This window comes from Stenotrophomonas sp. SRS1, assembly GCF_026130205.1.
In the GTDB taxonomy this organism is placed as follows: Bacteria; Pseudomonadota; Gammaproteobacteria; order Xanthomonadales; family Xanthomonadaceae; genus Stenotrophomonas; species Stenotrophomonas rhizophila_B.
The window spans coordinates 1,035,531-1,091,868 of sequence record NZ_JAINFD010000001.1 but is presented as its reverse complement, the minus strand read 5'-3'; the positions used below and the strand labels follow the sequence as shown (position 1 = coordinate 1,091,868).

At 66.4% G+C, this 56,338-nt stretch carries 53 protein-coding genes and 2 tRNA genes (2 of these 55 only partly in view); 27 read left to right on the top strand and 28 right to left on the bottom strand.

The genetic code is table 11. The features are described 5' to 3' along the window. The 3 genes in view from K4043_RS04835 to K4043_RS04825 are tightly spaced (at most 60 nt apart) and all read left to right on the top strand, a layout consistent with a single transcriptional unit that may run on beyond the window. Positions 1-374 carry the 3' portion of a hypothetical protein gene (locus K4043_RS04835; protein ID WP_221180349.1) on the top strand. It extends 28 nt beyond the left edge of the window, so the window shows 374 of its 402 coding nt (coding positions 29-402); its start codon lies off the left edge, out of view; the stop codon is at positions 372-374. Between the two features lie 41 nt (positions 375-415). Beyond that, positions 416-793, top strand: a complete 378-nt coding sequence (locus K4043_RS04830) for a hypothetical protein (protein WP_265308371.1) — start codon at positions 416-418, stop codon at positions 791-793. Positions 794-853: 60 nt separating this feature from the next. Further along, entirely contained in the window at positions 854-1,372 is a 519-nt protein-coding gene (locus K4043_RS04825) for a hypothetical protein (protein WP_265308370.1), read from the top strand. Between the two features lie 191 nt (positions 1,373-1,563). On the opposite strand, the gene K4043_RS04820 is transcribed toward K4043_RS04825, so the two are convergent. The 5 genes from K4043_RS04820 to K4043_RS04800 form a co-directional block, all read right to left on the bottom strand. Continuing rightward, positions 1,564-1,640, bottom strand: a tRNA-Pro gene (locus K4043_RS04820). A 139-nt stretch (positions 1,641-1,779) separates the two neighbouring features. Continuing rightward, a tRNA-Pro gene (locus tag K4043_RS04815) sits at positions 1,780-1,856 on the bottom strand. 48 nt (positions 1,857-1,904) lie between these two features. After that, complete coding sequence (gene cydX / locus K4043_RS04810) at positions 1,905-2,018, bottom strand: cytochrome bd-I oxidase subunit CydX (RefSeq protein ID WP_019182852.1); 114 nt, start codon at positions 2,016-2,018, stop codon at positions 1,905-1,907. Between the two features lie 30 nt (positions 2,019-2,048). Further along, on the bottom strand, positions 2,049-3,203 hold the full coding sequence (gene cydB, locus K4043_RS04805) for a cytochrome d ubiquinol oxidase subunit II (RefSeq protein WP_121038151.1): 1,155 nt from the start codon (positions 3,201-3,203) through the stop codon (positions 2,049-2,051). A gap of 15 nt (positions 3,204-3,218) precedes the next feature. After that, positions 3,219-4,808 carry a cytochrome ubiquinol oxidase subunit I gene (locus K4043_RS04800; protein ID WP_123730734.1) on the bottom strand — a complete coding sequence of 530 codons (1,590 nt, stop codon included), beginning with the start codon at positions 4,806-4,808 and terminating at the stop codon, positions 3,219-3,221. Positions 4,809-5,034: 226 nt separating this feature from the next. Between K4043_RS04800 and cydD the strand changes: the two genes are divergently transcribed. Both cydD and cydC read left to right on the top strand, forming a co-directional pair. Beyond that, positions 5,035-6,765 carry a thiol reductant ABC exporter subunit CydD gene (gene cydD / locus K4043_RS04795; RefSeq protein WP_265308367.1) on the top strand — a complete coding sequence of 577 codons (1,731 nt, stop codon included), beginning with the start codon at positions 5,035-5,037 and terminating at the stop codon, positions 6,763-6,765. Continuing rightward, complete coding sequence (cydC, locus tag K4043_RS04790; RefSeq protein WP_265308366.1) at positions 6,762-8,435, top strand: thiol reductant ABC exporter subunit CydC; 1,674 nt, start codon at positions 6,762-6,764, stop codon at positions 8,433-8,435. Before cydD ends, cydC begins: the two co-directional genes overlap by 4 nt. Before the next feature lie 30 nt (positions 8,436-8,465). Here cydC and K4043_RS04785 read toward each other — a convergent pair whose 3' ends face one another. The 11 genes from K4043_RS04785 to ccmA form a co-directional block, all read right to left on the bottom strand. Beyond that, positions 8,466-9,083, bottom strand: a complete 618-nt coding sequence (locus K4043_RS04785) for a cold shock and DUF1294 domain-containing protein (RefSeq protein ID WP_265308365.1) — start codon at positions 9,081-9,083, stop codon at positions 8,466-8,468. A gap of 8 nt (positions 9,084-9,091) precedes the next feature. Further along, positions 9,092-10,204 carry a homoserine O-acetyltransferase gene (locus K4043_RS04780; protein WP_265308364.1) on the bottom strand — a complete coding sequence of 371 codons (1,113 nt, stop codon included), beginning with the start codon at positions 10,202-10,204 and terminating at the stop codon, positions 9,092-9,094. Between the two features lie 73 nt (positions 10,205-10,277). Continuing rightward, entirely contained in the window at positions 10,278-11,291 is a 1,014-nt protein-coding gene (locus tag K4043_RS04775; protein ID WP_265308363.1) for a tetratricopeptide repeat protein, read from the bottom strand. Continuing rightward, entirely contained in the window at positions 11,288-11,674 is a 387-nt protein-coding gene (locus tag K4043_RS04770) for a cytochrome c-type biogenesis protein (RefSeq protein ID WP_265308552.1), read from the bottom strand. Before K4043_RS04770 ends, K4043_RS04775 begins: the two co-directional genes overlap by 4 nt. A gap of 64 nt (positions 11,675-11,738) precedes the next feature. Then, entirely contained in the window at positions 11,739-12,350 is a 612-nt protein-coding gene (locus tag K4043_RS04765) for a DsbE family thiol:disulfide interchange protein (RefSeq protein WP_265308362.1), read from the bottom strand. 9 nt (positions 12,351-12,359) lie between these two features. Next, on the bottom strand, positions 12,360-14,273 hold the full coding sequence (locus K4043_RS04760) for a heme lyase CcmF/NrfE family subunit (protein ID WP_265308361.1): 1,914 nt from the start codon (positions 14,271-14,273) through the stop codon (positions 12,360-12,362). Next, positions 14,274-14,735: a cytochrome c maturation protein CcmE gene (gene ccmE, locus K4043_RS04755; RefSeq protein ID WP_123730743.1), complete on the bottom strand. Its 462-nt coding sequence runs from the start codon at positions 14,733-14,735 to the stop codon at positions 14,274-14,276. Further along, positions 14,732-14,917 carry a heme exporter protein CcmD gene (locus K4043_RS04750; protein ID WP_123730744.1) on the bottom strand — a complete coding sequence of 62 codons (186 nt, stop codon included), beginning with the start codon at positions 14,915-14,917 and terminating at the stop codon, positions 14,732-14,734. The genes ccmE and K4043_RS04750 overlap by 4 nt, the downstream gene beginning before the upstream one ends. Further along, positions 14,914-15,678 carry a heme ABC transporter permease CcmC gene (gene ccmC, locus K4043_RS04745; protein ID WP_265308360.1) on the bottom strand — a complete coding sequence of 255 codons (765 nt, stop codon included), beginning with the start codon at positions 15,676-15,678 and terminating at the stop codon, positions 14,914-14,916. Before ccmC ends, K4043_RS04750 begins: the two co-directional genes overlap by 4 nt. A gap of 123 nt (positions 15,679-15,801) precedes the next feature. Next, the gene (ccmB, locus tag K4043_RS04740; RefSeq protein ID WP_259261531.1) at positions 15,802-16,497 is read right to left on the bottom strand and encodes a heme exporter protein CcmB; all 696 of its coding nucleotides are present in this window, start codon (positions 16,495-16,497) and stop codon (positions 15,802-15,804) included. Continuing rightward, entirely contained in the window at positions 16,494-17,123 is a 630-nt protein-coding gene (gene ccmA, locus K4043_RS04735; RefSeq protein WP_123730747.1) for a heme ABC exporter ATP-binding protein CcmA, read from the bottom strand. Before ccmA ends, ccmB begins: the two co-directional genes overlap by 4 nt. 102 nt (positions 17,124-17,225) lie before the next feature. On the opposite strand from ccmA, the gene K4043_RS04730 reads away from it, so the two are divergent. The 3 genes from K4043_RS04730 (at position 17,226) to K4043_RS04720 (ending at position 19,733) form a co-directional block, all read left to right on the top strand. Then, positions 17,226-18,374, top strand: a complete 1,149-nt coding sequence (locus K4043_RS04730) for a pyridoxal phosphate-dependent aminotransferase (RefSeq protein ID WP_265308359.1) — start codon at positions 17,226-17,228, stop codon at positions 18,372-18,374. A gap of 17 nt (positions 18,375-18,391) precedes the next feature. Continuing rightward, positions 18,392-19,198, top strand: coding sequence for an amidohydrolase (locus K4043_RS04725; RefSeq protein ID WP_265308551.1), 807 nt, complete (start codon positions 18,392-18,394; stop codon positions 19,196-19,198). Positions 19,199-19,298: 100 nt separating this feature from the next. After that, positions 19,299-19,733: a hypothetical protein gene (locus K4043_RS04720; protein WP_123730749.1), complete on the top strand. Its 435-nt coding sequence runs from the start codon at positions 19,299-19,301 to the stop codon at positions 19,731-19,733. 159 nt (positions 19,734-19,892) lie between these two features. Here the strand turns inward: K4043_RS04720 and K4043_RS04715 are convergent, their stop codons facing one another. The 3 genes from K4043_RS04715 to K4043_RS04705 are packed head-to-tail and all read right to left on the bottom strand — an operon-like array spanning position 19,893 to position 23,616. After that, a complete protein-coding gene (locus tag K4043_RS04715; protein WP_265308358.1) occupies positions 19,893-21,701 on the bottom strand; it encodes a pseudouridine synthase in 1,809 nt (602 codons plus the stop codon). Beyond that, a complete protein-coding gene (scpB, locus tag K4043_RS04710) occupies positions 21,694-22,695 on the bottom strand; it encodes an SMC-Scp complex subunit ScpB (protein ID WP_265308357.1) in 1,002 nt (333 codons plus the stop codon). Before scpB ends, K4043_RS04715 begins: the two co-directional genes overlap by 8 nt. A gap of 15 nt (positions 22,696-22,710) precedes the next feature. Then, positions 22,711-23,616 carry a ScpA family protein gene (locus K4043_RS04705; RefSeq protein WP_123730752.1) on the bottom strand — a complete coding sequence of 302 codons (906 nt, stop codon included), beginning with the start codon at positions 23,614-23,616 and terminating at the stop codon, positions 22,711-22,713. Positions 23,617-23,960: 344 nt separating this feature from the next. On the opposite strand from K4043_RS04705, the gene K4043_RS04700 reads away from it, so the two are divergent. The 10 genes from K4043_RS04700 (at position 23,961) to K4043_RS04655 (ending at position 37,815) form a co-directional block, all read left to right on the top strand. Further along, positions 23,961-24,260: a YciI family protein gene (locus tag K4043_RS04700; protein WP_019182875.1), complete on the top strand. Its 300-nt coding sequence runs from the start codon at positions 23,961-23,963 to the stop codon at positions 24,258-24,260. Then, complete coding sequence (locus tag K4043_RS04695) at positions 24,257-24,526, top strand: BolA family protein (RefSeq protein WP_265308356.1); 270 nt, start codon at positions 24,257-24,259, stop codon at positions 24,524-24,526. The genes K4043_RS04700 and K4043_RS04695 overlap by 4 nt, the downstream gene beginning before the upstream one ends. A 148-nt stretch (positions 24,527-24,674) precedes the next feature. Further along, positions 24,675-25,712 carry a LacI family DNA-binding transcriptional regulator gene (locus tag K4043_RS04690; RefSeq protein ID WP_123730754.1) on the top strand — a complete coding sequence of 346 codons (1,038 nt, stop codon included), beginning with the start codon at positions 24,675-24,677 and terminating at the stop codon, positions 25,710-25,712. 90 nt (positions 25,713-25,802) lie between these two features. After that, positions 25,803-28,862, top strand: coding sequence for a TonB-dependent receptor (locus K4043_RS04685; protein WP_265308355.1), 3,060 nt, complete (start codon positions 25,803-25,805; stop codon positions 28,860-28,862). Positions 28,863-29,089: 227 nt separating this feature from the next. Further along, complete coding sequence (locus tag K4043_RS04680; protein WP_265308354.1) at positions 29,090-30,703, top strand: glucoamylase family protein; 1,614 nt, start codon at positions 29,090-29,092, stop codon at positions 30,701-30,703. A 27-nt stretch (positions 30,704-30,730) separates the two neighbouring features. Continuing rightward, positions 30,731-32,053: a sugar ABC transporter substrate-binding protein gene (locus K4043_RS04675; RefSeq protein WP_265308549.1), complete on the top strand. Its 1,323-nt coding sequence runs from the start codon at positions 30,731-30,733 to the stop codon at positions 32,051-32,053. Beyond that, positions 32,050-32,931, top strand: a complete 882-nt coding sequence (locus tag K4043_RS04670) for a sugar ABC transporter permease (protein WP_265308353.1) — start codon at positions 32,050-32,052, stop codon at positions 32,929-32,931. The genes K4043_RS04675 and K4043_RS04670 overlap by 4 nt, the downstream gene beginning before the upstream one ends. Then, a complete protein-coding gene (locus K4043_RS04665; RefSeq protein ID WP_123730759.1) occupies positions 32,928-33,764 on the top strand; it encodes a carbohydrate ABC transporter permease in 837 nt (278 codons plus the stop codon). Before K4043_RS04670 ends, K4043_RS04665 begins: the two co-directional genes overlap by 4 nt. Further along, a complete protein-coding gene (locus K4043_RS04660; protein ID WP_265308352.1) occupies positions 33,761-36,943 on the top strand; it encodes a discoidin domain-containing protein in 3,183 nt (1,060 codons plus the stop codon). The genes K4043_RS04665 and K4043_RS04660 overlap by 4 nt, the downstream gene beginning before the upstream one ends. A 62-nt stretch (positions 36,944-37,005) precedes the next feature. Then, positions 37,006-37,815: an endonuclease/exonuclease/phosphatase family protein gene (locus K4043_RS04655; protein ID WP_265308548.1), complete on the top strand. Its 810-nt coding sequence runs from the start codon at positions 37,006-37,008 to the stop codon at positions 37,813-37,815. A 278-nt stretch (positions 37,816-38,093) separates the two neighbouring features. Here the strand turns inward: K4043_RS04655 and K4043_RS04650 are convergent, their stop codons facing one another. Then, complete coding sequence (locus tag K4043_RS04650; RefSeq protein ID WP_265308351.1) at positions 38,094-41,480, bottom strand: Rne/Rng family ribonuclease; 3,387 nt, start codon at positions 41,478-41,480, stop codon at positions 38,094-38,096. A 442-nt stretch (positions 41,481-41,922) separates the two neighbouring features. On the opposite strand from K4043_RS04650, the gene K4043_RS04645 reads away from it, so the two are divergent. Further along, on the top strand, positions 41,923-42,861 hold the full coding sequence (locus K4043_RS04645; protein WP_019182886.1) for an RluA family pseudouridine synthase: 939 nt from the start codon (positions 41,923-41,925) through the stop codon (positions 42,859-42,861). Positions 42,862-42,924: 63 nt separating this feature from the next. On the opposite strand, the gene zupT is transcribed toward K4043_RS04645, so the two are convergent. The 3 genes from zupT to K4043_RS04630 all read right to left on the bottom strand — a co-directional run bounded on the left by zupT (position 42,925) and on the right by K4043_RS04630 (position 44,607). Continuing rightward, entirely contained in the window at positions 42,925-43,734 is an 810-nt protein-coding gene (gene zupT, locus K4043_RS04640) for a zinc transporter ZupT (RefSeq protein ID WP_123730763.1), read from the bottom strand. A 107-nt stretch (positions 43,735-43,841) separates the two neighbouring features. Continuing rightward, positions 43,842-44,261, bottom strand: a complete 420-nt coding sequence (locus K4043_RS04635) for an energy transducer TonB (RefSeq protein ID WP_123730764.1) — start codon at positions 44,259-44,261, stop codon at positions 43,842-43,844. 4 nt (positions 44,262-44,265) lie between these two features. Continuing rightward, positions 44,266-44,607: a 4a-hydroxytetrahydrobiopterin dehydratase gene (locus K4043_RS04630; protein ID WP_019182889.1), complete on the bottom strand. Its 342-nt coding sequence runs from the start codon at positions 44,605-44,607 to the stop codon at positions 44,266-44,268. A 90-nt stretch (positions 44,608-44,697) separates the two neighbouring features. Between K4043_RS04630 and K4043_RS04625 the strand changes: the two genes are divergently transcribed. Beyond that, positions 44,698-45,297: an NfuA family Fe-S biogenesis protein gene (locus tag K4043_RS04625; protein ID WP_123730765.1), complete on the top strand. Its 600-nt coding sequence runs from the start codon at positions 44,698-44,700 to the stop codon at positions 45,295-45,297. A 9-nt stretch (positions 45,298-45,306) separates the two neighbouring features. Next, positions 45,307-47,061: a hypothetical protein gene (locus tag K4043_RS04620; protein WP_265308350.1), complete on the top strand. Its 1,755-nt coding sequence runs from the start codon at positions 45,307-45,309 to the stop codon at positions 47,059-47,061. Positions 47,062-47,163: 102 nt separating this feature from the next. Here the strand turns inward: K4043_RS04620 and K4043_RS04615 are convergent, their stop codons facing one another. After that, a complete protein-coding gene (locus K4043_RS04615) occupies positions 47,164-47,613 on the bottom strand; it encodes a barstar family protein (RefSeq protein ID WP_123730767.1) in 450 nt (149 codons plus the stop codon). Next, a complete protein-coding gene (locus K4043_RS04610; protein ID WP_265308349.1) occupies positions 47,610-48,092 on the bottom strand; it encodes a ribonuclease domain-containing protein in 483 nt (160 codons plus the stop codon). The genes K4043_RS04615 and K4043_RS04610 overlap by 4 nt, the downstream gene beginning before the upstream one ends. Before the next feature lie 268 nt (positions 48,093-48,360). Here K4043_RS04610 and K4043_RS04605 point away from each other — a divergent pair, with 268 nt between their 5' ends. Further along, positions 48,361-48,972 carry a superoxide dismutase gene (locus tag K4043_RS04605; RefSeq protein WP_123730769.1) on the top strand — a complete coding sequence of 204 codons (612 nt, stop codon included), beginning with the start codon at positions 48,361-48,363 and terminating at the stop codon, positions 48,970-48,972. 80 nt (positions 48,973-49,052) lie between these two features. On the opposite strand, the gene K4043_RS04600 is transcribed toward K4043_RS04605, so the two are convergent. Beyond that, positions 49,053-49,901: an endonuclease/exonuclease/phosphatase family protein gene (locus K4043_RS04600; protein ID WP_123730770.1), complete on the bottom strand. Its 849-nt coding sequence runs from the start codon at positions 49,899-49,901 to the stop codon at positions 49,053-49,055. Between the two features lie 177 nt (positions 49,902-50,078). Here K4043_RS04600 and K4043_RS04595 point away from each other — a divergent pair, with 177 nt between their 5' ends. Together K4043_RS04595 and K4043_RS04590 are read left to right on the top strand one after the other, a co-directional pair. Further along, a complete protein-coding gene (locus K4043_RS04595; RefSeq protein ID WP_070470348.1) occupies positions 50,079-51,641 on the top strand; it encodes an oligopeptide:H+ symporter in 1,563 nt (520 codons plus the stop codon). Between the two features lie 7 nt (positions 51,642-51,648). Continuing rightward, positions 51,649-52,272, top strand: coding sequence for a rhomboid family intramembrane serine protease (locus K4043_RS04590; RefSeq protein WP_265308348.1), 624 nt, complete (start codon positions 51,649-51,651; stop codon positions 52,270-52,272). 106 nt (positions 52,273-52,378) lie between these two features. Here K4043_RS04590 and K4043_RS04585 read toward each other — a convergent pair whose 3' ends face one another. Continuing rightward, positions 52,379-52,558 (bottom strand): hypothetical protein, encoded by a 180-nt coding sequence (locus tag K4043_RS04585; protein ID WP_265308347.1) that lies wholly within the window; start codon positions 52,556-52,558, stop codon positions 52,379-52,381. 213 nt (positions 52,559-52,771) lie between these two features. On the opposite strand from K4043_RS04585, the gene K4043_RS04580 reads away from it, so the two are divergent. The 3 genes from K4043_RS04580 (at position 52,772) to cfa (ending at position 55,127) form a co-directional block, all read left to right on the top strand. Then, positions 52,772-53,074, top strand: coding sequence for a GNAT family N-acetyltransferase (locus K4043_RS04580; RefSeq protein ID WP_123730903.1), 303 nt, complete (start codon positions 52,772-52,774; stop codon positions 53,072-53,074). Between the two features lie 65 nt (positions 53,075-53,139). After that, positions 53,140-53,994, top strand: a complete 855-nt coding sequence (locus K4043_RS04575) for a DUF3298 and DUF4163 domain-containing protein (protein ID WP_123730772.1) — start codon at positions 53,140-53,142, stop codon at positions 53,992-53,994. A 14-nt stretch (positions 53,995-54,008) separates the two neighbouring features. Next, complete coding sequence (cfa, locus tag K4043_RS04570) at positions 54,009-55,127, top strand: cyclopropane fatty acyl phospholipid synthase (protein WP_265308346.1); 1,119 nt, start codon at positions 54,009-54,011, stop codon at positions 55,125-55,127. A gap of 65 nt (positions 55,128-55,192) precedes the next feature. Here the strand turns inward: cfa and K4043_RS04565 are convergent, their stop codons facing one another. Continuing rightward, positions 55,193-56,338, bottom strand: partial view of a M3 family metallopeptidase gene (locus K4043_RS04565; RefSeq protein ID WP_123730774.1) — the 3' portion only. It continues 1,026 nt past the right edge of the window; the window shows 1,146 of its 2,172 coding nt (coding positions 1,027-2,172); its start codon lies off the right edge, out of view; its stop codon occupies positions 55,193-55,195.

Genomic DNA, 56,338 nt, shown 5'->3' with positions numbered 1-56,338 from the left:
AAGGCAAGCAGGTTTTTCGCGTCGTGTTGGGGGTGTGCCTGGCCACGGGTCTCACCGCCTGTGGTATCGGCGGCATGTGGATGAATGGAAATCCCAATGCGACCTCGCACCTGGTTCCGCCGGGCCATGACTGGAGCAAGCCGGACGCCGGCGCCTCGGCGCGTGACACGGATTGGCAGGCGTGCGGCGGGCAGCGCAGTGGGAACATCTCGCCCGACCGGCAAGGTGCTACGGGCAAGGAAACGGCGGATCTCTCCCGCGACAAGCTCTATGCGGCACAGCGCTGCATGCTGGGGAAGGGCTACCGTTATACCGGCACCTGCGAAGGTGACATTCCGAGCCGCTATCCGGCCTGCCAGTCCTCGTCGCGCTGAACGCGATGAGCCCGATGAGAAGCGCTGCTGCGGCGCTTGCCATGGCGCTTCTCTCTGGTTGCATGATCGGCAACGGTCATATCTGTGGCCCGCAGACACCGATGGTCTACTGCAACAAAGCGGCGTATCAGCGGCTGGCCAATCCGCCCTCCTTGATGGAGAACTGGCAGCATCCGTCCAGAGCACCTCAAGCGCGTCAGCTCGACTGGGTGTCCTGCGGCGGCACGGAAAAGGGAAGCTATGCCGTGGTATCAGGCACTACAGGTGCCGAAACGGCGGCGCGCTCCGGTGAGAAATTCGACCAGATTCAACGCTGCATGATGCGTAAGGAGTATCAATACACCGGTACCTGCCAGGGCGAAATTTCCAGCAGGTTCCCCGCGTGCCAGCGCGCAGCCGGTGCGGTGCCGGAACGCTGACCCGCACAGGCGTCTGCGATGCCTATGCGATGATCACCCCCCTACTTGGGAGCCAGAAGAATGCAGTCTTCATTTCGTTCATTGCCTGGATCGTATGTCCGCGTTGCGCTGTGTCTGAGTCTTCTGGGCATCGTGGGCGCAGCCTTCGCCGATCCAGAAGTACCCGAATCGCCGCAATCAGCGCAGTCGCCGGAATGCGCGGCGTTCTACATCGATATTCCCTCGGCGGGCAACCGCATCGCCAACCTGATGATGGGATCGGTGGTGGGCAAGGCCGCTTGGATGGATCAACTGAAGGCCCTCATGGCTCGCGGCGCCGAACCACCGATGACCCGCTTGGTTGTCGCCGGTGAGAGCGAAGATGTCACGCGCAAGGCAGTGCAGTCGGCACTTGATACCCTCAAGCAGCAGCGCCTTTCGCACCTGACCCTGACAGTCGTAGGCAAGTCGCCGAAGATGCAGGGGCTGCAAAGTACTGCCGAGCAGTCGGGCATCACGTTCCGCGCGGTCCCGCCCGAACCCTCGGCCGCGTCACCCGCATCGCGGGCGGATGCATATCTGCAGGGCGTGTGTGATTGAGCTGCACCCACGCGCCGTCACCGCCCTGTGCCTGGCCCTCAGCCTCAGCGCCTGCAGCATGGGCGGCAGGCTACCGCTATACCGGCAGCTGCGAAGGGGAGATCCGCAGCCGCCACCCGGCCTGCCAATCGCCAGGCACAAAAAAACCCGGAGGACAGTGATGTCTTCCAGGCTTGATTGTGACCATCAAATGGTCGGGGAGACAGGATTCGAACCTGCGACCTCTACGTCCCGAACGTAGCGCTCTACCAGACTGAGCTACACCCCGTAAGGAGCCGCCTATTGTATCGATCCCGCCGGTCGGCGGCAAGGGGGGATCGCGTTTTTCACCTTCGGTGCCGTGTTGCCACGGCCCTTGATAAAGAAGCCTGGAAACGTGTTCCCAGGCTTCAATACGACCACCGAAGTGGTCGGGGAGACAGGATTCGAACCTGCGACCTCTACGTCCCGAACGTAGCGCTCTACCAGACTGAGCTACACCCCGAAGGAGCCGACAAGGATACGGTGTGAAGACCCGATCGGCAACCTTTTTTTAGCCTTCTTCGTGATCCGTACGGCTCTGCTCGCGGGCTTCGAACCACATGCCGTTGAGAATGGCCACGACCGAAGCCAGCCCTGCACCCAGAATCCAAGCGAAGTACCACATGGTAAGTCTCCTATGGCGCCGTGGGGCGCGTCAGTAAGCGTTGGGGTTGTCGCCCATCTCTTCGGCCGTGGTCTTGCCCTTCATCACGCGGTAGACCCAGGAGGTGTAGGCGATGATGATCGGCAGGAAGATGGCCGTGGCGATCAGCATGATCCCCAGGGTCAGGTGGCTGGAGGAGCTGTCCCAGACGGTCAGGCTGGAGCCCGGCTGGCTGGAGGAGGGCAGCAGGAACGGGAAGATCGCAAAGCCGACGGTCAGGATGATGCCGGCGATCGAGGCCCCCGAGGCCAGGAAGGCCAGGCCACCACGGCGGGCCCGCAGCAGCACCGCGCTGGCCAGCGCACCCACCAGCCCGAGGATCGGGGCCAGCAGGGTCAGCGGCATGCTCTGGTAGTTGCGCAGCCAGCCACCGGCCACCGCACCGACGGCAGCGGTCTTGAGCAGCGGGTTGGTCGGGCCATCGGTCACCACCTGCGAGGTGATCTGGTAGCCCGGCAGGCCAAAGGCCACCCAGACGCCGGCCAGGGCGAACAGCACGAAGGTCAGCACTGCCGCGACGCTGCCGTAGCGGGCCGAGCGCTCGGCCACCGGGCCATCGGTCTTGAGCACCAGCATCGCGGCACCGTGCGAGACCACCATCGCCACGCTGACCAGACCGGCCACCAGCGCGAACGGGTTGAGCAGGCCGATCAGGGTGCCGGTGTAGAAGATGCGCATGCTGTCATCGAAGTGGAACGGCACGCCGACCAGCACGTTGCCCACCGCCACGCCGGCGATCAGTGCCGGCAGCAGGCCGCCGACGAACAGCGCACGGTCCCAGTTCTCGCGCCAGCGCTTGCCGGGCATCTTGCTGCGGTACTTGAAGGCGACCGGGCGCAGGATCAGCCCGAACAGCATCAGGAACACCGCCAGGTAGAAGCCGGAGAAGCTGACCGCGTACAGCGGCGGCCAAGCGGCGAAGATCGCACCGCCACCGAGCACCAGCCACACCTGGTTGCCTTCCCACACCGGGCCGACGGTGTTGATCACCAGCCGGCGTTCGTCATCGGTCCTGGCCACGAACGGCAGCAACGTGCCGACGCCGAGGTCGAAACCGTCCATCACCGCCCAGGCGATCAGCAGGATGCCGAGCAGCAGCCACCAGATCACGCGGAGCGTGGTGTAATCGAGTCCAATGAATTCCATCTGGGTTCTCCTGCCTTACGCCCGACCGTGGGTCGGCGCAGCGGCATTGGGGGAAAGGGACGTGGCTGCAGCCTGCAGCGACGGCAGGATGTCGTCCGGGCCCTTGCGGATCGCCTTGAGCATCAGCTTCACTTCGATGATCAGCAGCACCGTGTACAGCGCGGTGAACACGGCCAGCGTGGTCAGGATTTCATGCAGGGCCAGGCCCGAGGCGGCGTAGAAGGTCGGCAGCACGCCGTCCACCGCCCACGGCTGGCGACCGTACTCGGCCACGAACCAACCGCATTCGATCGCGATCCACGGCGCCGGCAGCGACCACAGGGCAAGCTTGAGGAACCAGCGCTTGTCCTGGAAGTTGTGGCGGCACGAGTAGTAGAAGGCCAGCGCGAAGAAGGCGATCAGGTAGAAGCCCAGCCCGGCCATGATGCGGAAGGTCCAGAACAGCGGGGCGACCCGCGGCACGGTGTCCATCGCGGCCTTGGAGATTTCTTCCGGGGTGGCGTTGAGGATGTCCTCGCGGTAACGCTTGAGCAGCAGGCCGTGGCCCAGATCCTGCCAATGGCGGTCGAACATCTCGCGCGCTTCGACGTCGTTCTTGTCCTTGCGCACGCGTTCCAGTGCACCGTAAGCCAGCTGGCCACCGCGAATGCGGTTCTCGGCGCGCCCCACCAGTTCCAGGATGCCCGGGATCGGCTGGTCCAGCGAACGGGTGGCGATCAGGCCCATCAGGTACGGGATCTTGATCGCGTAATCGTTCTGCTGGGTGGTCTGGTTCGGAATGCCGAAGGCGGTGAAGTCGGCCGGCGCACGCTCGGTTTCCCACATGGCTTCGATCGCGGCCAGCTTCATCTTCTGGTGTTCGCTGGCGGCATAACCGCTTTCGTCACCCAGCACCACCACCGACAGCGAGGACAGCAGGCCGAAGGCGGCCGCCACCGCGAAGGAGCGGCGTGCCATGTCCTTGTGCTTGTTGCGCAGCAGGAACAGGGCGCTGATCGACATCACGAACACCGCACCGGTCACGTAGCCGGCACTGACCGTATGCACGAACTTGGCCTGCGCCACCGGGTTGAACAGAACGGCGGCGAAATCCACCACCTCCATGCGCATCGTTTCCGGGTTGAAGATCGCGCCGGTCGGGTTCTGCATCCAGCCGTTGGCGATCAGGATCCACACCGCCGAGAGGTTGGTGCCCAGGGCCATCAGCCAGGTCACGGTGAGGTGCTTGACCGGGCTCAGGCGCTTCCAGCCGAAGAAGAACAGACCGATGAAGGTCGCTTCCAGGAAGAACGCCATCAGGCCTTCGATCGCCAGCGGTGCGCCGAAGATGTCACCCACGTAGTGGCTGTAATACGACCAGTTCATGCCGAACTGGAATTCCATCACGATGCCGGTGGCGACGCCGATGGCGAAGTTGATGCCGAACAACGTGCCCCAGAACAGCGTCATCTGGCGCCAGACCTGTTTGCGGGTCATGACGTAGACGCTCTCCATGATGGCCACCATGAAGGACAAGCCAAGCGTGAGGGGAACGAAAAGGAAGTGGTACATCGCGGTCAGAGCGAATTGCAGCCGCGACAGTTCTACGACTGTCTGATCAATCATGGCCTGGCTACCTCGTTGGGTTTTGCCGTTTCAGGTGGCGGGAAGGGGGGTCTACGGGGTGAATTCTGTGACCAGCAACTTCAAACAGCCTTGATTCAGATCAATGTACAAACAGACCAGCGCAGGGATCGTATGCATCCCACCCCTGCGACCGCTGGCCGCACGGGGGCGGGGCCAGCACCTACTACAATCGACGGAACCTCCCTGTGGCCGCCAGTGACCTGTTTTGAGCATACCCCCCGACGCGTCCATTGTTGAGACAACCGCCCTGCGCCGCCGTCGCCTGGATTGGCTGGGTGGGCTGGCGGCGGCTGCCCGCGGCAAGCAGCGGCTGGCGGCGATCTGCATCTGCCTGTCCGGCGCCCTGCTGATCGGGCAGGCGGCGGCCATCGCCTGGTTGATCCAGGCGGTGCTGGTCGATCACCGCCCGCTGGCCGACGCTACGCCCGTGCTGCTGGGGTTGCTGGCGGTGCTGGGCATCCGCACCCTGCTGGGGAGTGCGACCCAGGCAGCGGCCGGTGATGTCGCCGATGCGGCGCGGCTGGCGCTGCGTGAACGGGTTTATCAGCGGCTGCTCGGGCGCGGGCCCCTGTGGCTGCGCCAGCAACGCACCGGGGAACTCGGCGAACTGATGCTCGCCCACGCCGATGCGATCGAGAATTATTACTCCGGCTATCAGCCCGTCCGCATCGAAGTGGTGGTGGTCCCGCTGCTGATCGCCATCGCCGTGGCCTGGACCGATTGGGTGATCGCGCTGATTCTGTTGTTCACCGCGCCGCTGGTGCCGTTCTTCATGATGCTGGTCGGTTGGGGCGCTGAAGCCGCCGGCCGTGCGCAGCTGGGCGAACTGGCGCGGATGAGCGGCCACTTCGCCGATCGCATCAAGGGGCTCGGCCTGCTGCGCCTGTACGGGCGAGGCGAGGCTGAACTGGACGGTGTCGCCAGGGCGGCAGAAGGCGTGCGCGAACGCACCTTGAAAGTGCTGCGGATCGCCTTCCTCTCTTCGACCGTGTTGGAGTTCTTCGCGTCCGTCAGCGTGGCCATGGTCGCGCTGTATCTGGGCCTGAGCTATCTCGGCCTGATGTCGCTGCATGCACAGGTGCCGACGCTGGGCGTGGGTATATTCTGCCTGCTGCTGGCACCGGAGTTCTATGCACCGCTGCGGCGCTTGGCCGCGCATTACCACGATCGCGCCAACGCCCTGGCCGCGGCGGCCGAAGTGGAGCGTCTGCTTGGCGAGTTGCCGGACGCACCCTTGGCCGAGGACGCATCGCCGGCCACCGCACGCGCTCCGGAACTGCTCGAACAGCACGCCCCCCCGGTGGTCGTACGCGGGGTGAGCCTGCGTCCACTCGGTGCACATCACGATGTGGTGCAGCAGCTCTCGTTCCAGATCGAGCCCGGGCAGCGCGTGGCGCTGGTCGGCCCCAGCGGCAGTGGCAAAAGCACGCTGCTGGAAGCGCTGGCCGGCTGGTTGCCACCGCGCGAGGGCAGCATCGTGCTGCGCCCCGGGTTGGACGTGGGCTACGCCGGGCAGCGCCCCTATCTGTTCCACGGCACGATCGCCGACAACCTGCGCCTGGCTGCACCGGGCGCGACCGACGCGCACCTGCGCGCCGTGGCCGAGGCCGCCCAGGTGATGCGCTTCGCTGCCGCACTCCCACAGGGGCTGGACACGGTGATCGGTGAGCGCGGCTTCGGATTGTCCGGTGGTGAAGCGCGCCGCATCGGCCTGGCCCGGCTGCTGCTGCGCGATCCACAGCTGCTGCTGCTCGACGAGCCGACCGCCTTCCTCGATCCCGATACCGAAGCCGATCTCCTGCGTACCCTGGCCGCCTTCGCGCGTGGGCGCAGCGTGGTGATCGCCACGCACAGCGAGACTGCAATGCGCTGGGCAGATACCCGCCTGACCTTGACTGCCGGCGGCGCGCGCCTGGCCTCGGAGGTAACGCCATGAAGGCCGCGCACATCGATTCGCTGAAGGGCGTGTTCGCCCGGCATCGCGGCCGCCTGCTGCTGACCGTGCTGCTGCTGTGGACGACGATGCTGGCCGGCACCGCCTTGCTCGGGCTGTCCGGTGGGTTCCTCACCGCCGCCGCCCTGGCCGGCGCGGCCGGGCTCGGCAATGGCTTCAACTTCTTCTCGCCCTCGGCGGGCATCCGCGGGCTGACCATGGCGCGCATCGTGTCGCGCTATTTCGAAAAGCTGGTCGGCCACGATGTCACCCTGCGCATCGCGCGTGACCTGCGCGTGTGGTTCTTCCGTCGTGCGCTGCCGCTGGCACCGGCGCGCTTGGCCGGTGTACGCACCGGTGAACTGCTGGCGCGGCTGATGTCCGATATCGGCGAGGTCGACGGTCTGCTGGTGCGCGCGATCGGCCCGCTGCTGGCGCTCGGTGGCATCTCGCTGGTGGCGGTGGTGTCGGCCGGCATCATCTATCTGCCGGCGGCCGCTCTGCTGGCGGTGCTCGCCTTGCTGATCGGGGTGGGGGTGCCGTGGCTGACCGTGCGTGGCGCGGCCGACCAGGAGCGCGACCGCGCGCTGCACCGGGCGCAACTGCGCACCCAATCTTTCGAAGGGCTGGAAGGCGCGGCCGATCTTGCCGCACTGCAGGCGCGCGAGCATTGGAACCAGCGCGTGCTGGTGGCGGCCAAACAGCTGAAGTCGCGTGACAAGCGCCGCCGCTGGCGCCTGATCAGTGGCAACGCACTGCACGGTCTGTGTGGCGCGGGTGGCTTGGTGGCGATGCTGTGGCTGGCCCTCCATGCCTTCGAGCGTGGCAGTGTGGATGCGGCGCTGGCGGCCGCACTCGTGTTCCTGACCGTCGCACTGCTGGAGCTGTGGGCCGGCATCGGGTTGGCCTGGCAATCGTGGCTGTCCGGTCGCGTCGCTGCGGTGCGGCTGGAGGCCATCGTGGATCAGGCGCCGGGCGTGGTGGAAGCCGACGCGCCGGTGGCCGTACCGTCGGTGCCCGTGACGCTGCGGTTCGATCAGGTGGTGTTCCGTTGGCCCGGCCAGACGCGCGTGTTGCTGGACCGTGTGCAGCTGGAGCTCGCGCCGGGCGAACGGATCGCGATCCGCGGTGACAGCGGCAGTGGCAAGACCACGCTGTCCTCGCTGCTGCTGCGGCTATGGGATCCGGAGGCCGGCAGCGTGCGTTACGGCGATGCCGATATCCGCAGTTTCGCGCAGGCCGACTGGCACCGTCAGATCGCCTGGCTGCCGCAGAACGCGCCGGTGTTCGCTGGCACCGTGGCGGACAACCTGCGGCTCGGCGATGTACAGGCCAGCGACGCGCGCTTGTGGCAGGTGCTGACGGAGGTCCGGCTGCATGCCTGGGCCGAGCAGATCGGCGGGTTGGCGGCGTGGGTGGGCGAAAACGGCGCGACCATGTCAGCCGGGCAGGCGCGGCGCCTGGCGCTGGCGCGCGCGCTGCTGCGTGACGCGCCGATCCTGTTGCTGGATGAACCGACCGAAGGCCTGGATGTGGATACCGCGCATGCATTGCTGCAGGACATGGTGGCGGCGCTGGGTAATCGCAGTCTGTTGATGATCACCCACGACGAACTGCCCAAGGGCATCGTGCATCGCAGTTATCGATTGCGGGATGGACGGTTGGAAGGGTAGCGACGAAAGACATCCAGGCGTGGCGTGGATCTAACCGGGTAGCAGACCTTCATGCAACAGCCACGCCAGCACCGTGACGTTGATGACGACCGTCAGCCAGAACACGCGTTGGAATGGCGCTTTGCGGTTTTTGTGCCGCAGGAGGGACTGGGCGAGCAATGCGCCAGGCCAACCGCACAGCAACGCAAGTATGTGCAGGTGCTTCTCTGGGGTTCGTCCCCGCTTGTATTGCGCGGCTGACTTGTCGTGCCAGTACCAGAGATACGTCAGGCCGCTCATGGCCACGTACAGGATGGGTACCCAGAGTGGCCACTCCCGCCAAGCTGCAGCTGCGGCCAAGCCGATCAAGAACACCACAGCGACGAACTTGCGTGGAAGACGGTCTTTGCCGCCGGGGGTCGCGGTAATGGAGGCGAGCGTATTCCTGCCTCCATCCCGACCCAGCGCAAACCGCACCGCTACCGCATTGCGGCGCCCCTGCGCATCGGTCTGCACGTCATAGGTGATCACATCGCCCAGCACCGGGCGTCGATCGCGTGCCGAGAATGCGCGGATATGCACGAAGCATCGCTCGCCGCCGCCATTGGGCTGTACGAAGCCGAAGCCGCGCGCGTCGTTCCACTCGCTGATCTTTCCTTGAAGGCGCATGGGTAAACTCAGAGTGAGGAAAGAAAGCCGCTGACCGCCGGCCCGAACCGTGCGAAATCCACCAGGAACGCATCGTGCCCCTGCGGCGAATCCAGCCCGATGAACTGCGCCTCGGCACCGCCGGCGCGCAGACCGTCGGCGATCTGCTGTTGCTGCTGCACCGGGAACAGGATGTCGGTGTTGGCGCCGATCGCCAGTGCCCTGCCCACCTGGATACGGGCCAGCCCGGCCATCACGCCGCCGTCGGCGTATTCGGCCAGGTCGAACCAGTCCATCGAGCGGCTCAGGTACAGATAGCAGTTGGGATCGAAGAAGCGCACGAAACGGCGGGCATGGCCTTCCAGATAGCTTTCGACCTGGAATTCCAGGCCGAACGGATCGTCATCGGCCTGGTCCGAATCCAGCCGTACGCGGCCGAAGCGGCCATCCCATTCCAGTGCGGAGCGGTAGGTGATCACGCCGAGCTTGCGCGCCATGCGCATGCCCGATTCCGGATAGGCCTGGTCGGTGTAGCGACCGCCATTCCACTGTGGGTCGAGCCGGATCGCCTCGCGCTGCAGCGAGCGGATCGCGATGGAGAACGGCAGCGCCTGGGCACTGCCGGAAATATTGATATGGCTGCGCGCGATGCCCGGGTGCAGCATCAGCAGCGCCAACGCGGTCATCCCGCCCATCGAGTTGCCGATCACGCAGGCCAGCTCGGTCACGCCCAAGGCGCGCACCACCTCGACCGCCGCCCGCGCGCCATCTTCGATGGACAGTTCGGGGAAGCGCAGGCCATAGAGTTCGCCGGTGGCCGGATCGATACTGGCCGGCCCGGTGGAGCCCTTGCAGCTGCCCAGCGAGTTCACGCAGATCACGAACCAGCGGTCGGTATCGATTGGTTTGCCAGGCCCGACCATCGCCTCCCACCAGCCGGCGGCCGGGTTGTCGGCGTTGGCTGCGGCATGTGCATCGGGGGAGAGCCCGGTGACGATCAACACCGCATTGCCGGCATCGGCAGCGAGCGTGCCCCAGGTTTCGTAGGCAACGTGCGCGTCGCGCAGTTCACCGCCGCGCTTGAACGCGAACGGCGAGGGCAGGGCGTGATAACGGGTGCCGGGGGGAATGAATTCAGTCATGCGCGCAGTTTAGCCGGGCGCCGCGATGGCGCCGTAGTGGTGAGCGGCACGCTGCGTCGCGGCCGCGTATCGGTCATGGGCGATCAAACACCAGTGGTACCGGTCCGGCATGCGGCAGACGCAGCCGTACCGGCGTGGTTTCCAGATCGTCCGGCTGGCGGTTGGCCAGGCCCGAACGCGACAGCCGCGCAATGACCTCGACCTCCTGCACCTGGGAGAGCGTGCTGGTCGGCATCGGGCTGTCGCCATCGCCAAGGGTGACCAGCAGCGGCAACTGGCTGGCCGGATGCTTCTGCACCGCGATCGGCATCGGCGGGCCATCGGGTGCGCGCGCGATCACGAACACGGTCGCGTTGGCCAACGCGGGATCCAACGTTATTCCGGGTGCGAACCGGACCTGCACCGTGAGGGCGTGGTTGCCCGTCGCCGCAGGGACGGAGGTTTCGGTCATGGGCGGCAGCCCAGCATTGCCGCGGGCGATGGCGATCTGCTCGCGCAACGCGCGCGCCGCGCCCGGCTCCAGGCGTGGCAGCAGCGCTTCCCAGGCGGCCGCCGCTTCGGCGTCCTGCCCGCGCTGGCGCAGGGCAATACCGATCAGCCAGCCGGCGCGCTCACTCTCCGGCGCGAGTGTGTTGGCGTGACGCAACCATTGCAGGGCCTGGTCATCGAATTGTTTGCCCGGTGCCGCCTGCGCGCGCGCCTGCGCTGCTTCGACCAGCACGCCGGGATCGTCCGGGGCGAGTTGCACCGCGCGGTCAAACGCGGCCGTGGCCTCGGCGAGCTTGCCCAGCGCCAGCTGCGAACGGCCAAGCAGAGCCCAGCCATCGGCGCGCTGTGGGTCCTTGGCCAGCGCCTGTTGCAGCGCCTGCACGCCATCCTCCAGCGTGGCAGGCTCGTCACTGGCCGCCGTCCGCTCGGCGGCACCCGGCGTGCCGACCAGCAGGTACAGCGCGCCACCGGCCAAGCCAAGGGCCAGCATCGCAATCACGAAGGGACGGTGCTGGCCGCCCGCACGCAACGGCCACAGTACGCGTGCAGCAAAGGCCGCCGCGACCACGGCGGCACTCAGGGCCATCCAAAGGCTCACCAGCGCTCCTCGCTCTTGTCCATCGGTTCAATCCCGCGGCTGCGCCGACGCACCACCCAGACCAGCACGCCTGCGCCGATCAGCAGTGCCACCGGCGGCCCGAACCAGAGCAGCGCATTGCGTGCCTCCATCGGTGGCCGGTACAGCACGAACTCGCCATAACGGTCGACCAGGAACTGCTTGATCTGTGCGTCGCTGTTGCCCTGCTGCATCAGCACCAGCACCTCGCGGCGCAGGTCGTGCGCGATCTGCGCATTGGAATCGGCCAGCGACTGGTTCTGGCATTGCACGCAGCGCAGCTCCGCGGCCAGCGCATGGAAGCGGGCTTCCTCGGCGGCATCGCGGTACTGCAACGGGGTCGGGTCGGAGACGGCCTGCGCCATCGCCGGCGAGGCCAGGGCCAGCGACAGCGCGATCAGCGCCACGCCGAGCCCGTGGGTCCTCCGGTTACGGCGAGGCGGGCAGCTGCGGCTGGGCATTGGCATGGGCACGCTCCACCTTTTCCAGTTCCGGAATCAGCTGTGTATCGATGACGCGCTGGCTGAGTGCGCCGCTGTACTTCCAGCGCACCACGCCGCTGGCGTCGATCAGGAAGGTCTCCGGCGCGGCGGTGACGCCCCAGTCGATCGCGGTGCGGCCTTCAATGTCGCTCAGCACCAGCACGAACGGATTGCCCAGCTGCTCCAGCCAACGCAGCGCATCGGCCGGCTCGTCCTTCCAGTTGTAGCCGATCACGCGCACGCGCTTGGTTTCGGCGAATCTGGTCAGGATCGGATGTTCGTCGCGACAGGCCGCGCACCAGCTGCCCCACACGTTGAGCACGTAGGGGGCGCCGCGCAGTTCGGTGCTGCTGACCTTGATGTGCGGATCGTGCAGCACCGGCAGCTCGAAGGCCGGTGCCGGCTTGCCGATCAGTGCAGAAGGCAGGACGTCGCGGTCCGGCGCGCCGGATTTCATCACCCCGTAGATCATCAGCCCCAGCAGCCCGAAGAAGAACAGCACCCCGATGACGATGGCCACGGGCGGCAGCGGACGGGAGGCAGGGCGGGGATCGGACACGAGGAACTCCTAGGGACGACGGAAACGACGATCGGCGGCGGTGACGAAGCCACCCAGTGCCATCAGCAGCGCGCCCAGCCAGATCCAGCGGACGAACGGTTTGATGTGCACGCGCACGGCCCATGCATTGTTGCCCAGCGATTCGCCGAGTGCCACGTAAACATCGCCGTTGAGACGGGCGTGGATGCCCGCCTCGGTCATTACCTGCCCGCCACTGGCGTACAGGCGTTTTTCCGGATGCAGCAGGGCCAGTTCGCGGTCGTGCTGGAGCACGCGCAGGTGGCCGCGGTCGGCAACGTAGTTGGGGCCTTGCTGATGGTCCACGCCTTCAAAGCGCACTTCATAGCTGCCCACCACCAGCGACTGCCCGGGGGCGAGCGCGACTTCGCGCTGCACGTTCAACGCTTCCACCAGCAGCGCACCGGCCAGAAACACGGCCACGCCGGCATGGGCCAGCAGCATGCCGACCATCTCGGCAGTGAACCTGCCGTTGCCGCGCAGGCGGGTCCAGACGAAACGCCCGGTACCGAACGCGACCCAGGCCGCACCGGTCACGCCGGCAGCGGTCTTCAACGCGCCCTGCGGCGCCATGAAGTACGCGATCACGCCCAGCAGCAGCGCCAGCCCCGCCCACGGTGCCAGCATCGCCAACCGCCGCGAGGCCTGGTCGCGCTGCCAGTTGACCAGCGGCCCGAACGGCAGCAGCGCCACCAGCGGCGCCATCAACACCACGAACAGCGTGCCGAAGTAGGGCGGCCCGACCGAGACCTTGCCCAGGCCCAGTGCATCGGCCAGCAGGGGATACAGGGTGCCGAGCAGCACCATGCCGCAGGCGGCGGCGAGCAGCAGGTTGTTGGCCAGCAGCAGGGTCTCGCGCGAGGTCGGCAGGAAGCCGCGGCGCGGATCTTCGCTGGTCAGCGCGCCGGCCCGCAGCGCGTAGAGCAGCAGCGCGCCGCCGATCACCAGCGCCAGGAAAATCAGGATGAAGGTGCCGCGCGACGGATCGGCCGCGAACGAATGCACGCTGGTCAGCACGCCCGAGCGCACCAGGAACGTGCCAAGCAATGACAGCGCGAAGGCGGCGATGGCCAGCAGCAGCGTCCAGCTGGCGAAGCTGCCGCGTTTTTCAGTGACGGCCTGCGAATGGATCAACGCGGCCCCGGCCAGCCACGGCATGAAGCTGGCGTTCTCGACCGGATCCCAGAACCACCAACCGCCCCAGCCCAGCTCGTAATACGCCCACCAGCTGCCCAGCGCGATGCCGATGGTCAGAAAGCCCCAGGCCACATTGGTCCACGGCCGGGTCCAGCGCAGCCAGCGCGCATCCACGCGTCCTTCCAGCAGTGCGGCGATCGCGAATGCGAAGGGCACCGAGAAACCCACGTACCCGATGTACAGCATCGGCGGGTGGATGATCAGCCCGGGATCCTGCAGCAGCGGATTGAGGTCGCGCCCTTCCAGCGGCGCCGGAATCAGCCGCGCGAACGGGTTGGAGGTGAAGATCAGGAAGGCGAGGAAGCCGATGCTGATGATGCCAAGCACACCCAGCACGCGGGCGGCCACCTCGGCCGGCAGGCGTTTGGACCACAGCGCCACGGCGCCGCACCACAGCGCGAGCACCAGCGCCCACAGCAGCAGCGAGCCTTCATGCGCGCCCCAGACCGCCGAGTAGCGGTAGGCCAGTGGCAGCAGCGAGTTGGAGTTCTCCGCCACATAGCGCACCGAGAAATCCTGGGTGACGAAGGCGGCCGTCAGCACGCCGAATGCACCCAGCAGCAGCGCGAGCTGCGCATACGCCGCCGGTCGTGCCACCGCCATCCACGTGGTGCGGCCGCGATGGGCGCCCCACAGTGGCAGCACGGTCTGCAGCACGGCCATCAACAGCGCGGTGACCAGCAGGATCTGCCCCAGTTCCGGCAGCACTCAGTACGTCTCCGGCGCCGGCACGGGCACATCGTGTTTGGTGTGTGCCTGGCCCATCTTGTCGGCCACTTCCTTGGGCATGTAGGTCTCGTCGTGCTTGGCCAGTACTTCCTCGGCGACAAAGCGACCGTCCTGCAGGCGGCCGGTGGCGACCACGGCGGTGCCCTCGGCGAACAGGTCCGGCAGGATCCGCGAAGTGATCACCGGCAGGGTCGCGTCACCGTCGGTGACCACGAAGTGCGCATCCAGCGAGCCGGGCGCACGTTGCAGCGAGCCTTTGACCACCATGCCGCCCAGGCGGAACCGGGCGTGATCGCCGGCATCGCCGCGCAGCACTTCGGACGGGGTATAGAGATAGGCGATATTGCGTTGCAGGGCCATCGCGACCAGCGCGGTGGCCAGGCCGGAGGCCAGCACCAGCAGCATCACCCAGAGCAGGCGGCGACGCCGGACCGGATTCATCGGGTCAGCTCCGGCGCCAGCGGCGGCGCGCTGCCGGCCGCCGCACGGGCCTGTTGGCGCTGCTGGCGGCGGACCGCCAGGCGGCGCGCCCAGCGCAGGCGCAGCCAGGAGCCGATGGCATCGCTGCCCAGCACCAGCACGAACACCGCGTAGGCGGCAATCACATAGGGCAGGTGGGTCATGGGCGGCGGTCCTCCAGCGGTGCACGGATGCCGGCGGTGACCCAGGCCTTGCCGGCCTCGCGCAGCAGGTTGTCGGCGCGGGCCTTGGCCAGCAGCGAGCCGGCGAACCACAGCTTGGTCCCGATCACCATCAGCCACAGCGGCAGCGCCATGCTGGCATCCAGCGTGGATTCGCCGAACAGGCGGATGGTCTGGCCCTGGTGCAGGCTGCCCCACCATTCCACGGAATAGCGGATCACCGGCAGCAGGCTTACCCCGACGATGGCCAGCAGGCCGGCCGCGCGCGCGGCGCTGCGACGGTCCTCGATGGCGTAATACAGGCCGATCACGCCCAGGTAAAGGAGCAGCAGGATCAGCTCGGTGGTCATGCGCGGGTCCCAGTCCCACCAGGTGCCCCAGGTCGGCTTGCCCCAGATGCTGCCGGTGAGCAGGGTGATCAGGGTGAAGCCGGCGCCGAGCGGGGCGCAGGCCATCGCCAGGATTTCGCAGGTCTTGATCCGCCAGATCAGCGCGATCGCCGCGTACAGCGCCATCAACGCGAACACGAACAGGCTCATCCACGCGCTGGGCACGTGGATGTAGAGAATGCGGAAGCTGTCCAGCTGCTTGGAATCGGCCGGCACCACTGCCAGCGCCTGCCAGATGCCGACCAGCAGCACCGGCACCGCCGCCAGGTAGAACACGCGCGACCAGCGCGCGGCAAAGCGGTCGAAGGTGGGCGGCGAACCGAGTTGGTGGAACCAGCGGACGATCGGGTGCATGCGGCAGTGGCTATCCAACGAAGGGCGACGATGGAACGGACGTGGAGTGGCTCGGCAACGGATGACGCGGATGCAGGTGACGCTCACAACGCAGCGCACGCCTCCGACAGTACGCCATACCGCTCAACTCAGCGAGATACGGATCGCCGCGGCCGTCGCCAGCGGGGCCAGCACCAGCGCCACCACCAGCCCGGCGCCCAGCATCAGCAGCGCACCGATCGGATCCTGGCCGCGGGCGACCGCCGCCACACTGCCCGCACCGAACACCAGCACCGGCACATACAGCGGCAGGGCCAGCAGCGCCACGAGAATACCAGAGCGCCGGATGCCGACCGTCAGCGCGGCGACCACCCCGCCGATCAGGCTCAGCAAGGGCGTTCCCAGCAGCAACGATGCCAGCAACATCGGCAGCTGGTCATGCGGCAGATGCAGCATTTCCGCCAACAGCGGCGACATCACGATCAGCGGCAGCGCGGTGGTGAGCCAGTGCACCAGTACCCGCACCAGCACCAGCCAGGCCAACGGGACGGGGGCGAGCAACCATTGCTCCAGCGAGCCATCTTCGGCATCGCTGCGGAACAGCGAATCCATCGCCAGCTGACCGGCCAGCAGCACCGCCAGCCACATCACGGCTGCCGCCACCCGCGCCATGGCCTCCGGATCACGGCCCAGTGCCAATGCGAACAGCACGACCACCAGCAGGGCGAACAGCACGGGCTGCAGCGCATCCCCACGGCGGCGCCAGAGCAGGCGCATGTCGCGGGCGACCAGCGCCCGTGCGGTCTGCCACAGGCCCGGTTCCGTCCCCGGCGCGATCATGCCGCCGCTCCCAGGGTCAGCAGGCGCGTGCGCACCGGCGGGGCGGAATAGGCGCCATGGGTGGTGACCAGAGCGGCGCCGCCGCTGCGCAGATGCGCGGAAATCATGCGGTTCACCAGGTTGATGCCGTCCAGATCCAGATTGGCGTAGGGCTCGTCGAGCAGCCACAGCGGCGCGGGCGAGAGCCAGATGCGGGCCAGCGCCAGGCGGCGCTTCTGCCCGGCCGACAGTTGCCGCACCAGGGTATCCTCATACCCGGCCAGGCCGACGATGGCCAGCGCGTTTCCGGGCATCTGGCGGGCGCGGCGGCCGTGCAGGCCGCACAGGAAATGCAGGTTCTCCAGCGTGTCCAGGTCCTGCTTCAGCGCGGGCAGGTGGCTCAGGTAGGCCACGTAGTTCGCGCGTTCCTTGTGCCCGGCACGCTTGCCATCGATCTCCACCTGGCCGCTGTCGGCGCGCAGCAGGCCGGCCAGCACCCGCAGCAGGGTGGTCTTGCCGGCACCGTTGTCACCCTGCACCAGCAGGGCTTCGCCGGCATCCACGTGCAGGTCCAGCGGGCCGAAGACGGGTTCGTCGTTGCGACTGAAGCCAAGGCCATGCGCGGCCAGCAACGGAGGGGCGTTCAAGGGGCGGGATCTTTGCACCGGAATGGGCCGCCATTGTATCGGGGGAACGGGCTGGATGATTTGCGTACACTGGGAGTTCCCCCGGTTCTTTCCCTGCTGCCGATGCAACCGCAAACCAAGCTGCCCAAGGTGGGCACCACCATCTTCACCGTGATGTCCCAGCTCGCCGCCGAACACGGGGCGGTCAACCTTGGCCAGGGGTTCCCGGATTTCTCCGCACCGCAGCGGCTGATCGATGAAACCATCGCCGCGATGCAGGGCGGTCTGAATCAATACCCGCCGATGACCGGCGTGGCGCTGCTGCGCCAGGCCATCGCGCAGAAGTCGCTGGATCTGTACGGCGCCCAGGTGGATCCGGATACCGAGATCACGGTCACCAGCGGTGCCACCGAGGCGATCTTCAACGCCATCCACGCCGTGGTCCGTCCCGGCGAGGACGTGATCGTGCTCGACCCGGCCTACGACTGCTACGAGCCGGCGATCGACCTGGCCGGCGCGCGTGCCGTGCACGTGCCGCTGGACCCGCAGACTTTCGCGGTCGACTGGGACCGCGTGCGTGCCGCGATCACACCGCGTACCCGGCTGCTGATGGTCAATACGCCGCACAACCCGTCCGGCGCGATGCTTGGCGCCGACGACATGCAGGCGCTGGCCGATGTGTTGCGGGGCACCGACATCTACCTGATTTCCGATGAGGTGTACGAGCACATCATCTACGATGGCCGCCGCCACGAATCCTCGCTGCGCCATCCGGAACTGCGCGAGCGCGCGTTCGTGATTTCCAGCTTCGGCAAGACCTACCACTGCACCGGCTGGAAGATCGGGTATGCCATCGCGCCGCCTGCGATGACCGCCGAGTTCCGCAAAGTGCATCAGTACAACACCTTCACCAGCTTCGGCCCGGCCCAGTACGGCTTTGCCGCGATGATCCGCGACGATCCAGAACACCATCTGGACCTGGGCGCGTTCTACCAGGCCAAGCGCGACCGCTTCCGCGAGCAGCTGCTGACCACGCGGCTGACACCGCTGCCGGTGCCGGGAGGCTACTTCCAGTTGGTGGATTACTCGGCCGTCAGCGATCTGCCGGACCACGAATTCGTGAAATGGCTGACCATCGAGAAGGGCGTGGCGGCGATCCCGCTGTCGCCGTTCTATGAGACCGCGCCGGTCGGCCAGCGCCTGGTCCGCCTGTGCTTTGCCAAGAACGACGCCACGATGGACGCGGCGATCGAACGCCTGCGGGCACTGTGATGAGTGCTGTGACCGAGCTGCAGGATCTGCGCGTTTCCCTGATCCAGGGTGACACCCGCTGGCACGACCCGGCGGGCAATCGCGCGCATTACGGTGCGCTGCTGGCGCCGCTGGCCGGGCAGACCGATCTGGTGATCCTGCCGGAGACCTTCACCAGTGGCTTCTCCAACGATGCCATCGACAAGGCCGAGGGCATGGACGGCCCCACCGTCGCCTGGATCCGCGAGCAGGCTGTGCGGCTGGGCGCGGCGGTCACCGGCAGCGTGCAGCTGCGGGTGGGCGAGGGCGTCTACAACCGCTTGCTGTGGGCCACACCGGAGGGCGAGCTGCAGTACTACGACAAGCGCCACCTGTTCCGTTACGGCGGCGAGCACGAACGCTATGCCGCTGGCCGCGAGCGCCTGAGCGTGGAGTGGAAGGGTTGGCGGATCAATCCGCAGGTCTGCTACGACCTGCGTTTCCCGGTGTTCTGCCGCAACCGCTACAACGTCGAGCGCGCCGACCAGCTGGATTTCGATCTGCAGATTTTCGTGGCCAACTGGCCGTCGGCACGCGCCTATGCGTGGAAGACGCTGCTGCGCGCACGCGCGATCGAGAACCTCTGCTATGTGGCGGCGGTGAACCGGATCGGTGTGGACGGCAACGCGCTGCATTACGCGGGCGACAGTGCGGTGATCGATTTCCTGGGTCAGCCGCAGGTGGAAGTACGCGAGCGCGAGCAGGTGGTCACCACCACCCTCTCGGCAGCGGCTCTGGCCGCGCACCGCGCGCGCTTCCCGGCGATGCTCGATGCGGACAGCTTCAGCCTGCAGGAACGCAGCTGACGGCTGAACGGATGCCGGATGCGCGCGATGCGCATCATCCGCGCCACACGCGCCCGCTGCTAGATTCGGCTCGTTACCCCTTCAGTACGAGCGGACCTGCATGAAGAAGTTCTCCCTGGCATTGATCGCACTGGCCGGCATCTCGGCCGTCCCGGCCGCGCAGGCCGCCGGCAACATTGATTGCGAGCTGCACTACAACCTGGCCGGCTGGTCGGTGCTGTACAAAACCGCCTCGGGTACCGGCACCATCCAGTGCGACAACGGCACCCGCATCCCGGTCAAGATCACCGCCAAGGGCGGCGGCCTCACCGTGGGCAAGTCGAAGATCGTCGACGGCAAGGGCAAGTTCTCCGGTGCCTACTCGGTCAACGACCTGATCGGATCCTATGCGGCCGTTGAGGCGCACGCCGGCGCGGACAAATCCAGCAATGCGCAGGTGATGACCAAGGGCGATGTATCGCTTGCCTTGGCCGGAACCGGAAAGGGCTGGGATCTGGGCGTGGGCGTGGGGCGGTTCACCATCGAACGCCGTTGAGGGGGTAGGACTACGCCATGCGTGGCTGAAAGGCCCATCCGGCATGAAGCGCAGCCATCCATGGGGTGGCTCTACCGAACCGGGTTGATCGCCGCCCGCGCCGACTCAACAAAAAACCCCGGCCGAAGCCGGGGTTTTTTGATCTCAGCGTATCAGTGATCAGCCGCCGCGCGGGCCGCCACCACGGTGACCGCCGCCACCTGGACCACGGCTGCCACCCGGGCGACCGCCCGGGCCGCCGGGACCACGACCGCCGGGGCCACCCGGGCCGCGATTGCCGCCCGGACCACCCGGACCACGGTTGCCACCGGGACCGCCGGGGCCGCGCGCATTGGCGCCACCCGGACCCCGTGCGCCGGGACCACCCGGGCCACGGTTGCCACCCGGACCACCCGGACCGCGGTTACCCGCCGGACGCGCGCTGCCGTACGGGCTGGACCCTGGATTGGCGTGATCGGACGGGAAGCTCGGAGCATTGCCCGGATGACCGTACGGATGGCGGGACGGCCCCTGGCCACCCTGGGCGCCGCGGTTGCCACCGCCACCGCCACCCGGACCGGCAGGACGACCCTGGCCACCGTAGCCGCCGCGGCTTTCGCCACCGCCGGCATAACCGCCACGACCTTCAGCACCGCCGCCGTAGCTGCCGCGACCCGGGCCGCCTGCGCCACCCGGACCCTTCGGCTTGCCGTACGGACGGCCCTGGCCGCCCGCACCTGCGCCGGCACCCGGACCACGCGCGCCGGGACCACGGGCTGCGCCCGGGCCGGCATTGCGGTGACCGCTCGGGCCGGTGCTGACGCCGTCCGGCACGTACCAGCTGCGGAACGCAGCCGGGTTGCCGTCCGGAAGCGCCCGGTTGCCCTTGTCCGGGCGCGCCTTGAACGGGCGCTGCGACTGCTTGGCCGCTGCTTCGCCGCTGACCGTCAGGCCACCCTTGAAGCCGCCGCCCTTGCCGCCGCGGCCACGACCGCGCTCTTCGCGCACGTTGTCGAAACGACGCAGCTCGCGGCCTTCATCGGCCGAGTTGTGGCCGTTGACGTAAGCGTTGCTCCGGCCGCCGTCGCGCGAGACGCGGACGGTGGTCTTGGCGGCGCGGCGCTGGCCGATCACCGGCTGCAGGGTCAGCGCCGACGGGGCGCCTTCTTCCAGCTTCAGTTCGGCGCGCAGCGCTTCAACCTGCTTGGCCGGCAGTTCGACCGACTGGCCACGCAGCAGTTCGCGCGGGAGGCTGACCTTGCCGTAGCGCGTACGCTTCAGGCGGCTGACCTGGCAGCCCTGCGATTCCCACAGGCGGCGGACTTCGCGGTTGCGGCCTTCCTTGACGACCACGCGGAACCAGTCATGCGAATCGGTGCCGCCGATGCGTTCGATCTCGTCGAACTTGGCCGGGCCGTCTTCCAGCGCGACGCCACGGGCGAGGCGGTCGACGATGTTGTCCGGCACTTTCTCTTCGCCTTCCGGGGCGCGCACGCGCACCACGTACTCGCGTTCGACCTCGTAGGAGGGATGCATCATCGCGTTGGCCAGCTCACCATCGGTGGTCGCCAGCAGCAGGCCGGTGGTGTTGATGTCCAGGCGGCCGATCGCGATCCAGCGCGCGCCCTTGAGGGCAGGCAGCGCTTCGAACACGGTCGGGCGACCTTCGGGATCTTCACGCGTGGTCACTTCGCCTTCCGGCTTGTTGTAGGCCAGCACGCGGGAAGTTTCGGTCAGCGCGGTGGCAACGAAGCCACGGCCGTCCAGTTCGACTTTGTCGCCGCTCTTGATCGACTGGCCGGTCTGCGCGACCTCGCCGTTGACCTTGACCAGGCCATCGGCGATGCGCTGTTCCAGCGCGCGGCGCGAACCCAGGCCGGCCTGCGCCAGCACTTTGTGCAGGCGCTCTTCGAGCTTGGGCTGTTCGGAGGCGGATTCGCGCTTGAGCGAAAGCTTGTTCAACGACGGCTTGCGGGGGGTGTCACTCATTTACTTGGCTCCGGCCGGCAACGGGTGCGTCGGCCTCTGGTTCGGGATCGGCTTCGTCAACAGCCACGGTCGTCTTCGCGACGGCGTTGTTTTCGGTTTCGTTCTGGGGCGCCGCGCGCTCTCCCGGCGCGGTATCGGGTTCGCCATCGCTGGCGGTCGTATCCGCGTCGTCGTCGGCAAGCGACAACGGCGCATGGGATGGGGTGTCGGAGGCGCCCGCATCCGCGGAGGCCTCGCTATTGTCCGTATCTGCCGGTTGCTCCGCCAGCCGCGCCGAGGCCAGCGCCACACGGGCGGCCAGCCGGGCTGCGCCCGGGTCCGCCGGGCCGGCGGGCTCGGCCGGCGCCAGGGGCGTGTCGTCCTTGGCGGCGTCACTGTCCGGCTCGGCATCCGGTGTCGCAGCGCCTGCGGCCAGGCGACCGGCCGGTTGGCCTTCGTTGTCCAGCGGCAGCTGCGGTTCCAGCTCACCCAGGTCGCGCAGCTCGGACAGCGGCGGCAGTTCGTCCAGGCGCTTGAGCCCGAAATAATCCAGGAAGCCCTTGGTGGTCCCGAACAACGCCGGTTTGCCGGGCACGTCGCGGTGGCCGATCACGCGGATCCATTCGCGTTCTTCCAGGGCCTGGATGATGTTGCTGCTGACCGCGACGCCGCGGACCTGTTCGATCTCGCCGCGGGTGATCGGCTGGCGGTAGGCGATCAGCGCCAGCGTTTCCAGCGTGGCACGGGTGTAGCGGGTCTTGCGTTCGGTCCACAGCCGGGTGATGTAGCCATGCACTTCACTGGTGACCTGGAAGCGGAAGCCGGAGGCCACTTCGACCAGTTCGACACCACGGTCGTGGCAGCCCTCGCGCAGCAGCTCCAGCGCGCGTTCGATGCTGCCCGGCGGTGCCGGTTCCTCTTCCGGGAACAGGCCCTGCAGCTGCGCCAGCGCCAACGGCTCACTGGCCGCCAGCAGGGCGCCTTCGACAATACGGTTGATCAGTGCTTGATCCATGCGTGGGTCGGGTACTCAGTCGGATTCGTTGGCGGCGTCGGCGTCGTCGAACTCGCTGTTGAACTGCAGCGGTTCGTTGGTGTTGCCGGCGGCCAGGGACTTGACGTAGATCGGCGCCAGCGGAGCTTCCTGGACGATGTCCAGCAGCTGTTCCTTGGCCAGTTCCAGCAGGGCCAGGAAGGTGACCAGCACCCCCAGCTTGCCTTCTTCGGCGGTGAACAGCGTTTCAAACCGGTAGAACCTGCCATCTTCCAGACGGCCCAGCACGTCGCCCATCCGTTGGCGCACGCTCAGCGCCTCGCGTTTGATCGCGTGGCCGGTGAACAGCTCGGCGCGCTTGAGCACGTCGTGCAGTGCCATCAGCATTTCCTTCAGATCCACCGGCGGCGGCAGCTTGACGGCCGCGCGGTCGGGGACGAAGGCATGGACCACGGTGGTATCGCGGTCCTGGCGGGGCAGGCTGTCGATGTCCTCGGCGGCCTGCTTGAAACGTTCGTACTCCTGCAGCCGGCGGACCAGCTCGGCGCGCGGATCGGCTTCCTCGCCCTCCACGCTGGGCGGCCGCGGCAGCAGCATCCGCGACTTCACTTCGGCCAGGATCGCCGCCATCACCAGGTACTCGGCCGCCAGTTCGAAGCGCAGCTCCTGCATGACGTTGATGTATTCGACGTACTGACGGGTGATCTCGGCGACCGGGATATCCAGGATGTCCAGGTTCTGCCGGCGGATCAGGTACAGCAGCAGGTCCAGTGGACCCTCGAAGGCATCCAGGATGACTTCCAGTGCGTCCGGCGGAATATACAGGTCCTGCGGAATCTGCAGGACCGGTTGTCCATGCACCACGGCCAGCGGCATTTCCTGCTGCTGTGGGGCGGGCACTCGGGTTGGCGGGTTCGCGTCGAGCGCGAGTTCGGCAGTCATCAAATAGACGTCAGTATTGCAACGGACCGGTCGCCGCACCACGCCAGCGTCCGGAACAGCCGGGCGGCAGGATGGCAAGCCATGACACGCCTGGGTCGGCGCGATTCCACACTTCAAACAGCAAGGCGCGCCGCGACGGGCAGCGACAGAACTACGGGGAGGTCGTCTACGTGTGCTGGTGTGGGGCAGTGGATCGGTCGTCGGTCGGCGGTGGAGCCGGTTGCCGACGGGGCGCTGCGTCCAGCCACGTGCAATGGACATAAGACTACGGGGTTGCCGCGCCAGTGTCCAGCCGGCCCCGCTAGAATGCCCGGGATTGATTCAACAAGACCTCGGAGTTGCCCGTGTGGTATGTGATTGAAGGCTATGACGGCACCGATGTGCTGGCCGCCCGTCTGGCGTCGCGCCCAGCCCATCTGGCCCGGCTGCAGGCCCTGCAGGACGAAGGACGGCTGCTGCTGGCCGGCCCGTGCCCGGCCATCGACAGTGAGGATCCCGGCCCGGCCGGCTTCAGCGGCAGCGTGGTGATCGCCGCGTTCGATTCGCTGACCCACGCCCAGGACTGGGCCGCCGCCGATCCTTATGTAGAGGCGGGCGTCTACGTGCGCGTCCAGGTGCGTCCGTTCCGCAAGGTGCTGCCATGAACCGGGTCGAGCGCATCCGCCAGGCACTGCAGCAGGCGCTGGATCCGGAGCTGCTGGAGGTCAAGGACGACAGCCACCGCCACGCCGGCCATGAGGGCGCGCGTGACGGCCGGGGGCACTTCAAGGTGCACGTGGTCAGCGCAGCGTTCGAAGGAAAGCTCCCATTGGCGCGCCATCGGGCCGTCTATGCGGCCTTGGGCGCCATGATGGAGACCGATATCCACGCGTTGTCCATTCGCGCCGAGACACCGGTCAAAAACCGCTGAAACCCTTGTCCCGCCTTGTCCTGGTCAGTCCCGAACGGGTCGCCCATGGACAGCTTTTGGTTACCGCCGTACGACAGGAGACTAACGTGGTGTTTACATCCGGGTTTGAAAACGCTTACATTCCGCGCCAAGCCCAGATCTCTAAGCCGTGGAGGGCGGCGAAGTGAACAAGGCAGCGATCACTATCAAAGATGTCGCCCGTGAAGCCCGTGTCTCTGTTGCCACGGTCTCGCGCGCACTCAATGGCCATGAAAATGTTGCCGAGCCCGTGCGCAAGCTGGTGCTGGAGGTGGCGGCGCGTCTGCGCTACACCCCGCATGCAGCGGCCAGGAGCCTGAGCAGCCGACGGACCAACACCATTGGCGTGGTGTTGCCCGATCTCTATGGCGAATTCTTCTCCGAACTGATGCGCGGCATCGATGGGGTCGCCCGCGAGCGTCGCCAGCATCTGCTCGTGTCCAGTTACCACGGTGACCAGGAGCAGCAGGGCGCGGCCCTGCGTGCCATGCGCGGTCGTGTCGATGGGTTGCTGGTGCTCTCACCGTATGCAGAGAGCCCGGGTTTCCTCACCGACAACCTGCCGCAGTCGTTGCCCACGGTGCTGATCAATACCTATCTGCCCGAGCAGGATCATCCGGTGCTGAGCATCGATGACCATGCCGGTGCGATGACCATGACCCGCCACCTGCTGGACGTCGGGCATCGGCGCATCGCCTTCATTTCCGGTCCGGACCTCAACTACGACGCCCGTGAGCGCCTGCGCGGATTCCGCGATGCGCTGGCGGCCTTCGGCGATGCTGCCCAAGGTATCGAGTTGCCCGGTGACTTTGACGAAGCTTCCGGCCATCGCGCCGGACAGGAGTTGCTGGCAGCCGGCACGCTGCCCGATGCGGTGTTCGCCGCCAACGACATGATGGCGCTGGGGTGTCTGTATGCGTTCGCGCAGGCAGGTGTCCGTGTGCCGACCGATGTCGCCTTGGCGGGTTTCGATGACATTCCGCTGGCACGTTTCGTTCACCCATCGTTGACAACGATGCAGGTGAGTATCGCCGACCTCGGCGATAAGGCCGCGACGCGCCTGTTGCAGTTGATGGATGGCAAGAACACGGAAGGGGAGGGTGACAAGCAGACGCTCGTGCCAACCCTGATCGTGCGTGATTCAAGCAAGCCCAGAAACGAGCCGTAGGTCACGACCGTTGGTCATGACGCCTTAAAACAACGCAGTACATAAAACGACAGGGGCCGCAAAGACGGCCACCACCACCCGGAGAGTTACATGACGTATTCCAATCACCGCAATCGCGCACCCGCACGCAGCCTGTTGGCCAGCGCGCTGGTCACCTGCCTGATGCTGGGCGCCGCCCCGAGCGTCATGGCGCAGTCGGCCACCTCGTCGCTGCGCGGCCAGGTCGCTGATACCGCCGCCGGTACCGAGGTCACCGCGACCAACGTGGCCAGCGGCACCGTGCGCCGCGCCACCACCCGTGCCGATGGCAGCTACTCGCTGATGGGCCTGGATCCGGGCACCTACGACGTCGTGGCCAATGGCCAGACCCAGAAGGTGACGGTCACCGTGGCCTCGGCCGCGACCCTGAACTTCAGCGGCGCGCCGGCCAACGGCAGCACCGCCAACGCCACCAACCTGGACACGGTCAACGTGGTTGCGCCGACCCTGCTGCAGGAAGTGCGCACCTCCGAAGTGGGCAAGACCGTCAGCCTGCAGCAGATCCAGACCACCCCGCAGGTGTCGCGCAACTTCCTGGAATTCGCCGACGCGGTGCCGGGCCTGATCTTCACCCGTGATGCCAAGGGCAACACCTCCCTGCGTGGCGGTGCCACCAACTCCGATGGCACCAACGTCTACATCGACGGCGTGGGCCAGAAGAGCTACGTCAAGGGCGGCGGCGTGGCCGGCCAGTCCGGCAGCGCCGGCAACCCGTTCCCGCAGCTGGCGATCGGCGAATACAAGGTCATCAGCGGCAACTACAAGGCCGAGTACGGCCAGGTGTCGAGCGCGGCCGTGACCGCTGCCACCAAGTCCGGTACCAACGAGTTCAAGGGTGAAACCTTCTACCGTTATACCAACGAAGACATGCGCGCCAAGACCCCGGCTGAGCGTCAGGCTGGCCAGACGAAAGAGGCATCGGCCGAGAAGGAATACGGTTTTGCATTGGGTGGTCCGATCATCCAGGACAAGGCCCACTTCTTCGTGACCTATGAAGCCAAGCGCTTCGACCTGCCGGTCACCATCGCGCCTGACGGCGCGGTCGGCCCTGCTGCCGCGCTGCTGCCGCCCGAAGGCGCCGCCGGCCTCGGCCCGGCCAGCCAGCCGTTCCAGCAGGATCTGATCTTCGCCAAGGTCGACTTCGAGCCGACCGACAACGATCGCATCGAGCTGACCTTCCAGGACCGTGATGAAACCCAGTCGCAGTTCAGCGGCCAGACCGCCCCGGAAGCCGGCCGTGAAGTGGTCAATACCGACCGTCGTTACGCCCTGCGCTGGAACCACAGCGGCGAGCGTTACTACAACGAACTGATGGTCACCCACGAAGACTCGTTCAACAACCCGACCCCGCTGACCCTGGCCAACGGCATCACCTACACCGCACCGGACGGCACCGAAGACCGCACCGTGGTGAAGATCGGTGGCGCATCGGCGCTGGATTCGCAGGTAAAGGGCCAGAAGGGCTGGTCGATCGAAGACAACCTGACCCTGGATGGCATCCAGTGGGCCGGCGATCACACCATCAAGATGGGCGCCAAGTACAAGCAGATCGACCTGTACGCATCCGATGCGGCGCAGATCAATCCGACCTTCACCTACAGCCTGGGTGATCCGGACTTCCCGTCTTCCATCCCGTACAAGGCGCAGTTCGTCAAGCCGGTGACCGGCGTGTCGGGCGTGTCGGGCGAAGTGCGTTCGAAGTCCAAGCAGATCGGCCTGTTCATCCAGGACGACTGGCAGGTCAACGACCATCTGCAGCTGAACCTCGGCCTGCGTTGGGATTACGAGAAGACCCCGTCCTACCTGGACTTCGTGACCCCGCAGCAGGTGGTCGACGCGATCTACTCGCAGGATCCGCGTGCGGCCGCTGGCCAGACCTACGCCGATTCGCTGGCGCTGGGTGGCCTGAACATCGGCGATTACATCAGCACTGGCCGCAACCGCAAGGCGTTCAAGGATGCCTGGCAGCCGCGCCTGGGCTTCTCGTATGACATCAATGCCGACGAGCAGCACGTGTTCCATGGTGGTGCCGGCCGTTCGTACGACCGCGACCTGTTCGACAACCTGCAGCTGGAAACCACCAAGCTGGCCCTGCCGCAGCCGACCATCTACTTCCGCAACCCGTCGACCGGTACCTGCATCAACGGCCAGGCCGCCTGCTATGACTGGAACCCGAACCTGCTCAACGGGATCGGCAACCTGCAGACCCTGGTCGGTTCGACCAGCAATGCCGGTCTGGAAGTCGATCTGCTGAACAACAACCTCAAAGTGCCGTACTCGGATCAGTTCAGCTTCGGCATGAGCAACCAGGTCGGTGAGTGGCTGACCGATGCCACCATTTCCCGCACCCTGAGCTACGACGGCTTCGCCTTCACCCTGGGCAACCGTTACCCGACCGGCCAGTTCTTCGATGACCCGCGCCTGTGCGGTGGCACCGACCCGGGCCTGAGCCAGGCCTGGAGCTGCAACGTGCCGGGCTTCGGCAGCCTGATCATCGGCCAGCAGGGCATCAAGACCCGTGCGACCCAGGTCCTGCTGTCGGCGCAGAAGCCGTTCACCCAGGAAAGCGGCTGGGGCACCTCGGTGGCCTACACCTGGACCACCGCGCGCCACAACCGCGACATCAACGAGAAGTACGCGTTCGACCGCGGCCTGATCGAGGACTACCCGACCATCCGTTCCAACGGCGCGCCGCGCCACCGCCTGGTGGTCACCGGTTCGTACGCGGGCTTCTGGGGCATCACCTTCGGTGGCAAGGTCACCCTGGCCACCCCGACCGCCGTCAACGACTGGTACCCGGTGCCGCAGGCCAGTGGCTACGACCTGCCGACCCCGCAGGCGGCTGTGCCCAATGCCAATGGCAAGTTCCTGCTGGGCGGCAAGATCTTCGGCTACCGTTCTGTCGATCTGCAGGCCACCAAGACGTTCAAGATGGCCGGCGATACCGAGCTGTACGCGCGTCTGGACATCATCAACGTCTTCAACTTCGACAACTTCGCGACCTACAACTACGTCAAGAGCAACGGCAAGCTGCAGGCCAGCTACAACGAGACCGGCGATATCGTCGGTACGCCGCGCCAGGTGAAGGCCGAAGTCGGCTTCCGCTTCTGATGCAGCACACGGCCCCGTCTTCGGACGGGGCCGGTTTCATGGCAATGGCTGGCCTTCGGGCCAGTCCATTGTCCAGGCCGGTGCCACGGAGGGTGGCAGCGGCCTGGGCAATGACCCGCGGCTTTGGACCACGCCTGCGTGGTTTTTTAAGGACGCGTTCTGTAAACGATTTCAGGTCATTGGACGTTATGCTTCCCAGTCACGAACAACGCACAAGGAGTTGGCCCATGCAGGCACGCCACCTGTTGACCGCTGCGACGATCAGTCTCGCCGCCGTTGCCTGCCAGCCGCAGGCCCAGCAGGAGCCCGCCAAGCCCAAGCCGCCGGTGATCCTGGTCGAGGCGGATGTGCCGCCGCGGCCGATGAAGCCGGAGCTGCCGCCGCTGTTCGACGATATCGAGCGTCGTACCTTCCAGTTCTTCTGGGATACCACCAACGAAGTGAACGGGCTCAGCCCGGACCGTTACCCGTCGCGTCCGTTCGCCAGCATCGCTTCGGTCGGCTACGCGCTGACCGCCTATCCGATCGGCATCGAGAACGGCTGGGTCAGCCGCAATCAGGCGATCGACCGGACCCTGCTGACGCTGAAGTTCTTCCGTGACCTGCCGATGGGCCCGCAGCGCACCGGCAAGGGCGGTTACAAGGGGTTCTACTACCACTTCCTGGACATGCAGGAAGGCCGCCGTTACGACAGCTGGGTGGAACTGTCCAGCGTGGATACCGCGCTGCTGATGATGGGCGTGCTGTTCGCCCAGTCCTACTACGACGGTGACGACGCGCGCGAAAAAGAGATCCGCGAGATCGCCGATACGCTCTACAAGCGCGTGGACTGGCCGTGGCTGCAGCAGCGCGCGCCGCTGATCTCGATGGGCTGGTTCCCGGAGAGCGGCTTCATCGACCACGACTGGATGGGCTACAACGAGGCGATGATGGTCTACATCCTCGCGCTCGGCTCGCCGACCCACCCGGTCAGCCCGGACGCCTGGACGGTCTGGACGCGCACCTACGACAACGACTGGGGCGTCTACCAGGGCCAGGAATACCTGTCCTTCGGGCCGCTGTTCGGCCACCAGTACACGCATGTGTGGGTGGACTTCCGCGACATCCAGGATGCCTACATGCGCGAGCGGGGCAGCACCTACTTCCTCAACAGCCGGGCAGCCGCCCTGGCGCAGCGTGAGTACGCGATCGCCAACCCGATGAACTGGAAGGATTACGGCCAGAACGTGTGGGGCCTGACCGCCAGCGACGGCCCGCAGAACACCACCCAGGAATACCGTGGCGAGCAGCGCCAGTTCCGGCATTACTCTTCGCGCGGCGCCGGCCTGCGCGAGAACTTCGATGACGGCACGATCGCGCCGACCGCGGCGATCTCCTCGATCGTGTTCGCACCGGAAGAAGTCATTCCGGCCGCGGTGGAAATGCACAAGCGCTATGGCGATTACATCTATTCCAGCTACGGCTTCCTGGACTCGTTCAACCCGAGTTTCAACTACGACATCCCGATCAAGACCGGTCGCCTGGTGCCGGATCGCGGCTGGGTGGCCAGCGACTACATCGGTATCGACCAGGGCCCGATCCTGACCATGATCGCCAACTACCGGAATGATTTCGTCTGGGATGTGATGAAGAAGAATCCGCACATCCGCAAGGGCCTGGAACGCGCCGGTTTCACCGGTGGCTGGCTGACGCCGGAAGGCGAGGATCAGCCGATGGAACTGCAGAAAGATGAAAAGGCGGCCTCGGCCCGCTCGGTCGGCATCGCCGAATCGCGTGCGGCCGCGGCGCAGGAACAGAAAAACAATTCCAATTCGAACCGCAACCAGCAGCAGGGGAAGTAAGCAGTGCCATTGTCGTCGCGCCCGAAGCTGGGGTTGAGTCTGTTGCTGCTGATTGCCGGCAGCCTGTTGTTGAGTGCCTGCCGGAAAGAACCGGAAGGGGTCACGGTGCGTTTCTGGGCCATGGGCCGCGAGGCCGAAGTCGTCACCGGCCTGGTGCGCGAGTTCGAGGCGGAAAATCCCGGCATCCATGTCGATGTCCAGAACATTCCGTGGACGGCCGCGCATGAAAAGCTGCTGACCGCGTTCGCCGCCGAAGGGCTGCCGGACGTGTGCCAGCTGGGCAATACCTGGATCCCCGAGTTCGCCGAACTCAATACCCTGACCCCGCTGCAGCCCTACGTGGCGCAGTCCAAGGTCGTTGACCCGGCCGACTACTTCCAGGGCATCTGGGACACCAACGTCATCCACGACGAACTGGTCGGGGTGCCGTGGTACGTGGACACGCGCCTGCTGTATTACCGCAAGGACCTGCTCGCCAAGGCCGGCTACGACCACCCGCCGCGTACCTGGGCCGAGTGGAACGAGATGATGGCGGCGATCAAGACGATGCAGGGCCCGAACCGCTACGCGGTGCTGATGCCGATCAACGAGTTCGAGCAGCAGCTGTCCTTCGCCCTCCAGCAGCCCGATCCGCTGCTGCGCGATGAAGACACCCGTGGCAATTTCAGCAGCCCGGGCTTCCGCAGGACGCTGGGCTTCTACGAGAACATGTTCGCGCAGGGCTGGGCCCCGCGCATGTCCGAGACGCAGATCTCCAACGTCTGGGACGAGTTCTTCCGCGGCTTCAACGTGTTCTACGTGTCCGGCCCCTGGAACATCCGCGAGTTCAAGAAGCTGCAGCCCAAGGAATTGGAAGGGCAGTGGGGCACGGCCGCGCTGCCGGGTCCGGATGGCCCGGGTGCGGGCATCGCCGGCGGGACCAGCCTGGTGATCTTCCGCGATTCGAAGCAGAAAGAAGCCTCGTGGAAACTGATCGAGTTCCTGTCGCGCCCGGCGATCCAGGAGCGCTTCCATTCGATCATTGGCGACCTGCCGCCGCGTCGCAGCACCTGGGAATATCCCTCGCTCGCCAACGACCCATTGGCGCAGCCGTTCCGCGACCAGCTCGAGCGGGTCAAGCCGACCCCCAAGGTGCTGGAGTGGGAGCGGATCGCCCAGGAAATGCGGATCACCACCGAACAGGTGGTGCGTGGTGGCCTAGACCAGGATCAAGCAGTGAAAGAGCTGGACGAACGCGTGGACAAGGTCCTCGCCAAACGCCGCTGGATGCATGAGCAGCACCGGCAGCAATCCTCCGGGGCGAGCGACACGGCGCACTCCAGTGCGGTGGCCACGGAGGCGGCACCATGAAGCAGCGTTCGCTTGCCGGCTGGATGTTCGCCGGTCCGGCCATTCTGGTCATCGCCGTGTTCTTCGGCTTGCCCGTGTTCTCGGCGCTGGCGCTGAGCATCACCGATTTCGACCTGTACGCACTGGCCGACGGTGACAACCTGCGCTTCGTCGGCCTGGGCAACTACATCGATCTGCTGCAGACCCCGATGTTCTGGAAGTCGCTGTGGAATACCACGTACTTCGTTATCGTCGGCGTGCCGCTGTCGATCGCGGTGTCGTTGGGTGCGGCGATCCTGCTCAATGCCCCGGCCGCCCGCTTCAAAGCGTTGTTCCGTACCGCGCTGTTCGCCCCGGTAGTAACCACCCTGGTCGCGGTGGCGGTGATCTGGCGTTACCTGTTCCATACCAGCTACGGCCTGGTGAACTACGGCCTGGGCCATCTGGGCATCAGCCCGATCGACTGGCTGGGCGACCCGAACTGGGCGATGCCGACCATCATGCTGTTCGCGGTGTGGAAGAACTTCGGCTACAACATGGTGATCTTCCTGGCCGGCCTGCAGGCGGTTCCGCATGACCTGTACGAGGCCGCGCGTATCGACGGTGCCTCGCGCTGGAAGCAGTTCCTGCACATCACCCTGCCGATGCTCGGCCCGGTGCTGCTGGTGGTCGGCGTGATCACGGTGTCCGGCTACTTCCAGCTGTTTGCAGAGCCCTACGTGATGACGCGTGGCGACCCACTGCAGAGCACCGTCAGCGTGCTGTATTTCATGTTTGAAGAAGGCTTCAAGTGGTGGAACCTGGGGCGCGCCTCCGCGGTGGCGTTCCTGCTGTTCCTGATCATCCTGGGCGTGACCAGCATCATGCTGCGTTTCGGCCGCAAGAGGCAGTTGGTATGAGTCGTGAAATCGGTCAATCGCGCTGGCATGCCTGGTGGGTCAATGGTGGCCTGGTGGTGCTGGCGGTCCTGAGCCTGGCGCCGCTGTTGTGGATGCTGTCGGTGTCGTTCATGCCGACCGGCGAAGCGGCGCATTTCCCGCCGCCGCTGCTGCCGTCCTCGCTGACCACCGCGAACTACCATGAGTTGTTCGCACGCACCGGCATGGCCAACAACTTCGTCAACAGCCTGATGGTGTCGCTGGCCATCACCTTCGGCTCGCTGCTGCTCAACACCATGGCCGGCTATGCCTTCGCCAAGCTGCGCTTTGCCGGCCGCGAGCGCATCTTCCAGCTGCTGCTGGCCGCGCTGGTGATCCCAGCGCAGGTGGCGATGCTGCCGCTGTTCCTGCTGATGAAGCAGCTGGGCCTGGTCAACAACTTCGGTGGCGTGATCGTGCCGGCGCTGGCGACGGTGTTCGGCATCTTCCTGGTCCGCCAGTACGCCCGTTCGATCCCGGACGAGCTGCTGGAAGCGGCCCGCATCGACGGGGCAGGGGAGCTGCGGATCTTCTTCCAGATCGTGCTGCCGATGCTCAAGCCGGTGCTGGTGACGCTGTCGATCTTCACCTTCATGGCTGCCTGGAACGATTTCATGTGGCCCTTGATCGTGTTGACCGATCAGGAGCACTACACTCTCCCGGTGGCCCTGGCCACGCTCTCGCGCGAGCACATCATGGACGTTGAAATGATGATGGCCGGCGCGGTGGTCACGGTAGTTCCGGTGCTGCTGCTGTTCCTGGCATTGCAGCGTTATTACATCCAAGGTCTGTTGCTGGGGAGTGTCAAAGGGTGAAGCATGCCGTCGTCGCGGTGGGTCTGGGTCTGGTCTGGTCACTGGCGGCCTCGGCCGCACCGCCGGCGACGCCGGTGTTGCCCGCACCCAAGGTGCTGGACAGCTTCGATGATATGACCCCGTGGAAGCTGGTCGTCTCCGATCAGGTCAGCGGCTCGCTGCGCAGCGTGGCCGGTAGTGGGGGTGGCCGCGCGCTGTGCGTGGATTACGACTTCCACAACGTGTCCGGCTATGTCGGCATCCGCCGCGAGCTGGGCATCCAGTACCCGGAGAACTACCAGTTCGGCTTCCAGCTGCGCGGCGACTCGCCGGCCAACGACCTGCAGTTCAAGCTCATCGACGCCAGCGGCGACAACGTGTGGTGGGTCAACCGCCCCGGCTATGCCTTCCCCAAAGCCTGGACGCCCGTGCAGTACCGCAAGCGCCAGATCGACAAGGCCTGGGGTCCGGAGACCGACAAAACGCTCAAGCGCAGCGCCGCGGTGGAATTCACGATCTACAGCAAGGTCGGCGGCAAGGGCACGGTCTGTTTCGACCGGCTCACGCTGCAGGGCCTGCCCGCCGCTGACACCTCTTCGCTGAGCCCGTCGGTGATCGCCGATACCGCCACTGCGCTGCAGAACCGCATCGTCGATGGCAAGCCGGACACGGTCTGGATCAGTGGCGGCGTGGCCGAGCAGACCATCAGCCTGGACCTGCACAAGGTGCGCGAGTTTGGCGGGGCGGTGATCGAATGGCTGCCCGGGCTGGAGGCCACGCGTTACGTGGTGCGTTCGTCGGCCGACGGCCGCACCTGGAACACGGTGCGCGAGGTGACCGCCGGTGGGGGTGCCCGCGACTGGTTGGCGCTGCCGGACACGGAGGCGCGCTACCTGCGCTTCGACCTCAAGGGCGGCCCGAGCTGGCGCTACGGTATCCGTGACATCACGCTCAAACCGCTCGACTTCGCTGCAACCCCGAATGATTTCGTCCGTTCGGTCGGTGCCGACCTGCCGCGCGGTTCAGTGCCCCGCGGCTTCACCGGTGAGCAGCCGTACTGGACGCTGCTCGGACTGGATGGCGGCCGCGAGCAGGCGCTGATCGGTGAGGACGGTGCGCTGGAGGTGGCCAAGTCCAGCTTCAGCCTGGAGCCGTTCGTGCTGGTCGACAACAAGCTGCTGAGCTGGGCCGACGTCAAGACCAGCCAGTCGCTGCAGGATGATTACCTGCCGATCGCCAACGTCGGCTGGACCCACGACAAGGCTGGCCTGCAGGTGACCGGCTTCGTGCAGGGCACGCCGGACAACGCGCAGCTGGTCGGTCGTTACACCCTGCGCAACCCGGACAAGGTCGCCCACGAGTACACCCTGGCCCTGGCCGTGCGCCCATGGCAGGTGAACCCGCCGACCCAGTTCCTCAATACCGTCGGCGGCGTCAGCCCGATCAACAACCTGTCCTTCGACCCGACCCATGTCGACGTCAACGGCACGCCGCGGCTGTACCCGGCGCAGGCACCGGACGTGGCGTTCGCCACCGCGTTCGACAGCAAGCTCGACGTGGTGCACCTGGCCAGCGGCAAGCTGCCGGCGACCACCGAGGTCAAGGATGTCACCGGCCTGGCGTCGGGCGCGCTGCTGTACCGCTGGAAGCTGGAGCCTGGCCAGAGCCGCGAGGTCGCCATCGTGCTGCCGCAGACCGGCAACTGGGTGATGCCCAAGGCCTTCGATGCGGCCAAGGCGCAGCAGCAGGTCGCCTCGATGTGGCGGACCAAGCTGGACCAGGTGACGCTGCAGGTCCCGGCGGCCGGCAAGCCGCTGGCCGATACGCTGCGCACCTCGCTGGCGCACATGCTGATCTCGCGCATCGGCCCCAGCCTGCAGCCGGGCACGCGTTCGTATTCGCGCAGCTGGATCCGCGATGGCGCAATGATTTCCGAAGGTCTGCTGCGCATGGGCCGCAGCGATGCGGTGCGGCAGTACGTGAACTGGTATGCGCCGTATCAGTTCGACAATGGCAAGGTGCCGTGCTGCGTGGATTCGCGCGGCAGCGACCCGGTGCCGGAGAACGACAGCCATGGCGAGCTGATCTTCAACATCGCCGAATACTGGCGCTACACCGGTGACACCACCTTCCTGGAGGTGATGTGGCCGCACGTGCAGGGCGCCTACCAGTACATGGAGCAGTTGCGTCTGAGCGAACGCACCGAAGAAAACCGCGCGCGCAACCCCGCCTTCTACGGGATGATGCCGGTCTCGATCAGCCACGAAGGCTATTCGGCCAAGCCGATGCATTCGTACTGGGACAACTTCTGGGCGCTGCGCGGCTACAAGGACGCGGCGATCATCGCCAGCACGCTCGGCAAGGCCGAAGCGATGCAGATCAGTGCGTCGCGCGATCAGTTCCGTGACGACCTGCAGGCGTCGCTGCTGGCGGCGACCGCGCAGCACAAGATCGACTACCTGCCCGGTTCGGCCGAGCTGGGCGATTTCGACGCGACCTCGACCACCATCGCACTGGCGCCGGCCGGTGAGCAGGGGCGCCTGCCGCAGCCCTACTTGAACAACACCTTCGAGCGCTACTGGAGCGAATTCGAAGCGCGCCGCGATGGCAAGCGTGAGTGGAAGGACTACACCCCGTACGAGTGGCGCAACGTGGCCGCCTTCGTGCGCCTGGGCTGGCGCGACCGCGCCTGGCAGGCGACCGAGTTCTTCTTCAAGGACCGTGCACCGCAGCCGTGGAACCAGTGGGCCGAAGTGGTCTCGCGTACGCCGCGCAAACCGTTCTTCCTGGGTGACCTGCCCCACGCGTGGGTGGCCTCGGACTTCGTGCGTTCGGCATTGGACATGTTCGCCTACAGCCGCGACATCGATGACAGCCTGGTGCTGGCCGCCGGCGTGCCGTCGCGCTGGCTGGAAGGCAAGGGTGTTGGCGTGCAGGGCCTGCGCACCCCGAACGGGCAGCTCAACTACGCGCTGATCCGCAACGACAAACAGCTCACCCTGACCGTGTCGGCTGGCCTGGTGCCGCCGGCCGGTGGCGTGGTGCTGCCGTGGCCCTACAGCGGCGAGCCGGGCGCCACCACCGTCAATGGTGAGCCGGCGGAATGGGTGGGCGGCGAACTGCGCGTGATGCAGGTGCCGGCCAAGGTCGAGATCGAGATTCCGGCGTCGGTACGCCGGGCGGAACGCAAGGCACCGTAATGCGGCAGATGACGATGATGAGGCGCGGCCTGCTGGCCGCCGTGCTGGCGTTGGCGCCGTTGATGGCGCTGGCGCAGGGCGATGGGGCAGGACGGGAGATGACCATGGTCACCTTCAACCTGCACCACGACCGCGAAGACTGGCCGGCCCGCCGGCAGGTGATCCTGCGCGAGCTGCAGGCACTCAAGCCCGATGCCATCGCCCTGCAGGAAGTGATCCAGAAGCCCCATGTGCGCAACCAGGCCGCATGGCTGGCGCGCAAGCTGGGCTACGACTATCAGTTCGTCTCCACCGATCCGCCGGGTCGTTTCAAGCGCTATGGCAATGCGTTGCTGACACGTCGTCCGGTGCTGTCGCGCAACGACCACCTGCTGGCGCCGCTGGGCGACTACCGCACCGTGGCGCATCTGCGCATCGATGTGGACGGTCGCCCGGTCAATGTCTATGCCACGCACTTGAACGAGCGCTCGGACGAGGTCGGCAGCCGCATCCGTGGAGAACAGGTGGCGGATCTGCTTGCCTTCATCGCGCAGAGCGCAGGCGACGCGCCGGTGGTCGTGGCGGGGGACTTCAATGCACTGGTGGATGCCGGTGATCTGAGCGAGTTGCGCAACCACTATGGCGACAGCTACGGCAGCGTGCACGTCAACAACGAACTGGCCCAGGTCAGCACGCTCAACCGGCACTACTACGACGCGCCCTCGCGCATCGACCATATCTTCTTCCAGCAGGATCGACTGCTTGCCCGTGAGGCGAAGATCCTGTTCGACCAGCCGTACGCCGATGGCCGCTGGGCCTCGGACCATTACGGCGTGTGGACCCGGCTGCAGTTCGCGCCGGCCATTGGAAACGCCGGCGCGACGACGCCCTGAGGTGCGCGCCGCGTCGTCGGTGACGGCGTAGCACGCAAACGGCCGCATCCACGCATGGCGTGGATCTGCATTTGATGTATCCCGTGCAGGATCCACGCGTGGCGTGGGTCTACCCTTGTTGCATCCGATGGCCTGTGTAGATCCACGCCATGCGTGGATTGCTCTCAGTGCCGCCCTCATGACCGCCTGACGCACGCCGCTGCCTGCGCCATCCAACCCCCCAAACGCAGACAGCGGCCCGAAGGCCGCTGTCTGTTTGTTGCGTCACTCACTCAGGATCAGAGCGTGTCTTTCTTTTCCTGGTCGGCCTTGTCGCCTTCCTCGGCCTGCGGGGCATCGGTGGGGATGTCCTCGCGGGCTTCGGCCTGCGCGGCCTGTTCGGCGGCGTTGGTCGCGGCCGGGGTTTCGCTGGCGGCCGAACCGAACAGCTGGCCGTTGTGCACGACCGGGCCGGCCGGGGCCGATTCGGTGCGGGCCTGCGGGGCTGCCGGCTGTGCCGGGGCCTGGGTCGCATCGACGGCATCCAGCATGCTGGTCTGCACCGGTGCGACGGTCGGCTCCTTCACTTCCTGCGGGGCGGTCTCAACGACCGGAGCCGCCGGAGCAGCAACCGGAGCCGGAGCCACCGGTGCAGCAACCGGAGCCGGAGCCGCCGGAGCAGCAACCGGAGCCGGAGCCACCGGAGCAGCAACCGGAGCCGGAGCCGCCGGAGCAGCGACCGGGGCCGGAGCCGCCGGAGCGGCAACCGGAGCCGGAGCCGCCGGAGCAGCGACCGGGGCCGGAGCCGCCGGAGCCGGCCTCGGGCTTTCCACGAACGGCACCGGGTCGTTGTAGGAGGCCGGGGCCTTCTCAGCGACCGGCTCGACGGCCGGCGCAGCGGCCTTCTCGACGACCGGAGTCGGGGCCTTCTCGGCCACCGGTGCCGTTACCGGGGCCGGCTCGGCATGACCGGCGGTCACGACCGGGCTGCTGACCACGGCGACCGGAGCGGCGGCAGCAACTGCCGCCACCGGGGCCGGGCGCGGGGCCTGGACCGGTGCGGGGGCAGCGGCCGGCGCGTTGCCGGATTCGTCGTCGAACTCGAACTCCGGCTGCGGCTGACCGTTGTTGGCCACCTGACGCTCGGTCGGGGCAGCGTTGCCGCTGTCCTGATCGCCGTCCTGGTCGTCGCCATCGTCATCCAGACCGTTGTCATCACCGTTCAGGCCATCGCCGCCGGCAGCCTGCTCGCCATTGCCACGACGACGACGACGGCCGCCGCGACGACCGCGACGACGGCGCGAGGCGCCTTCACCGGTACCGTCTTCGGCATTGGCCGGCGCATCACCCAGTTCGGTGGCGTCGGTATCGCTCAGCTGTGCATCCTCGGCCGGGGCGGCCTTGGCCATTTCCTGGGCGTGGGCGGCCGGCGCGACGGCATCGGTGGCCACCACGGCCGCCGCAGCGATCACGGCGGCGTCGGCAGCGACCGGTGCAGCGGTGGTCGGCTTGGGGGCATCGGCCTGCGGCTGGCGCGCGGGCTTCTCGCTCACGGCCGGCTTGTCGCCGTCGTTCTGCTGCGGCTTGGCCTGGCCGTTCTGGCCCTGCTTCTGCTTCAGCTTCGGCTGCTGCTGGTCATTGCGCGGCTCATTGCGCGGCTTGGCCGGCTGCTGCTCGTTGCGCGGCTTGCCCTGGCCGGGTGCCTGCACCTGTGCCGCATTGCCATTGGCCGGTGCGGCGGTGTCCTGGCGGCGTTCGTCGCGACGCTCGCCCTTCGGGCCGCGTTCGCCACGCTCACCACGGTCCTTGCCACGGCCCTGCGCCTGCGCATTGCCGTTGCCACCACGTTCGCCACGCTCATCGCGGCGACCGTTGCGGTCCTTGCCGTTGCGATCCTTGTTGCGACCGTTGCGGTTGCCGTCCTGGCCCGAGCGGTTGCTCGGCTGCGGTGCGGCGGCCGGGGCCGGTTCGCCACCGAAGATGCGCTTGAGCCAACCCACCACGCCGGTTGCCGCCGGGGCGGCAACGGGGGCGGCGACCGGGGCCGGTGCGGCTTCCGGTTCCGGGGCTTCACGCACCGGGGCCGGCTGGCTGTGCTTGACCTGGGTCACCACCGGGGCGACCGGGATGTTCAGCTGGGCCTTGGTCAGTGCATGCACCGGCAGCTTGCGCGGGGTACCGCGCTGGTAGCTCGGTTTGCCGCTTTCCTCGCCCAGCTCGTTCTCACGCAGGCGGGTCACTTCGTAATGCGGGGTGTGCAGCTGCTCGTCGGCGACGATCACGATCGGCGCGTCATGGCGCTGTTCGATCTCGCGCAGCGCGCTGCGCTTTTCGTTGAGCAGGTAATTGGCGATCTCGACCGGGGCCTGGACCAGCACCTGTCCGGTGTTCTCCTTCATCGCATGCTCTTCAGCCACGCGGATGATGGAGAGAGACAGCGACTCGACGCTGCGCATGCGGCCATGGCCGTCGCAACGCGGGCAGACGATCTGGCTGGATTCGCCCAGGCTCGGACGCAGGCGCTGGCGGCTCATTTCCATCAGGCCAAAGCGCGAGATGCGGCCCAGCTGCACGCGCGCACGGTCGTACTTGAGCGCGTTCTGCAGGCGGTTCTCGACTTCGCGCTGGTGCTTGTTGGAGGCCATGTCGATGAAATCGATGACCACCAGGCCACCCAGATCGCGCAGGCGCAGCTGGCGGGCCACTTCTTCAGCCGCTTCCAGGTTGGTCTGGAAGGCGGTGTCCTCGATGTCGCTGCCCTTGGTGGCGCGCGAGGAGTTCACGTCGATGGCGGTCAGCGCTTCGGTCTGGTCGACCACGATCGAGCCGCCCGACGGCAGGCGGACGTTGCGTTCATACGCGCCTTCGATCTGCGATTCGATCTGGAAGCGGTTGAACAGCGGGATGTCGTCCTTGTAATGCTTGAGCTTGCGCAGGGTCTGCGGCATCACCTGCTGCATGAACTCCTGGGCGGTCTCGTACAGCTCTTCGGTGTCCACCAGGATCTCGCCGACATCGGCGCGCAGGTAGTCACGCAGGGCGCGCACGATCAGGCGCGATTCCTGGTAGATCAGGAACGAGGCCGGCTTGGTCAGCGCCGCTTCGGCGATCGACTTCCAGACCTGCAGCAGGTAATCCAGATCCCACTGCAGCTCTTCGGCATCGCGGCCAACGCCGGCGGTGCGGATGATCACGCCCATGTCGTCGGGGATGTTCAGCTTGTCCAGCGCTTCTTTCAGCGCGGCGCGGTCTTCGCCCTCGATGCGACGCGAAACGCCACCGGCGCTCGGCGAGTTCGGCATCAGCACCATGTAACGGCCGGCCAGCGAGATGAACGTGGTCAGGGCAGCGCCCTTGTTGCCGCGCTCTTCCTTGTCCACCTGGACCACGACTTCCTGGCCTTCACGCAGCAGTTCGCGGATGCCGGCCTTGTTGTGGTCAACGCCAGCCTGGAAGTAATCGCGGGAAATTTCCTTCAGCGGCAGGAAGCCATGGCGCTCACCGCCGTATTCGACGAAGGCCGCTTCCAGTGAAGGCTCAAGGCGCGTGATGCGACCCTTGTAGATGTTCGACTTTTTCTGTTCCTTGGACGGCTGTTCGATGTCGATGTCGTACAGCGTCTGGCCATCCACGATGGCTACCCGCAGCTCTTCAGCCTGCGTGGCATTGATCAGCATTCGCTTCATTCTTGCGTTCCTCGCGCGCTGCTACCGCGCGGAACGCCATGGGGTTTCGCTTCTGGTCACGCTTCACCGCCCATCGCGCATGCGCGGGGAGGGCGGTTTGGGTTTCCAGCGCTACAACACCACGGCAGGCCGCGGGAGCGCTTCATTTGTTTTGGTTTGGGTGTAACGGGGCCGGAGGCAGCTTTCAGCCAGGCTGGAGCGCCACAGGGACATGTTCAGCGCGAATGCGTGTCAGACATCCGGCGATGGCCGGGACCGCCGGTGAGCCGCTAACATGGCCGCCCCGGGGGCGGTGGCTGCGCACTGTGCCGGAATCGCGGGAAGTCGGGCTTCTGGCCCAGAGCAACTTCCAACGAAATCAATCCCTTATCTCGCCCGCCGAGTGTAACAGAATAAAAGGCCAATGACCGTTACCGAGCCCACCCCCAAAGCCGCTGAAGCCATGACCAGCGTACGTATCATCACTGTCCCGGCCGACCGCGCCGGGCAACGCCTGGACAACTTCCTGCTCGGCCAGCTCAAGGGTGCACCGCGCAGCCTGATCTACAAGCTCGTCCGCAGTGGCCAGGTCCGCGTCAACGGCGGCCGCGCCAAGGCCGAGCGCAAACTCGAAGGCGGCGACGAAGTCCGGGTCCCGCCGGTCCGCCTCAACGAGGAGGGCGACAAAGCCGGTCCGCCCGCTGCGTTCATGAAACGGCTGGAAGATGCCATCGTGTTCGAAGACGATCGGCTGCTGGCGCTGAATAAGCCGTCTGGCGTGGCCAGCCACGGCGGCAGCGGCATCAGCTTCGGCGCGATCGAAACGCTGCGCGCCCTGCGCCCGGGCAAGACCCTGGAGCTGGTGCATCGGCTGGACCGGGATACCTCGGGCCTGCTGATCGTGGCCAAGAAGCGCTCGGCGTTGAGCGAGCTGCAGGCGCTACTGCGTGAAGACCACGGCGCCGGCATCCGCAAGCGCTACCTGACCCTGCTGGCCGGCCGGATGCCCGATGGCACCATGACCGTGGACGCCCCGCTGCACGTGGGCTTGCGCCAGGGTGGGGAGCGGCATGTGCAGGTGAATCCGATCGGCAAGGAGTCGATCAGCCACTTCAAGGTGCTGGAGCGCAAGGGCGGGCATTCATATTGCGAGGTCCGGATCGAAACTGGCCGCACCCACCAGATCCGCGTGCATGCCCAGCATCTGGGTCACCCGGTGGCCGGTGACGACAAGTACGGCGATCCGGACGTCAACAAGCGGCTTCGTGAGCAGATCGGCCTGAAACGGCTGTTCCTGCACGCGGCCTCGCTGGAGTTCGCGCTGGACGCGGGCAAGACGCCGTATCTGATCAATGCACCGCTGGCCGAGGAGCTGGTCGAGGTGTTGAACCGGTTGAAGTGAGCGCCGGCAGATAACGCCGTGCCGAATGGAGGGTAGTGCCGGCCGCTGGCCGGCTCTGCACCGTCACCATTTGAACAACACCAGGCTGATCGCCAAGCTGCCCATGCCGGCCACCAGGCCGTACACGGTCTCGTGGCCCTTGGCGTAGCGCTTGGCCGCCGGCAGCAGTTCGTCCAGGGCCAGGAACACCATCACGCCCGAAATGATCCCGAACACCCAGCCGAAGGTGGCGTGGTTGAGCACTCCTGAGAGCACCACATACCCGATCGCCGCGCCGATCGGTTCGGCCAGGCCGGACAGCAGGCTGGCGCCGAACGCATAGAACTTGTTCTGCGTGGCGAAATAGACCGGGACCGCGATGGCGATGCCCTCGGGGATGTTGTGGATGGCGATGGCGAAGGCCAGCGGCATGCCCACCGACGGGCTTTCCAGCGTAGCGAAGAACGTGGCCAGGCCCTCGGGGAAGTTGTGCGCGGTGATCGCCACCGCCGTCAGCAGGCCGACCCGCTTGATGTAGGCCTTGTTGTTGTCGCGGAACAGGGGGTCCTGCTTGTCCAGGCTTTCGTGCGGGTTCGGGATCAGATGGTCGATCACCACGATCAGCAGCACGCCGACCAGGAAGGCGGCCGTGCCGTAGGCAAAGCCCATCCGGGCGTCGTACGCCTGGGTGAACGAGTCGATCGCCTTGTTGAGGATCTCGGTCAGCGAGACGAAGACCATCGCGCCACCGGCGAAGGCCAGGCCGAACGCCAGCAGGCGCGGGTTGGGCCGGCGTGAGAACAGCACCATGAGGCTGCCCAGCGCGGTGGCCAGGCCGGCGGCCAGGGTGACCGCCAGGGCGATCCATACGTTTTCACTGGAAATATCAGGCATCCGCCAACGCGTCCTTGTAGAAGTGCAGCGCGCCCCGGGCAACAACACCGGGGCGCGGAATAGGGAGCACGAGGTTTGCGGCGGCTGACCTCAACACAACGCGGCGATCAGCCGCCGCGGCGCAACCGTTCTTCGACCGCGAAGCACTGGTCCGGCTTGGGCTGCGGCGGGTTGAAACTGACCGGCACCTGGATCGTGGTCGGGACCGTCTGCCCGGCGCGGGTGGCCGCCTTGAACTGCCAGGCCTGTACGGCCTTCTGCGCCTGCTCGTCGAGCTGGGCGTTGCCGCTGCCACTGGCGAGCTGGACCTGGCTGGGCTGGCCGTCGGCGGCGATGGTCACCTTGAAGGTGCTGGTGCCGCCGATTCCCTGGCAGGCCAGTTCGATCGGGTACTCCGGCGGTGGCGTCTTGACCGCGGCGACCTCGGTGGGCGCAGCGACCGGGGCGGCCGGTTCGGCGGGTGTCTTGTTGCAGCCGGCCAGGGCGGCCAGGGCAAGGCTGGACAGCACGATGTACTGCAGTTTCATTGGCTTACTCCGTCAGGGCCGAGGCTTTCGCCGCGCAGATGAAGTCGTTCTCGCTCAGGCCGCCCACATCGTGGGTGGAGAAGCGCACCACGGCGCGGTCGTAATGCACGCCCAGGTCCGGGTGATGGTCTTCACGATGGGCCACCCAGGCGAGCGCGTTCACGAAGGCCATGGTGCCGTGGTAGTTGTCGAAGCGGAAGGTACGGGTCAGCGCTTGGCCGGCCTCGGCCAGCTCCCAGCCGGGAATCTGGGCCAGCAGCTCGGTGACCCGGGCGGTGCCGAGCTTGTGGTCGCTGCCTTTGCGTGGCACGCAGTGGGCTTGCGCCAGCGGAATCAGGTCGGCCATGGGTTCCTCCACATCTGTATGACTGAACAATGCGCGGTCCGGTGTATAAACCGAATGAGCGCATCACAAGGGATTGGCTAGAATAGCCCGATGATCCAGATATCCGACACTGCCCAATCCTATTTCCGCAAGCTGATCGAACGTGAGGCCGTGCCCGGCATGGGTGTGCGCCTGACCGCCGTCGATGCGGGTACCCCGCGCGCCGATGCCCGCCTGGAGTTCGCTGATCCCAGTGAACTGCTGGGTGATGAGTGGGCGGTGGACTGCGATGGCTTCACCCTTTACGTGGCCGCCGCCAGTGTGGCCTGGGTCGATGGCGCCGAGATCGATTTCGTCACCAATGCCACCGGCAGCCAGCAGTTGACCATCAAGGCGCCGAAGATCAAGGGCGAGGCGCCGACCGAAGGCTCCTCGCTGGTCGAGCGCGTGCGCTGGGTGGTGGAGAACGAAGTCAATCCACAGCTGGCGTCGCACGGTGGCAAGGTCGCGGTGCAGGAAGTTTCCGCCGATGGCGTCGTGCTGCTGCGTTTCGGCGGCGGCTGCCAGGGCTGCGGCATGGCCGATGTCACGCTCAAGCAGGGGATTGAAAAGACCCTGATGGGGCGGGTGCCGGGCATCACTGCGGTGCGCGATGCGACCGACCACGAGAGTGGCGACGCGCCGTACATTCCCCGCGGCACGGCAGCCTGATCCCGCTGCGTGCCACTGCGCCGGGCTGACGACATCCTCGAGTGGCTGCTGGCTCGCCAGCCGGACACGCGCTTTCTTGAAAAAACCACTGGCCTCCCCTATGGGTGGGGCCTGTGGCTGCGTGCGTTGTCGCCGCTGCCGCGTCCGTTCCGGGCCAGCGAAGTGCTGGCCGAGCTGGCCCAGCGCGCGCCGCTTCCGCAGGGCGGGCGCCTGCCTGAACTGAGTTTCGTCCAGGCGATGCGTCGCCTGCTTTGGCAAGGCTGGGATCCGGCCCCCCGCGATCAGCGCTGGATGCGCTGGACCTCGGCCGTGATCAGCGCGTTGCTGCATCTGATGTTCGCGCTGTTGCTGCTGTGGGTCGCCTTGATCCGGCCGCCGAGTGAGCCGGAGCAGGGCGGTGAGAGTGGTCGCGTGCAGGTCGCGTTCGTCGGCCGTGGCACGCCGCAACAGGAAGAGGGTAGCCAGCCGCCCGCAGCCGAACCGGCGTCCGCCGAAGCCGCCATCGCAGCCGCGATGGCCAATGCGCAGGCGATGGCCCAAGCCGAAGCCGATGCGCGCGAGCCGTCCGCATCCGCACCGCAGCCCGCTGCCACGCCCGCGCCGCCCAGCGAACCGCAGCCAGCACCTCCCTCGCCAGCGACACCGGCGGTGGAGCAACCGGTGCAGGCGACGGACGTGGCCCAGGCGACATCCGATTTCGTGGTGCCACCCACCAGCGTGCCCCGCACCGAGGTGCGCGTGGTCACGCGCGATCCGCAGGACATCGCCGTGCGCGAGCGCACCGTGGTGACCGTGGAAGCGCCGACGCCGCGCAGCAACGTACCGACGCCGCGCCCGGTCGAGCCGCAACTGCGCACACCCGAAGTGAGCGTGCAGGAACGCCAGGTGGCCGTCATCGAAGCGCCGGCACCGGCCGTCAGGGTGCCGGGCCCACAGGTGGATGCCAGCGTTCGGCAGCGCGAGCTGCAGGTGCGCGAGCGCGAGATCCGGCCGGTCACCGCGCCGGCGGTGACGGTCGCCACGCTGCCCACGCGCGAGGTGACCGTGCCGGGCCGATCGCCGGAGGTCGCCGTGCGCGAACGTGCCGTACCCAATGCCGCACCGCGCCCGGCGCCACCGTCGCCAACTGCGGCGAGCAGCACTGCCACGGCATCGGCGCCTTCTACTTCTCCAGGCGCCACCCGTGCGCCCGGCAACCGCGCGTCGACCCCGGCCGGTTCGTCCACCAGCCAGGCGGCAGCAGCGTCGGGCAACTGGGCAACGCCCAACCGCGCGGACGACTGGGGTGCGGCCAACCATCCGCAGGATGCCGATCTCAACGGGCGGGCGGTCAGCGCGACCGGCAAGAGCGGCGGCAGCCTGTTCAATGCCGATGGCAGCGTGCGCGTGCCAGGGCAGGCGGGAACCGGCAACACCGAGCGCGGTGCACCCGGCGGCGAGAAAGACGGCTGGAGCAAGGAGCGCATCGCGCAGTCCGGCACCTGGCTCAAGCGTCCACCCTATGACTACACCCCGACCTCGTTCGACAAGTACTGGGCGCCCAACGAATCACTGCTGGCCGAGTGGGTCCGCAAGGGCATCAAGGCGGTCGAGATCCCGATCCCGGGCACGAGCTCGACAATCTCCTGCGTGATCTCCGTCCTGCAGTTCGGTGGCGGGTGCGGCCTGAGTGATCCAAACATGCAGGACCAGCCTGCCATCGCCCGGCCGCCGCCGGACATCCCGTTCAAGAAAGAGCTGCAGGAAGACAACGGCAGCCGATGAGGCTGCGCCTCATCGGCAGGTAGAGCCACCCCATGGGTGGCTGCCCTAGGGTCAGCATCATCGGGCGTCACAGCCACGCATGGCGTGGCTACCCGGATACGGTTACGGCGTCGCGGCGCCTTCGTCCAGTCCCACGTCTGCATCGCGCAATGCCACGAACGCCCAGAACGGCACGTTGCTGTCACTCCAGTAGCGGCTGGCTTCGTCGAGCACATCCAGCAGCGTGTCGAAATCGGCGCCGGCATCGCTGCGCAGGGCATCGGCGTCGCTGAAGAACAGCGCATAGCCGTTGGCCGGCAGCCAAGCCAGGTCGCGCAGGTTGTCGGTCAGTGCGTCCCAGTTGCCGCCAAAGCCGGTTGGAAAATCCAGGCGGGCGGCCAGCCGCATCAGCAGCGTGCGTTTGTCGTGGCAGCCGTCCAGGTCGATCTGGATCACGCGCAGGCCGGCATCGCGCATCGCGGCCGACAACGGGGCGACATCGTCATTGCCGATCGCATAGATGCCGGCGTTGTTGATGTCGTGCAGGCCCAACTCGAATCCGTCATGCGTCATTGCCAGCTCCCGGCAGGTGGAACGTCGAAACTACGGAACGTTTCATAGTGATCATCGGTGTAGAACCAGCCAGTAGGGGGTGTGCCGCCGGTGACGATGCGCCGTGCGCCGCGATTGCCGGCACCGGGCGTGTCCACCGTGTATTCGTGGTAGTAACCGCGCGGCCGCTGCGGCAGGCGTTGTTCGCGGTTGCTGAAAATGCTGCCGTCCTGCCGGTGCGGGAACGGGCCGCCGCGCTGGATCAGCGCGATGGTGTCGCGCGCCTCGGCGGGCAGGAACGGGGGCAGGGGATCGCGCGCTGCCTTGGCCGATGCCGGCGATGACGTCGATGACGTCGCTGCACCGGCGGCCGGCGCCGCGTCCGGTTGCGTCAGCGATGGCGCGAACTGCGGCGCGGGCGGACGCTGGGCGAGCTTGATGGCGGCCAGGCCACCGACCAGCAGCACGATGGCGATCAACAACAGCAGCGGCTTGCGCATGAGGGGCCAGGAGCGATGAGCGAGGCGACTACTCTACTGCGATCACCGGTCCGCACGGTGAGGCGCAGCCGAACAGGCGTGCTCCGCTGCAAGAGGGCCTGCGGCACCTGCGCGTCACCGTCACTTTCGCGTAACGATCCCGACACGCGATCGACCGCGCAGGACGAAGTTTCCTTTACATGGCCCTTGGTAAGCTCATCGGCCATCCCCATCATCGACTCCGCAACGCCCGGTCTTTGCCGGGTGAGTGAGCTACCAGGAGAACCACATGGCCTATACCCTCCCCAAGCTGTCCTACGCCTACGACGCGCTCGAGCCGCATATCGACGCAGCGACGATGGAAATCCACCACACCAAGCATCACCAGACGTACATCAACAACGTCAACGCCGCGCTGGAAGGCACCGAGTTCGCCGACCTGCCGGTAGAAGAACTGGTCAAGAAGACCAAGTCCCTTCCGGAAAACCTGCAGGGCGTCGTGCGCAACAACGGCGGCGGCCATGCCAACCACACCCTGTTCTGGACCGTGATGTCGCCCAACGGCGGCGGCGCTCCGGTGGGCGACGTGGCCAAGGCGATCGATTCGCAGCTGGGCGGCCTGGAAAAGTTCAAGGAAGCCTTCACCAAGGCGGCCCTGACCCGTTTCGGCAGCGGCTGGGCCTGGCTGAGCGTCACCCCGGACAAGAAGGTCGTGGTGGAAAGCAGCGCCAACCAGGACAGCCCGCTGATGGACGGCAACACGCCGATCCTGGCGCTGGACGTGTGGGAACACGCGTACTACCTGAAGTATCAGAACCGTCGCCCGGAATACATCGGCGCGTTCTTCAACGTCGTTGACTGGAATGAAGTCGAGCGTCGTTACCAGGAAGCCATTGCCTGATCGGCAGGGTCACCTGACACACGAACGGCCAGGCAGCGATGCCTGGCCGTTTTTCGTTGCGCCACCGCAAGCGGTGCGATTCAGGGCGCGCTGGCGCTTTCCGGAGTCTGCAGGCGCAGGGTCGCCATCGTGCCCAGGCGCATCGCGTTGGGGTCACCTTCGGTGGCTGGTAGTTTGATGCTGTCCTGGCGGATCCCGCCGAAGTGCTTGACCTGGAACAGTACGTCCAGGCCGTGACCGCGTGCCGCGCCGGCCAACGAGGGCGGATCCACGCGTTCACCGGGGTTCTTGCGCGCTGGCTGGAACCCCGGGGTGCTGCCGACCAGTTCGCCGATGTCGGCCGAGAAGTCTCCGGCGATCAGCGAGGGCAGGCCATCGGCGGTCGCACCGATCCAGGTCATCAGGTCGCTGGTCTGGTGCCGGCGGATCTGCGCGTCGTCCGGCTCCGGCCGCAGCCGGGCGATATAGATGTTGACCAGCTCCTCGCGCAGCTTGACCCGCAACATGCCGGCCGCGCTGAACTGCCCGGGCGGGTGCAGCAGGGTGACGGCGTCATCGGTCACCGGCAGGCGGGTAAGCATCGCGCTGCCGTGCCGCAGCGGCTGGCTCGGCGGGTCGGCGGTGACGAAATCGCAGCTGTAGCGCAGCCGGCTGGCCAGCCAGCAGGCCGGATTGCGGCCTTGGCTCTGCTGCACCCGCTGCACCGCGATCACGTCCGGCTGCATGGATTCAAGCAGCTGCAGCACCTGGTCCCGCCGTTGCTGCCACTGCGCATCGTCCTGGGTCGGCAGCTCCAACGTGGCGATCTTCAGCGAGGGCAGGGCATCCTCGGCCTGACGCGCATGCGCGCCTGCGGCGGGGGCCGCCAGCAACAGCAGCAGGATCCAGCCTGTCCAACGTCGGGTCCCACCGGTGATGTGCGTGCGCATAACGATAAGTTTACGCTTCCGCCGTGGACGATCCGTGACATGGGTGCCATCCCGCGCGGTCGTTTTCGGCCCACCTGCCATGTCCGGCGCCGCCTGTCATGCAGCTGTGCAGCGTGCGCTGAGGTGGGGGCTTCCGGTAATCTTGGTCCTTTCGTGTTCGCAGGACAGCCCCACAGGATGAGCAATATCGCAGCCGCCAGCGCCGGCAAAGGCAAGATGCCGCGCCAGATTCCCTACATCATCGGCAATGAGGCCTGCGAACGCTTCAGCTTCTATGGGATGCGCAACATCCTGGTGCAGTTCCTGATCACCTCACTGCTGCTGCAGGAGATCACCGCCGATGGCCGCGCCGGCGAGGCGAAGGACATCATGCACAGCTTCATGATCGGCGTGTACTTCTTCCCGCTGCTCGGTGGCTGGCTGGCGGACAAGTTCTTCGGCAAGTACCACACCATCCTGTGGTTCAGCCTGATCTATTGCGCCGGTCACGCCTGTCTGGCCATCTTCGAGGACAGCCGCCAGGGCTTCTTCGTCGGCCTGGGCCTGATCGCGCTGGGCGCGGGCGGCATCAAGCCGCTGGTGGCCTCGTTCATGGGCGACCAGTTCGACCAGAGCAACAAGCATCTGGCCAAGGTCGTGTTCGACGCCTTCTACTGGATCATCAACTTCGGTTCGCTGTTCGCCTCGCTGCTGATCCCGCTGGCGCTGAAGAACCTGGGCCCGTCGTGGGCGTTCGGCATTCCGGGCATCCTGATGTTCGTGGCCACCTTCGTGTTCTGGATGGGTCGCAAGCGCTATGTGCTGGTGCCGCTGCCGCCGAAGGACCCGCATTCGTTCGGCAACGTGGTGCGCACCGCGCTGTCGGCGCAGGTGCCGGGCAAGGGCCGTCCGGGTCGTACGTTGGCCATTCTCGGTGCGGTGCTGGCCGTGGCCTCGATGGGTCTGGTGGGCAGCCTGGGCATCGTGATCTGCCTGTGCATCGCGCTGGTCCTGCTGCTGGCGGGCATCGGTGGGGGCACCTGGATCCAGCTGGACCGCGCCCGTGCGGTGCATCCAGCCGAGGCCGTGGAAGGTGTGCGCTCGGTGCTGCGCGTGCTGGTGATCTTCGCCCTGACCACCCCGTTCTTCTCGCTGTTCGACCAGAAGGCCTCGACCTGGGTCCTGCAGGGCCAGCAGATGGCCATGCCGAGCTGGTTCACCGCGTCGCAGATGCAGGCGCTGAATCCGCTGCTGGTGATGATCCTGATTCCCTTCAACAACCTCGTGCTGTACCCGATGCTGCGCCGCTTCGGCTTCGAGCCGACCGCGCTGCGCCGGATGACCGCCGGTATCGCCTTCAGCGGCCTGGCCTGGATCGTGGTCGGCGGCATCCAGGTGATGATGGATGGCGGCAACGTGATGTCCATCTTCTGGCAGATGCTGCCCTATGCGCTGCTCACCTTCGGTGAGGTGCTGGTCTCGGCCACCGGCCTGGAGTTCGCCTACAGCCAGGCGCCGCAGGCGATGAAGGGCGTGGTGATGAGCTTCTGGAACCTGACCACCACCATCGGCAACCTGTGGGTGCTGCTGTCCAACGCGGCGGTGCGCAACGATACGGTCACCCACCAGATCGCCAGTACCGGCTTGAGCGAGGCGGCGTTCCTGATGTTCTTCTTCGCCGGCTTTGCGTTCCTGGCGGCGTTGGCCTTCGGTTGGTATGCCAAGCGCTATCGTATGGTCGACAACTACCGCACCGCCTGAGCCTGACATGACCCCAGTCAACCTGCTGCTGATCGCCATCACCGTCATCGTGTCGTGGATGGCGTTCAAAAACCGAGCGCTGGCCGACCGCCTGATCCTGTGGCCGCCGGCGGTGGACCGCAACCGTCAGTACGATCGCCTGATCACGTACGGGTTCATCCACGCCGATCTCTCGCATCTGGCGTTCAACATGATCACGCTGTTCTTCTTCGGCGGCTTCATCGAACAGGTGATGCTGCAGTTGAGCGGCAGCTACCTGACCTATCCGGCGTTCTACCTGGGTGCGTTGCTGGTATCGATCCTGCCGAGCTACCTGAAGAACCAGAAGAACCCGAACTACCTCAGCCTCGGGGCGTCCGGTGCGGTGTCGGCGGTGCTGTTCGCCTTCATCCTGATCAAGCCGTGGTCGATCATCCTGGTGCTGTTCGTTCCGGCCCCGGCGATCATCTATGCGGTGTTCTACGTGGGCTACAGCATCTGGATGGACCGCCGTGGCGGCGACCGGATCAACCACAGTGCACACCTGGCCGGTGCGGCGTTCGGCGTGCTGTTCATGCTGGCCATGCAGCCGAGCATCTTCAGCCACTTCCTGCGTGAGCTGAGCAACCCGACCTTCCGCCTCGGCGGTTGAGGCAGGGCGTACCGACCAACGGTCGGTACCTGCGCGGTGTGTCGGTCGCGGGTCAACCCGCGACCGTCGGGCACCTCACGACCGTTGGTCGTGGGTGCGGCAACCGTCAGGCGGCCTTCTTGCCGTCCACGCCATAGGTGCTGAGCAGCCTGGCATAGACTTCGTTGTCGATCTGATCGAATTCCCAGCCCTCGGTCTGGCCATTCACGGCCAGCTGGAACAGACCTTCAAGCAGCGAGCTGTCGGCATCGCCGTGGGCGGCGGGGGCGGGTGCAGTGTTGTCCATGCGGACCTCCGGAAAGCGGGTTCGTACCGGTCAGGTCTTCGCAAAAGCCATGCCAGCTTTTACGCCCTGTCCGAACCTGATATCGGCTTGAGCCGTGCAGGCTTTAGGTCGGCAAGTGACGTGATGCGTCGCTGGCTGACCCTGTTCAGGCTTCACACGATCATGGCGGCCGGCTGCGCACTATCGCGTCAGTCGCCGCAGGAGACACCGCTCATGGCTTCGGTCACGCCGCCCGGACTGGCTTACGAAGTGGAGCACGATCTGGACCACCACCGCTTCCAGGCCCGGGTCAAAGGGCATCTGGCGCTGCTGGACTACCAGATCAAGCGCAAGCGGATGATCATTACCCACACCGAGGTCCCCGAGCCGATCGCCGGCCGCGGCGTCGCGGGCGAATTGACCAAGGTGGCGCTGCGTTACGCGCGCGACAACAAGTTCAAGGTCGTGCCGGCCTGTGCGTACGCCGAGGCGTTCTTGCAGCGGCACGAGGAGTACGACGACCTGCTGGTCCGATGACGACAGCGGGTCATGCTTCAGGGATGGCTGATCATGATGGTGGGTTACAACAAGGGGATGTCAGGATGAACATTGCAGGAAACCGTCGCGCGCTGCGCGTCAGCGCGCTGGCCTTGGCCATGGGCGTGGTGGTGGTGGCAGGATGCAAGCGCGACGGCGAAACAGCGGCACCGGCCGCACCGGTGGAGACGGCCGCCGAACCCGCGGCACCGACCGTGGCAGCAGACGCACCGGTCGAATTGCGCGACGTCATCGAGACCTCGCCGCAGGCCGTGGTCGGGATCAGCTATCCGCCCGACATCGCCCGGTATCCCGGGCTGGCCAAGGCGTTGGCTGGCTACGCCGACAGTGCGCGTGCCGAACTGCAGCAGGCGGTGGACGGGCTGGGCAATGACAAGCCGACGATGCCGTACGAGCTGTCGCTGAGCTTCGAAAAAGTACTGGAAACGCCGCAGCTGGTGGTGGTGACCGCCGATGGCAGCCGCTACACCGGTGGCGCCCATGGCGAGCCGCTGGTAGCGCGTTTCGTGTGGCTGCCGGAGCAGCAGCAGATGCTGACCGCCGACAAGCTGGTGGCCGATGCCAAGGGCTGGAAAGCGATCAGTGATTACGTGGCCGACCAGCTGCGCGAGCGGGTGGCGACGCGGCTGAGTGGCGATGAGCTGGAGCCGGCACAGATGCAGGAATCGCTGCGCAATGCGAGTCGGATGATCGCCGACGGCACCGGGCCGAGCGCGGACAACTTCAGCCAGTTCCAGCCGCTTACCGGTGCCGACGGGCACATCGCTGCGATACGCTTTGTGTTCCCGCCCTACCAGGTAGGGCCGTACTCGGACGGCACGCAGACCGTGGACGTTCCGGCCGCGGTGCTGGTGCCGCACGTGGCGCAGGATGTCGCGGGGCTGTTCGCCCGGGGCTGATCGACGGAGGCGATGTGGACGCTGGGCTGCAACGACGGGTCACAGGGTTGCTGCATGAGGCGGGGGTCACCGTTGATGGTGACCAGCCGCAGGACATCACGGTGCACGACCCGCGCTTCTACGCGCGGGTCATGGCCCAGGGCTCGCTGGGCCTGGGCGAGAGTTACATGGACGGGCAGTGGGATGCCCGCGCGCTGGATGCCTTTCTGTTTCATCTGATGCAGGCGCACCTGGACGAGCGCGTACACGGCTGGCGCGATCTGGCCGATGCGCTCAGGGCGCGCGTGTTCAACCTGCAGGCCGGGGCCGGCAGTTTCGAGGTGGGCCGGCGTCACTACGATCTGGGCAACGATCTGTACGAGGCGATGCTCGGGCAGCGGCTGGTCTACAGCTGTGGCTACTGGCGCCAGGCAACGGATCTGGATGCTGCGCAGGTGGCCAAGCTCGATCTGATCTGCCGCAAGCTGCGGCTGCGCGCTGGCCAGCACATTCTGGATATCGGCTGCGGGTGGGGCGAGGCGCTGAAGTTCGCGGCCGAGCGCTATGGCGTGTCCGGGGTGGGGGTGACGATCTCGCAGGAGCAGGCGGAGTACGCGCGCAAGCTGTGCGCGGGGCTGCCGATCGAGATCCGGCTGCAGGACTATCACGCGGTGGACGAGTCGTTCGACGCGATCCTGTCAGTGGGCATGTTCGAGCACGTCGGCGACAAGAACTATCGCGGGTATTTCGAGATGGTGCGCCGCTGCCTGCGGCCGGAGGGCTTGTTCGTGCTGCATTCGATCGGCAGCAATCTGTCGCGGCATCGCACCGATCCGTGGATCGCCAAGTACATCTTCCCCAATTCGATGCTGCCCTCGGCGGCGCAGGTGACGCAGGCGCTGGAAGGGGTGTTCGTGCTGGAGGACTGGCACAGTTTCGGCGCGGATTACGACCGGACGCTGCAGGCGTGGCGGGCCAACATCGAGGCGGCGTGGCCGCGGCTGGATGCGCATCACTATGACGAACGCTTCCGCCGGATGTGGCGGTTCTATCTGGCGGCGTCGATGGCGAGTTTCCGCTGCCGGCATGCACAGCTGTGGCAGTTGGTGTTGTCGCCGAATGGCGTGCCTGGGGGCTATGTGGCGCCGCGGTGAGGGAAACAAAAAAACGCCCGGCACTGCCGGGCGTTTTCTGTATTGCACGTCGTTGAAGCGGACGCTTACTTCTTGCTGTCACCCGAGGTCAGGCCGCGCTTTTCGAGCAGCGGCTCGATCTGCGGGGCGTGGCCGGCGAAGTTCTGGAACAGCTCCATCGCATCGACGCTGCCGCCCTTGGAGAGCAGGGTCTGGCGGAAGTGGTCGCCGTTCTTGCGGCTCAGGCCGCCGTTTTCGCGGAACCACTTCTGGGTGTTGGCATCCAACACTTCGGACCAGATGTAGGCGTAGTAGCCGGCCGAGTAGCCGCCCATGATGTGGCTGAAGTACGGCGTCTTGTAACGCGGCGGGACCGGCGCGTAGAAGATGCCGTCCTTGGCCAGGGCCTCGGCTTCGAACTTCATCACGTCCTTGGCGGCCGGGACCTGGTCCGGACCGATCTGGTGCCAGCGCTGATCGAGCATGGCCGCACCGAGGTACTCGGTGGTGGCGAAGCCCTGGTTGAACTTGGCGGCGGCGACGACCTTGTCGAGCAGGGCCTGCGGCATGGCCGTGCCGTTCTGGTAGTGCTTGGCGTAGTTCTTCAGGATGACCGGATCATCGGCCCACATCTCGTTGACCTGCGAGGGGAACTCGACGAAGTCGCGCGGCACCGAGGTGCCGGAGAAGTAGGGGTACTTCACGTTCGAGAACATGCCGTGCAGAGCATGGCCGAATTCGTGGAAGGTGGTGGTCACTTCATCCCAGGTGAGCAGGGTCGGCTTGCCGGCCGGCGGCTTGGGGATGTTGAGATGGTTGGCGACCACCGGCTTGAAGCCGGTCAGCTCGGACTGCGACACGTACGAGTTCATCCACGCGCCGCCGCGCTTGGAGGCGCGTGCATACGGGTCGAAGATGAAGATCGCCAGCTGGCTGCCGTCGGCATCGAACACGTCATAGACGGTGACGTCTTCGTGGTAGACCGGCAGGTCGGTACGCTGCTTGAAGGTCAGGCCGAATTCGAGCTGGGCGGCATGGAAGACGCCGTTCTCGAGCACGTTCTTCATTTCGAAGTACGGCTTGAGCTGGGATTCGTCGAAGTTGTACTTGGCCTGGCGGACCTTCTCGCTGTAGAACGCCCAGTCCCATGCTTCCAGCTTGAAGGTGGGCTTGCCGGCAGCCTTCTGTTCCTTGTCGATCATGGCCTGCAGGTCGGCGGCTTCGCGCTTGGC

What these genes read in the sequence shown, in the direction of transcription:
- ccmB (WP_259261531.1), bottom strand. Translation starts at nt 16,497, where the DNA reads ATGATCGCGCCGGGGACGGAACCGGGCCTGTGGCAGACCGCACGGGCG.
- K4043_RS04695 (WP_265308356.1), top strand. Translation starts at nt 24,257, where the DNA reads ATGAACCGGGTCGAGCGCATCCGCCAGGCACTGCAGCAGGCGCTGGAT.
- K4043_RS04610 (WP_265308349.1), bottom strand. Translation starts at nt 48,092, where the DNA reads ATGCGCAAGCCGCTGCTGTTGTTGATCGCCATCGTGCTGCTGGTCGGT.
- K4043_RS04720 (WP_123730749.1), top strand. Translation starts at nt 19,299, where the DNA reads ATGAAGAAGTTCTCCCTGGCATTGATCGCACTGGCCGGCATCTCGGCC.
- K4043_RS04780 (WP_265308364.1), bottom strand. Translation starts at nt 10,204, where the DNA reads ATGACTGAATTCATTCCCCCCGGCACCCGTTATCACGCCCTGCCCTCG.
- cydB (WP_121038151.1), bottom strand. Translation starts at nt 3,203, where the DNA reads ATGGAATTCATTGGACTCGATTACACCACGCTCCGCGTGATCTGGTGG.
- K4043_RS04580 (WP_123730903.1), top strand. Translation starts at nt 52,772, where the DNA reads ATGGCTTCGGTCACGCCGCCCGGACTGGCTTACGAAGTGGAGCACGAT.
- K4043_RS04825 (WP_265308370.1), top strand. Translation starts at nt 854, where the DNA reads ATGCAGTCTTCATTTCGTTCATTGCCTGGATCGTATGTCCGCGTTGCG.
- K4043_RS04650 (WP_265308351.1), bottom strand. Translation starts at nt 41,480, where the DNA reads ATGAAGCGAATGCTGATCAATGCCACGCAGGCTGAAGAGCTGCGGGTA.
- K4043_RS04670 (WP_265308353.1), top strand. Translation starts at nt 32,050, where the DNA reads ATGAAGCAGCGTTCGCTTGCCGGCTGGATGTTCGCCGGTCCGGCCATT.
- K4043_RS04645 (WP_019182886.1), top strand. Translation starts at nt 41,923, where the DNA reads ATGACCAGCGTACGTATCATCACTGTCCCGGCCGACCGCGCCGGGCAA.
- K4043_RS04625 (WP_123730765.1), top strand. Translation starts at nt 44,698, where the DNA reads ATGATCCAGATATCCGACACTGCCCAATCCTATTTCCGCAAGCTGATC.
- cydC (WP_265308366.1), top strand. Translation starts at nt 6,762, where the DNA reads ATGAAGGCCGCGCACATCGATTCGCTGAAGGGCGTGTTCGCCCGGCAT.
- ccmE (WP_123730743.1), bottom strand. Translation starts at nt 14,735, where the DNA reads ATGAATCCGGTCCGGCGTCGCCGCCTGCTCTGGGTGATGCTGCTGGTG.
- zupT (WP_123730763.1), bottom strand. Translation starts at nt 43,734, where the DNA reads ATGCCTGATATTTCCAGTGAAAACGTATGGATCGCCCTGGCGGTCACC.
- ccmC (WP_265308360.1), bottom strand. Translation starts at nt 15,678, where the DNA reads ATGCACCCGATCGTCCGCTGGTTCCACCAACTCGGTTCGCCGCCCACC.
- K4043_RS04600 (WP_123730770.1), bottom strand. Translation starts at nt 49,901, where the DNA reads ATGCGCACGCACATCACCGGTGGGACCCGACGTTGGACAGGCTGGATC.
- K4043_RS04665 (WP_123730759.1), top strand. Translation starts at nt 32,928, where the DNA reads ATGAGTCGTGAAATCGGTCAATCGCGCTGGCATGCCTGGTGGGTCAAT.
- K4043_RS04635 (WP_123730764.1), bottom strand. Translation starts at nt 44,261, where the DNA reads ATGAAACTGCAGTACATCGTGCTGTCCAGCCTTGCCCTGGCCGCCCTG.
- cydX (WP_019182852.1), bottom strand. Translation starts at nt 2,018, where the DNA reads ATGTGGTACTTCGCTTGGATTCTGGGTGCAGGGCTGGCTTCGGTCGTG.
- K4043_RS04770 (WP_265308552.1), bottom strand. Translation starts at nt 11,674, where the DNA reads ATGGCGCAGGCCGTCTCCGACCCGACCCCGTTGCAGTACCGCGATGCC.
- K4043_RS04750 (WP_123730744.1), bottom strand. Translation starts at nt 14,917, where the DNA reads ATGACCCACCTGCCCTATGTGATTGCCGCCTACGCGGTGTTCGTGCTG.
- K4043_RS04705 (WP_123730752.1), bottom strand. Translation starts at nt 23,616, where the DNA reads ATGACTGCCGAACTCGCGCTCGACGCGAACCCGCCAACCCGAGTGCCC.
- K4043_RS04800 (WP_123730734.1), bottom strand. Translation starts at nt 4,808, where the DNA reads ATGATTGATCAGACAGTCGTAGAACTGTCGCGGCTGCAATTCGCTCTG.
- K4043_RS04590 (WP_265308348.1), top strand. Translation starts at nt 51,649, where the DNA reads ATGACCCCAGTCAACCTGCTGCTGATCGCCATCACCGTCATCGTGTCG.
- K4043_RS04655 (WP_265308548.1), top strand. Translation starts at nt 37,006, where the DNA reads ATGGCGCTGGCGCAGGGCGATGGGGCAGGACGGGAGATGACCATGGTC.
- K4043_RS04585 (WP_265308347.1), bottom strand. Translation starts at nt 52,558, where the DNA reads ATGGACAACACTGCACCCGCCCCCGCCGCCCACGGCGATGCCGACAGC.
- K4043_RS04785 (WP_265308365.1), bottom strand. Translation starts at nt 9,083, where the DNA reads ATGCGCCTTCAAGGAAAGATCAGCGAGTGGAACGACGCGCGCGGCTTC.
- K4043_RS04630 (WP_019182889.1), bottom strand. Translation starts at nt 44,607, where the DNA reads ATGGCCGACCTGATTCCGCTGGCGCAAGCCCACTGCGTGCCACGCAAA.
- K4043_RS04680 (WP_265308354.1), top strand. Translation starts at nt 29,090, where the DNA reads ATGCAGGCACGCCACCTGTTGACCGCTGCGACGATCAGTCTCGCCGCC.
- K4043_RS04830 (WP_265308371.1), top strand. Translation starts at nt 416, where the DNA reads ATGGCGCTTCTCTCTGGTTGCATGATCGGCAACGGTCATATCTGTGGC.
- K4043_RS04595 (WP_070470348.1), top strand. Translation starts at nt 50,079, where the DNA reads ATGAGCAATATCGCAGCCGCCAGCGCCGGCAAAGGCAAGATGCCGCGC.
- K4043_RS04730 (WP_265308359.1), top strand. Translation starts at nt 17,226, where the DNA reads ATGCAACCGCAAACCAAGCTGCCCAAGGTGGGCACCACCATCTTCACC.
- K4043_RS04685 (WP_265308355.1), top strand. Translation starts at nt 25,803, where the DNA reads ATGACGTATTCCAATCACCGCAATCGCGCACCCGCACGCAGCCTGTTG.
- K4043_RS04575 (WP_123730772.1), top strand. Translation starts at nt 53,140, where the DNA reads ATGAACATTGCAGGAAACCGTCGCGCGCTGCGCGTCAGCGCGCTGGCC.
- K4043_RS04615 (WP_123730767.1), bottom strand. Translation starts at nt 47,613, where the DNA reads ATGACGCATGACGGATTCGAGTTGGGCCTGCACGACATCAACAACGCC.
- K4043_RS04715 (WP_265308358.1), bottom strand. Translation starts at nt 21,701, where the DNA reads ATGAGTGACACCCCCCGCAAGCCGTCGTTGAACAAGCTTTCGCTCAAG.
- K4043_RS04605 (WP_123730769.1), top strand. Translation starts at nt 48,361, where the DNA reads ATGGCCTATACCCTCCCCAAGCTGTCCTACGCCTACGACGCGCTCGAG.
- scpB (WP_265308357.1), bottom strand. Translation starts at nt 22,695, where the DNA reads ATGGATCAAGCACTGATCAACCGTATTGTCGAAGGCGCCCTGCTGGCG.